Origin of the sequence: uncultured Mucilaginibacter sp., from assembly GCF_913773635.1 — a bacterium.
GTDB lineage: Bacteria > Bacteroidota > Bacteroidia > Sphingobacteriales > Sphingobacteriaceae > Mucilaginibacter.
Window position 1 is genome coordinate 1 of the sequence record NZ_CAJYGQ010000005.1, and the last position, 57,671, is coordinate 57,671.

Consider the following 57,671-nt stretch of genomic DNA (forward strand, 5'->3'; position numbering starts at 1 on the left):
GGCATGAGCATCAAAGGCCATGCGTACACCGAGGGTGTGATCTTTGCAGGTATGCAACAACAATCAGCTCAAAGCACTCCTGCACAGGTACTGGCCAGCAGAGAATAAGCTGCAAGTAGCAAAGCCCAAACAAGTTCCCTATTAAGTTTTCATATGTAATGTAGCGGTCGTTTGATTATTCAAACGGCCGTTTTTTATGCACTTAATTGCTACCTGGCTATAAAAGCTCAGCGGTATAAGTTGGGTTTGCACCACGCTGACTTGCTACAAAGCCTCCAACTTTACATGCTTTTTCTAAAATATAAGGCATGGGTTGGTTATTTATTAAACCGGCAACCAGCGTAGCTAAAAAAGAATCGCCTGCGCCAACGGTGTCTACCACATCAACCTTAAAACCCGGATGTTCATAAAATTCTTCGTCATGCCATATCAGTGCTCCGTTTTCGCCGCGGGTTACACATATGGTTTGCGTGTGGAATTTTTTATGAAACTCAATCATTTTTTCGCGCAGTGGCGCACTGCCATGAATAAGCATGTTGGCCTCATCTTCATTCATCTTAATTACATTGCTTAATGCAGCAAGTGTTTCAATGGTATCCTGCTCAAAATGCGGCGGACGAAGATTTACATCAAATACACGTAGCGGTACAGTATATTCGCTAAGCATGTTTAGCAGGGTGTTTCGTGTCTCTGCTTGTCGGCAAGCTAAGCTGCCAAACACAATGGCTTCGGCTTTTTCAATTTGCCCGGTAAATTCATCGGTTGGCTGAATATTATCCCATGATACGGGTTGAGGAATTATATAAGTTGCATGCCCCTCGCCGTTAAGCTGTACGGTTACTTCGCAAGTGGGTAAATCTTTGTCGCTTTGAATAAGCGATATGTCAAGCCCATTTTCAGTCAGCACGCTCAAAAGCTCATTACCCGCCTCATCAGTGCCTATGCGGCTTACCATTGTTGCGTTTGCGTTTTGCTGCAATAAATGTCGGGCTACGTTTAGCGGCGCACCACCCACTTTCTTACCGTCATCAAAAGTGTCCCATAAAACCTCGCCGAAGCATAAAACCTGTTTATCCATAAAAAATCAAGCAGATGAAAAAGTGTAAAACTACAAGAATATTCAATACATAATTGTTTACCTTGTGTAAATGAAAAGGTATGTATTCTTAATCTTGCTGGTTTTAAGTGTGTTGAATATAAAGGCTCAAGACCGCCAGGCCATTATCAACGTACTGGAAACACAGCGCCAAGCCTGGAACAAAGGCGACCTCGAGAGCTTTATGAAAAGCTACTGGAAATCGGACTCGCTGTTATTTGTGGGCAAAAGTGGCCCCAAATACGGATGGCAAACCACGCTTGACAATTACCGCAAAGGCTACCCTAGCAAAGCGGCCATGGGATACCTTACCTTTAATATTTTAAAAGTGGAATTATTAAGTGCAAACCATGCTTTTGTATTAGGTGGCTGGCACTTAAAACGTGCTAACGATAATCCTGAGGGCTATTTCACCTTGTGGCTACGCAAAATAAAAGGCGAGTGGAAAGTAGTGGCCGACCATTCCTCGTAAAATTAAAATTGTTATAACACGGGCATTGGCTCGGCAATCAAGCTACTTTGGTTCGCCTGCCTGTAGCGCTTTGTTGGCACGTTTTACAGCAAGTTCTTCTTTCCAATCCATATAACGTTTTTTGTAACGTTTTTTCAAAAAGCTATCAAACTTGCGTTGTACGGTAAGGTTATATAAACTTTTTGCCTTTATTGCCCACGATTTGTCCCAGGCACGTAGTGATATAGAAAATGAACCGTCCAGGTATTTCATCCAGTGCCAAAAGCCGGTTGGCATAAACAGCGTATCGCCATGCTCTAATATGGTTTCTTGCCCCTCAATGCCTTCTAAAGCAGGGTATTTGCTGAAATCCGGATTTTCAATATCGTAATCTTCTAAAGCATAAGTGGCAAAAGGAATACGGTATAAGCGTTCTTTCCACTTGTAATCAAACAGCATAACATGTTTGCGGCCATGAAAATGTGTGTGGAATATGTGCGCCAGATCAATATCGTAATGTAAAAACGTAACAGAACCGGCTCCTCCAAAAAACATATTAGGGTACTTGTCTAAAAAACCGCCCATTAAATCTTTTGGTGAACGGTAATCATCTAACAGGCCCGGAGCGTGTTTAATAGGATCAAAAAGGAATATACGCAAATCGGTGGGCTCTTTTTGAATCAGATCAATATAGTCGCCAAACTTCATCTCGGCGGCCGATGCATTTATGGCTTTGCTTGGGTCGGCTTTTGAGCTATCATACAATGGTACAACTTGATCGCCAACAACTTCTTTTAAATAATCAAAGGTCCATTTTTGTAACGCCGGCCAGCTTTCAGTTGCCTTACGTATAACCAAAGGTTTACGTGGCTTGAGGTAATTATTTATAAAATCTTCTTTAGTAATGGTATCTACTTTATCTATTTGCGTAAGATTCAAACCCATGCTTTTAACGTCAAATTAACATACAAAACTAATGAAAATTGAAACAGCTAAACCGGTTCTATAGTTTTTGATGAATAGCTGACAAATGCTACAAATCGTTTTATAACCATTACAATAACTTAATCACGATAAGATTAGCTCATCAGCATAATACGTTAAGGTATTTGATTATAACAAAAAAGCCCGGCGCTCAAGGCTGCCGGGCTCATTAAATATATAAAAAGCTGGTTAGTGCTTATTTGGGCATTAATACGGTATTCACTACATGTATCACACCATTTTTTTGAAAAACATCGGCAATGGTAACCCATGATTTTCCACCTTTTTCATCAACAAGGTATAATTTTTTACCATCGGCCATGGCAGTTAAGGTGCCGCCGCTTACGGTTTTAATTTCGGCTTTGCCGCCACCTGCTTTAACCTTAGCTGCAATTTCTGCTGCGCTCCATTTACCGGCTACTACGTGGTAAGTAAGCACTTTAGTTAATGTGCTTTTGTTTTCAGGTTTAAGCAAGGTTTCAACGGTGCCTTTAGGTAACTTATCAAATGCCTCGTTGGTTGGTGCAAACACGGTAAACGGACCTGCTGATTTCAGGGTTTCTACCAAACCGGCTGCTTTAACGGCAGCAACCAAAGTAGTATGGTCCTTAGAGTTAACAGCGTTATCAACAATATCTTTAGTAGGATACATTGCCGCTCCGCCTACCATAACAGTTTGTGCGCTTGCTGCGGTTGCCATTGCTACAAAGGCAAAAGCCGCTAAAAATAATTTTTTCATAATAAATGATTTAGTGTGTTGAAAGAAATACGCAGCACAGGTATACGCGGATTTGAAAATGAAAACAACTTGTAAACACCTGTAGGTGTGAGAAGATTACGTAAAGATTGAAACCGCCGAGGCGTTATTTACGTTTGCGCGCAATAATTAAAAAAATAGCTCGGCCGCAATATGGTCTGCATAAAGCTTACCTTGTTGGGTGAGGGTAATAACCCGGTTGGTTTGTACAAGCCAGTCCTTATTCAAAAATTGCTGTGCTTCTTTCAGTAAAAGGTGTGCAGTACCGCTTTGAATAATTTCAAGCTTATTTAGATCAAGTCCCCACATGGTACGTATCGAGGTCATGATGTACTCATTGAGGCGGTTTTCGGGTGTAAGTTCTTCCAGCTCGGCAGGTAACTCATTTTTTTCGAGTGCTGCAAGATACCTGGCATTGTTGGCCACGTTCCACTGGCGCGTGCTTCCATTATACGAATGTGCCGAAGGCCCTATACCAACGTAAGGCACGCCTTTCCAGTAATTAGAATTATGCCGCGAATGCATGCCCGGTTTGCCAAAGTTCGATATTTCATAATGCTCAAACCCTTGTATAGTTGCGCACTCCATAAGGTGCGTAAACTGCTCGGCACTCTGACTATCGCTTACGGGCGGGGTTTGCTTTTTCTTAATTTGTGCAGCCAGTGCGGTACGTGGTTCAACCGTCATACTATATGCCGATATATGCGGAACCTCCAGCTCAAACATGCGGCTTATGTTATGTTCCCATTTAGCATTGCTAAGCAGCGGATAGCCATATATCAGGTCGGTAGTTATGTTTTCAAAGCCTGCATCCTGCACCCGCTTTACTGCTGCATCGGCTTCATTAGCACGGTGCGCACGGTTCATCCAAACTAAATCTTCATCAAAAAAAGATTGTATGCCAATGCTGAAACGATTGATTGCAGTTTGACGTAAAGTCCGAATTTTTTCGCAGTTCAAATCATCAGGGTTAGCTTCAATGGTAACTTCGGCGTTGCTGGCAACGCTGTGGTGGCGCCCTATAGTATCAAGCAAAAAGCTAATCTCCCCCGCATCAAGCACTGATGGAGTTCCTCCGCCAAAGTATATGGTTTCGATAGGATCGTGCGAAAGGTAGTCTTTTTGTAATCCTATTTCTTTAGCAAGCGACTGTACAATTTCGGTACGGTACTTTAGCGAGGTTGAGAAATGAAAATCGCAGTAATGACAGGCCTGCTTGCAAAAAGGAATGTGAATATATATACCTGCCATAACGTTACAAAGATACAAAGCGGCGCTAAAGCTAAGTTATAGCTAGCCAATTTTAATAAAACCGACATAAGCAACCCACTTAGTGATATATGATTTAAATCATCATTACAGAACTTTATGTCGGCTCCTTTTACTTTAAAATATTAAATTTGCAAGCCCCAACATTTATTTCTTGGTACGTCATATATGCGTAAACACATCAAACTTCACGCACGCAGAGCCCGCTACATCATCTACAAAGAAACTTTAGTTGATTTTAAAGAGCATTTCTGGACCTTCATTGGCTCGTTTACAGGCATAGCCTTACTTGGTTTACTTAACAGCGAGTATTTTACACTTTACGATAATCTGTTCATCATAGGGTCGTTCGGTGCCTCGTCGGTTTTAATTTATGGTGTTATTAACAGTCCATTAGCACAACCACGCAATTTAATTGGCGGGCATGTAGTAAGTGCATTTGTAGGTGTAACGGTTTACAAATTTGTTCCGTGTGATATTTGGTTTACTTCGGCCTTAGCGGTTTCGCTGGCCATTATATTGATGCAAATTACCAAAACTTTGCATCCGCCCGGAGGTGCTACTGCACTTATTGCAAATATAGGCTCGGCTAAAATTAAAGCATTAGGCTACATTTATGTGCTTAGCCCAGTACTATCAGGCGTGTTAATTTTACTGCTGGTGGCCATAATTTGTAATAATGCTACCCCGCACCGTAGTTATCCTCACAATAAAAAGTGGTTTAAATTTTGGAAGCGCAGTTACAGGTACATGAGGCATCAATAGCGGTAAAGTAACTATTGACTTAACGCTATTGTTAAAGCTGTTAAAGCTCTGGCAGCTTTTTTATATCTTTGCAGCGGTGCTGCGTAACATACTTCTATATCTTATTTTCTTTGCCGGTTCGTGTTTGAGCGCGTTTGCACAAACCGATTCCAGCGAATTGTATACACAACCCGACACCGTACAACAACCACGCATTTACAAGCCTAAGCCTGCAGCAGCCGGATTGCTTGACTCTGTGGCCAATGCCCTGGCAGCCCGCGAGTACTTTGTAGGCGATTCACTTTCGAAAATATTTATTGTAAAGCCAGATTCCCTCAGGCATAACAAGTTCTATGACACATTGCTTAAAACGCAGTTTTACAGTGACTATGGCTTTATAAGGCAGCCGGGTAAATTAAAGAGCATGCTGCGCGAGGGGAGTGCCCGACGCACGCGCGACCAATGGGTAATTGTAATTATAGTTGCTCTACTCGTTTATACGGCTATGCTTAACCGCGCCATGAGTAAAGATATTAAAAGTGTGGTTCAATCATTTTATAATACTCGTGTGCTTACTCAAATAAGCCGTGAAGACAGCTTGCTTAACTCGTGGGCGTTTGTTGGGCTGTTTATATTATTTGGGTTTACTTTTGGTTTATTTATTTATCAGTTAACCCAATATTATGAAGTTTACTATAGTATAAGCGGTATACAGCTATTTGTGTCATTTGCATTGCTAATACTGGTACTATTTGCGGTTAAGCTGTTTATATTGCGATTTCTGGGCTTTGTATTTAAAAACAGCCGACTGGTTGATGAGTATATTTCAATATTATATTTAACTTATTTTAATATAACATTTGTGTTTTTGCCGGTATCTCTTTGCTTTAGCTTACTTGCTGCTGCATACATACCTTATATATTAACCGGTGCTTTTGCGTTGGTAGTTGTAATATTTGTTTGGCAATATCTGCGCAGTAGCGTAAATATAATTTCAAACATAAGATTTCATAAATTTTATTTATTTACCTATCTTTGTGCCCTCGAAATTTGCCCCATTTTGATATTAATAAAGGCACTGAACAATTAGGACTTAGGTAGTTAACATTAGATAAATTGGAAGACAGAAAGAAAAAGGTTAAAAGTATATTGGTTACTTTACCTAAACCTGAGAATGACAAAAATCCATATGCTGAACTGGCTAAGAAACTTAACCTGAAGATCGATTTCCGGTCGTTTATTCATGTTGAGGGTGTGCCTGCAAAGGATTTTCGTAAAGAGAAAATTAACCTGGCTGATTTTACAGCCGTAATTTTTACCAGCCGTAACTCTGCCGATCATTTTTTCCGTATTTGCGAAGAAATGCGTTTTGAGGTACCGGTAGATATGAAGTATTTCTGCCTTTCTGAAACCATTGCACTTTATCTTCAAAAATACATCCAATACCGCAAGCGTAAGATATTTTTTGGCAAGCAAACGGCCGCTGATCTTGCGGAGGTATTAAAGAAGCATTCGAGCGAAAAATTCCTTTATCCTTGCTCTGATGTTGCTGCCGAAGAAACCCAGAAGTTTTTGGCTGAAAACGGTTATGACTTTACACCTGCAGTACTGTTCCGCACTGTATGCAGCGACCTGAGTGATTTGGCAGAGGTGTTTTATGATGTTATTGCTTTTTTCAGTCCATCAAGTATACTGTCATTATACCAAAACTTTCCTGACTTTAAGCAGAATAATACCCGTATTGCAGCCTTTGGTGCAACTACACACAAAGCTGTGTTAGATGCAGGTTTAATACTGGACATTCCGGCTCCTACACCGGGTGCTCCGTCAATGACTATGGCTATAGAACAATACGTTAAACAAGCCAATAAGTAATTTCATTTTTGCTGTAATTTACCGTAACCTTAAAGGTGTTTTAACCGTATAAGACGTGTAAGTTTTGATAATATAATGCCTAAATAATATTTTAGGTGAATATTATTTAAAAGTGTTTATTTGTAGCCAAACAATTTGTCAAATCTATTATTTGATAACATTGAAAGGCTAACGTAACATCCAAAGCTTCTACTTATTATCAAACACAAAAAAGGAATATTTAGGTTATTACACGAAGCATGAAGACAAGGTACTTTCTATTATTGTTGTTAGCGGGGGCGATACTGAGCAGTTGTAATTTAAATGACAGGGGAGAAGTACTTGGGGTTCGTCAGCGCCCGTTCAGGGCCGAACTGCCTGCAGGTATGGTTTATATACCCGGCGGTTCATTTTTAATGGGGCAAACAGATCAGGATGTTACCTTTGCCCAAATCTCTCAAACAAAGCAGGTTACGGTTTCTCCATTTTTTATGGACCAAACCGAAACAACCAACAGCCAGTACAAACAGTTTGTTAACTGGGTGCGCGATTCTATTGCAATAAGCAATTATCTCAATGACGACAAATACTACATTAAGCCAAAAAACGCATCAGCAACCGACCGCAAGTATATCAACTGGGAATACGTAAAACGTAACCCGGTTTGGCGCTCAGGCGGAAAAAAAGGTCAGGCATCAAATGATGGTAAACTCGACGGTATGTTTTACCAGGGTGATGACCGCATTTTTGACCGTAATGAGGTTGACGTTCGCTTGCTTAAATATAACTACGCCATGATGGTGTTGCGCAGCGCATCAGAGCAACGCTTTGATAAGAGCAAAAAACGTTCAGATTTCATTTTGCGTGATACCGTTCCTGTATATCCTGATACGCTGGTTTGGTTAAATGATTTCTCATATGCTGCCAATGAGCCTATGGTTGAGGGTTATTTTTCACACCCTGCATATCAAAACTACCCGGTTGTGGGCGTTACCTGGCGTCAGGCCCGTGCTTTCAGCATCTGGAGATCACGTTATAACGATGCTTATAAAGATAAGATGAAGGCGCCACATCGCCTGCCTTACAGTCTTCCTACTGAAGCTGAGTTTGAATATGCTTCACGCGGAGGCCGCATTGGTACCGATTATCCTTGGGGTGGTCCTTACATTAAAAATGCTAAAGGCTGTTTGCTTGCCAACTTTAAACCTGGCCGCGGTAATTATACTGATGACGGCGGCGCTTACACGGTAAACGTACGTTCGTACTTCCCTAATGATTATGGCTTGTATAATATGGCAGGTAACGTAGCCGAGTGGACACAATCAGCCTTTGATGAATCGGCTACCACGTTTGTGCATGATATGTCGCCTACGTTTAACTATGAAGCCAAAGCAACCGACCCCGAAGTACTTAAACGTAAAGTTGTGCGTGGCGGATCATGGAAAGATATTGGTTACTTTTTACAAAATGCAACCCGCAGTTATGAGTTTCAGGATACAGCGAAATCTTATATAGGTTTCCGCCTGGTATCACACTTTGTAGGCCGCGACTTTAAAGACAAACGTTAATTCTCAATCATTGCAAACACTCTAAATAAAAACAATACATCTAAAAACTACAAAAAACAATTAATTATGGCTGGCAAATCAAAAGGAAAATTTGGAATTGGTAACATAGTGTCGTTCGGGGCAACTATCGTTATTATAGGTCTGTTATTTAAAATTCAGCACTGGCCTTATGCTGAAATCTTTATCACTGTAGGTCTTTTAACCGAGGCTGTATTATTCTTTTTACTAGGTCTTCAACCTGAGGCTGTTGAAGTTGACTGGACTAAAGCTTACCCTGAATTAGCCGACGATTACACCGGCGAACCGGTTAGAAGAGTAAGCGCACCTGCGCAGGTAAGCACTGGCCACACCGCGGCTTTAGACAAAATGCTGGCCGATGCAAAAATCAATCCTGAATTGATAGGTAACCTTGGCGATGGCTTAAGAACCTTTGGCGATAAAGTAGCAACTATATCAAAAGTAGCTGACGCTGGTGCAGCAACTACTGAATTTGCTCAAAAGCTTAAAACTGCAAGCAGTGGTTATGATAACCTGAGCGTAGCATTCTCTAAAGCATCAGAAAGCTTAACTGAACTTGCTTCAACAAGCGTTGATTCAAAAGCATACCATGAGCAGGTAACCAGCTTAGCCAAAAATTTATCGGCTCTTAACGCGGTATACGAACTTGAATTACAAGACTCAAGTGCTCACTTAAAATCAATGAACAAGTTCTACCAAAACCTGTCATTAACCATGAACAACTTTAACGAGTCATTAGAAGATTCGAAATCATTTAAAGATGAAGTTGGTCGTTTAGCTAAAAACTTAGGCTCTTTGAATAACATTTACGGTAACATGTTAACCGCAATGAACCAACCACGTGCTTAATTAATTAACCTTATTATTTAAAATTAATTAAGATCAAACCACATGGCTGGAGGTAAAGAAACCCCAAGGCAGCGAATGATAGGCATCCTGTACTTGGTTTTATTAGGGTTGGTGGCGCTCAACGTGCCCGACAACCTGTTAGATGCCTTTAAAAATATCAGTGATAGTTTAGCTTCATCAAAAACAAACGTACAGGCAGGTATTGATAATACATTTGATGCGTTTGAAAAAACTAAATTAAAAGAACAACCTGATCGTGCTAAACCGGTTTATGACAAAGCTAAACAAGCCAGTGCTGTTGCAAACAGTTTGCATACCTATATTGAAGGTATCAAAACCGAGCTTGCAGAAAAAGCTGGCGGCATAGACGAAAACATTGCCGATTACAAAAAGCGTGATAACCTTGATCTTTCTTCGGAAATTATGATCAACGGTAAAAAAGGTGAGGAGTTACACAAAAAGATTGACGAAACACGTGAGAAGTTAATGTCTTTATTAACTGATAAAGAACGTGTTGGTGTCAAACTTCCATTAGCAACCGATGCACCAAAACCTAAAAAAGGCAAACCTCAGTTAACCTGGGAAGAAGCTTACTTTGGTGATGGTATACCAATGGGCGCTGCCATGACCTCGTTAATAAAAGTACAGTCTGACTTGAAAAACGCAGAGTCGGAAGTAGTTAAAAAGATTTTAGGTGAGGTAGATCAGGCAGTTGTAAACCTGGATAAATTTCAGGCTGTTGCTGTAGCTCCAAGCAGCTATATAATAGCCGGCCAGCCTTACAAGGCCGAAGTTTTCCTTACAGCTTATGATTCAAAATCAAACCCTGAAATTGCTGTTAACGGTTCACGCCTGCAAGTATCAGAAGGCCGTGGTATTTACACTACCGGTACAAGCGGCGAGGGTGTGCGTACCTGGGTAGGTACTGTACGTGTTCGTCAAAATGATGGTACTATAAAAGAATACAAAACTGCACCTCAACAATACCAGGTAGCTCGTCCTTCGGCTACTGTAGCTGCCGAGAAAATGAACGTGTTGTACATCGGTGTTGCTAACCCGCTTTCAATTTCAGCGCCGGGTATACCAAAAGAAAAACTGCGCGTAAGCATGAGCGGTGGATCAATCAGTGGTTCAAACGGCTCATTCACTGCCCGTGTATCATCTCCGGGTACTGTAAACATTACAGTTTCTGGCGAGGCTTCTCCTGGAAAAAGTCAGGTTTTGGGTGCAACAAAATTCCGCGTAAAACGTATACCCGATCCAAAGGTTATGTTTGGTGGCAAAAGCGGTGGCTCAACATCATCTGCAAACTTAAAAGCTCAGGACAGGGTGTTTGCTAAATTAGATGATTTTGAATTTGATGCTACTTTCAGCATTCAGCGCTTTAACTTGATTATTATTAAGCCAAGGCAAGATCCTATGTTGATGTCAACATCGGGCAACCAATTGTCTGGACAGATGCGTGGTGCAATGGCATCATTAGTACCAGGCAGTAAAGTAATATTCACCAACGTAATTGCTGTTGGCCCTGATGGTGCTCAACGCGGACTTGATGATGTTATTATATCAGCAAATTAATATTAAACAATGCATATGAGACGTAAGATTTTTGTGGTGGGGCTATTGAGTTTAATTTGCCTGAGCGCTTTTGCTCAAAAACGAGGTAAACGTACAACTGCAAAAAAAGCGGTAGCAACTGCTCCGCAATCGGCTAATACAACTTTTAACGCACAGCCGGCTGGTGATACTTCAAAAAAAGCCAAAGTTTTTGAGCGCCCTATGGATGGCTTTTACAAAAAAGCTAACATCCTAAGTGCCAAGGTAACTCCTTATGCCAACCTGCGTGAAGCTGACGTCGTGTATGCAAAGCGCATATGGCGCGAAATTGATTTGCGTGAAAAAATGAATCAGTATCTGGCTTCGCCAAAAGCACGTTTGATTGATGTACTGATGGAAGCTGTAGATGCTGGTGAATTAACGGCTTATGATGCCAATCCAAGCAAAGACGACCCGAATGGCGACGCGTTCTCTAACCCGCTTACTCCGGGTAAAGCACGCTCTAAAATGGCCGATAGTACCATTGTTGACAAATTTGACGACAGTGGCAACAAGATTGGCTCGAGCATGCAAGCCGGTGAGTTTAATGCCGATAGTGTAATACGTTTCCGCATAAAGGAAGATTGGGTTTTTGACAGACAACGTTCAGTTTTTGAGCCCCGCATTATTGGTATAGCGCCTTTAATTAAGCTTAAAGCTGCCGGTGTTGAAACTGACTTTCAGCCAGCATTTTGGATTTACTTTCCGGAGGCAAGGCAGGTACTGGCATCAAAAGAAGCCATTAGCCGCAACAACGATGCTACTGGTTTAAGCTTTGACGACGTATTTATGAAGCGGTTATTTGCCAGCGTAATCATAAAGGTTTCAAACCAAAAGGATGAACGTATTAAAGATTACGCCCAAGGAATTGATAAGTTATACGAATCAGAAAAGGTGAAAAAATCTTTGATGGACTGGGAGTTGGGTTTGTGGCAATACTAAACCCCTTCGGTTAAAGTCATACAAATATAAAGGCCCGGTTGAGCAATCAATCGGGCCTTTTATGTTTATAATATTGTCAAGCATGAAACTGTAGGATTTAGCAATTAAAAAACACATGCGTACATTTATATCTCCGAACTGGTTCCTCCCTCAGATGGTTGAGGTGTAAAGTAATTTTTAACGGCTTGTGCTTGTTTTAAATTAACAACCTCCTGCAATTCTTCAACCGTGGCCTCACGAATTTTTTTAACCGACTTAAAGTATTTAAGCAGCTTCTCGGCAGATAGCCGACCAACGCCCGGTACTAACTCAAGCTCAGTAGCTAAAGTGCTTTTGTCGCGTTTTTTGCGGTGTGCTGTAATACCAAAGCGGTGAGCTTCATCGCGCAGCTGTTGTATAATTTTAAGCGTCTCCGATTTTTTATCAAGATACATCGGGTATTGATCGCCCGGGTAAAATAACTCTTCCAGGCGTTTGGCAATACCAATTACAGTAAGTTGCTTATCAATGCCTAATAAGCGTAAACTTTTTAAGGCTGCAGATAATTGTCCTTTACCACCGTCAATAATTACCAGTTGTGGTAATTCGGTCCCTTCATCAAGCATGCGGCGGTAACGACGGTGTACCGCTTCTTCCATGGTAGCAAAGTCATTAGGCCCTTCAACCGTTTTAACATTAAAAAAGCGGTAATCTTTTTTAGATGGTTTGGCGTCCTTAAAAACAACAATAGCCGATACCGGATGCTTACCCTGGAAGTTTGAATTATCGAAACATTCAATATGGCGTGGCAATTGGTTCATGCGCAAATCCTTCATCATTTGCGTAAGCAGCCTGTCGGTACGTACATCGGGGTTTAGTTTTTCATACTGCTCCATTTTATCACGCCTGAAAAAGTGTACGTTCTTTTGCGAAAGATCAAGCAACTTCTTTTTCTCTCCAAGCTTAGGTACAGTAAACTTGATCTTTTCATCATCAAGCTCAATGTCAAATGGAACAATAATTTCTCTCGACTTGCTGTTATAACGTACCCTGAATTCAGATATAGCAATGGTAAGCAACTCCTCATCGCTTTCTTCCAGCCGCTTCTTCATTTCCAGGGTTTGCGTCTGTATGATGGTGCCATTCATTACCTTAAGATAATTTACGAATGCATATTTTTCGTCGCTGGCAATGCTAAACACATCTACATCGGTAATTGATGAATTTACTACCGTTGATTTATGCTGGTAGTTTTCGAGCAAGTCATACTTACGTTTAAGCCGGTGGGCCTGCTCAAAATCCATATCCATTGCGGCTGCCTCAATATCAGTTTTGAGCTTACGAACAACGTTGCCTATTTTGCCGCCCAAAATATCTTGTATCTCTTCAATACTGTTATTATAGTCTTCTTCGGTTTGAAAGTTTTGACAAGGGCCTTTGCAATTGCCTAACTGGTACTCCAAACAAACCTTGAATTTGCCGGCATTAATATTTTGAGGCGTTAAGGCAAGGTTACAAGTGCGTAGTGGATAAGTTTCGCGTATTACGCCCAAAATAGTATGCATCATACTAACCGATGGGTAGGGTCCCAGATATTTCGAACCATCACGAATGATATTTCTGGTCCAGTATATACGCGGGTAGTTTTCTTTCTTAATGACTATCCAAGGGTACGTTTTATCATCCTTTAAATCAATGTTGTACTTGGGCTTGTGCTTTTTTATAAGGCTGTTTTCAAGCAACCAAGCATCAACCTCAGTATCAACAATGGTAAAAGTTATATTGCGTATTTTAGAAACCAGCATCCGGGTTTTGGAATTTTGCTGGAGATCTTTAACAAAGTATGATGAAACACGGTTACGCAGGTCTTTAGCCTTGCCAATATAAATCAATTGGTTTTCGGCATCCCAATACTGGTATACGCCGGGTTTATGTGGAATTTTCTTTAATGCTTCGCGATAATCGAACATAGTTCTAAAGCCCCAACCTATTCCGCACACAACACATTAGCAGCGGAGCAAGTTTTAGTAAATAATTAATATTGAATATAACGGTTTTGTTTAGGCTGCTATTATATAAAAATGAGTAATGCCGAAACATGTTTCGGCATTACTCATTTTTTAGCTTGAAATATTTAAAGCCGGATTTAAAAGCCCAGTTTATTATCAACCTCGGCCGTGCCTTGCTGCTGCTGGTTATAAGCGTTACAATCTAACGTTATGCCTACGCCACCTTTTGGCTGCGCAAAGTCAACATTTTGTTTGATGCCTAATGATGCATCGGCGTACACCTTTTTCATGTATAGGGCAAATATAGGCAGCGCAGTGTTAGCACCCTCGCCAAGGTTAGTACTGCGGAAGTGTATGGAACGATCTTCACAGCCTGTCCACACGCCTGTAACCAATTGAGGTGTTATGCCAATAAACCAGCCATCAGAGTTGTTTTGGGTAGTTCCTGTTTTACCTCCTATAGGGTTACGCAAGCCATACTTGCTGCGTAATCTCCAGCCTGTACCTTCGTCAACCACACCTTTTAGCATGTAGGTCATTACGTAAGCAGCTTGCGGATTCATGGCCTGTACTACACGTGGTTTATGCTCGTAAAGTAAGTTGCCGTTCTTATCTTCAATGCGTAGCAGGTAAGTTGGTTCCGTCCACAAGCCCTCGTTAGCAAAAGCACTGTATGCTCCGGTCATGTCAAATACAGAGGCATCAAATACGCCAAGACATATAGTAGGATAAGGATCAACTTTGCTGGTAACCCCCATTTTTTTAATAAGCTGCATTACCGGCTCGGGGCCAACTTCTTTCATTACGTGGGCGGTAACCCAGTTTTGCGAACGGGCTAAGGCTTTACGTAAAGTAATCATACCCTGAACGGTTTCGGACGGGTTAGAGCGCGGACACCATGGTTTACCGTAGCCATAAATAGTATCGGGTACGTTATTTACCTGCATACAAGGCGAAAACGCAGCCTGCTCAATAGCTACGGCATAAGTAAACGGTTTTGCGGTTGAACCTACCTGGCGGGTACCCATTTTTACCTGATCATATTTGAAATGCTCGTAATCAATGCCCCCAACCCAAGCCTTCACAAAGCCGGTATTTGGGTCCATGCTCATCATGGCGTTACGTAGTAAAAGTTTACTGTAAACAATAGAGTCAATTGGCTTCATGGTGGTATCAATATCGCCATGCCATGTAAACAGGTTCATTTGTGCAGGCGTATTAAAATCTTCCAATATTTCCTCTTCTGATTTTCCTTGCTGACTGAGTGCCCTGTACCGGTCAGAACGCTTCATGCCCTCATTGAGTCGTGCCTTAAAATCAGGAATGCCTTTCCAAAGGCTGCGCCCTCTCCAATGCTGATTAAATTGCACCTGCAACTGCTTCATATATTCTTTTTGCGCCGCTTCAGCGTACTGTTGCATGGTGTAATTAACGGTAGTGTATATTTTTAAACCGTCGCGGTCAAGGTCATAAGGGGTACCGTCAGATTTATGCAGGTCCTGCTCATTCAATATTTTTTGTACATCCTTTTTAAGTACCGAACGGAAGTAAGTGGCCAAACCCTCATTATGATCAGTAGGGTGGAAGTTTAAGCCCATAGGTTTTGCCTTAAACTCTTCGGCTTGCCCGTCGCTTAAAAAGTTCTCTTCGGCCATGCGGCGTAAAACAAAGTTACGGCGCTTAACTGCATTATCGGGGTGGCGGATAGGGGAGTATATACCCGGGCCGTTAATCATACCTATCAGCAGGGCAGCCTGATCGGGAGTTAGTTTATCAGGCGTAGTGTTAAAATACGTAGCAGCAGCCGAGCTGATACCAAAAGTATTGTATGCGCCAAAATCAACCGTGTTTAGGTACATGGTTAATATCTCCTCTTTGGTATAACGGCGTTCTAACTGCACGGCTATTACCCACTCCTGTAATTTTTGACGTATACGTGTGGTAAAATTGCGTGAGCGTTCAGAAAAAAGATTTAATGCCAGCTGTTGTGTAATGGTACTTCCTCCCTGCTTTTTACCAATAAGATTGTAAAAAATGATGGTGAAAGTACGGCCGAAATCAATACCCGAATGCTTTAGGAAGCGATTATCTTCGGTAGCAATTAATGCATTAATTACATTGGGCGAAATTTGATTATACGTAACGCTAGACCGGTTTTGTACAAAGTATTTGCCCAGCATCTTTTTATCAGACGAAATAATCTCAGACGCCTGATTGCTTTTAGGATTCTCGAGGTCGCGGAATGATGGTAAGCTGCCAAACACACCAAACGCGGTTAATGTAAAAACAAGTGCAATAAAAAGCAGGAAAGCAATGGCCACTTTCCATATCATCCAATTATATCGTTTTATTTCGTGTTGAGTAAGTTTTACAAACATCAGTTAAAAGTTTTTTTGATAGTATTCAATATAGCTATCCAATAATTTTCGGTCGGCTAATTTATCCAGATTTTCTTGAGTGATGATAAAAAAGCTGTATTTATCGGCAGGCACCTTCATTATTTGCGGCAACAATGGTATAATTTTACGTGCATATTCCTTCACCTCGTCTACGCCTGTAAATCGTCCTACATATATTAGCTGGTTATCATCTCCCACCGGCTTAAGCTGGTGTTTTACAGCGCTGCCCTGGTAGGCTGTACGGTTAAACTGTCCAACTCCAAAACGCGAAGACGATAAGTTAGTTGTACCACTGCTTACATTAATCACAAAAAGATAATTGCTGCTATCACGATTACCGAAAATTGACGGTGGAGCAACCGGCGCTTTAGGCGTAGCAGTTGGCTTTGCTGGTTGAGGTGTTTTTTCAACAACAGTTGGCTTGTTGGTTTTTGCTTCGGGTTGTTTAGTTTGCAAATTATTGGCAGCTAAAGCAGGTTGTTGTGATTTTGATTCAATAATCGGCTCAGGAATAAATGACGGGGCGTTAGGATCACTGTCTATGACGGCAAAACGGCGGGTTGACATTTCGGCCTGGTTTGCATCTATATATAGAAGGTGTTGCCTTACCAAAGGCGTAATCAAACCATCGTTAGGATAACGGCTGGTTATTTGAACAAGTTCGCTACGGAAAGGGGTGACCTTTTGCTGATGGCCGGCTGCAAGGGCACGTAAATAAGCCAGTTGCGGTGATATGCGGCTGTCGGTGTATTGGCGCAACAATTCATCAGAGCGGGTTATTACCTGCTGATACTGCCGTTGCGTATATAAATCATAAATCTGGTTGTAAAATGCATTCAGTTCCGCATCTTTATTATCCAGCCGCTGTGCATAGTCGGGGTCGGTTATTACTTTGGCAAAAGTGCTGGTTGGATATTTACTTAGTATTAAAGCCTTGTACTCGTTTGATCGGGCAGCATTTTCAGTAGCATATAAACGGTAAAGGTTGTAATAGTTTGCTGCAAGGTTCTTATCATCCGGAAAACGTTTTAACAGTTGCTCAAACGTTTCAATAGCCTCTGGTTTGTCGTTGAGCACATCACGGTAAAAAACAGCTAAATCAACATAGGCATTATAAATACGCTGATTAGAACTTTCAAGCAGTTGCGGTGTAAGAGGTAAGTTTTGCAACAAATCCTGCTTTACGCCTGATGTTACTACATCTGCGGTGCTTTTTTGCATGTTTGGCGTTACTACACCTGCATCTACGTTTTGCGATGTATTTGTGGTATTAACCGTAAGGTTGCTGTTGTTTCGTACACTACGGCGCCAGTTGTCTTCAAGTTTACGGTTTCCCCACTTGCGTTTAAAATCGGTAAAGCCCTGGCTTATGGCCCCCGTGTTATCAAAATAAAAGCCGCTGGCATCGCTACTGTTGGGCACCGCACCGTTATTCATATCAACAGCTGCCAGATTATTGCTGACGCTATTCGCTAGAGAAGCATTGCTGGTGTAAACTTCTGTAGCAGTTGCGGTTTGCTTTGCCTCTTCCTGCCGAGCCATTTCCTCAATTCTTATTCTGCGTGTAGCAGTATCTAGTTTTGCCAGGGCCTGCAGGGTGTCTTCACGGGCAATAATCTGCAATTTGTCGGCAATAAGCTGAAGATTATCGGCCTTGGTTTTGATTGTTTCATAACCCGGATAGTTGGGCGAAAGACTAACAAGCGTACTATCGTAGTACTTTCGGGCGGCAATATAATCACCTTTGGTTTTAAAGCTAATGTCGGCAAGGCGTAAATAGCTTAACCCTTTCTGGTTTTGGTTCCTGAAACTGTTCTTTACCGATAGTCCGTAATTTTTTATGGCTTCATCAGTTTCATTTGAACTTATAGCCAGTTCGCCAAGCTGATAGTAGATCTGATCTTTGAACTCTTCGTTATTCTCGTTGCGTAGTAAGCTTTTCAAGCGGTCGGCCCTACTAAGGTTGCGGCCGTTGTTACTGTCATCAATGCGAATGCGGTTAAGCTGGGCATTAAATGCCATTACAAAAGATGCATTGCTTTTAACAATACGCGAGTAATTCTCATAAGCATCAGCAGGTTGACGCGTAAGTTCCTGCAACTGTGCTAAAATAAAAGTCCAGCGCAAACGCTGCTGCCTGTTTTCGGCCAGTGGGATTGCACTTTTTACCATCTCGATAGCTTCGGTATAGTTCTCGGTATCAATGTAAAGCTGTGTGGCGGCAGCGTATACCATACCCGCCTCAGCCTTTTGTTTATCGTTAATGCTGCTTATAGCAGTATCTAAAACAGCCTTAGCCTGCCGTGTTTGATTAAGGTATAGTAATGAACGTATTTGCCAGGCGCGGGCTTGCTGTACAATTTGAGCGTTTTTACTAAACGATCTTGTAATATAGCTACTGTATTCAACTGCGTTATAATAATCGCCCCGCAGGTGTGCGGCCTTGGCCAGTAGCAAATAAGCATCATCAATATAATTGCTTTGCTCTTTAAGGCTGATGATGTTATTTGCTTTTATTACAACTTCGTCCAAATCTTTATCGCCCGTGGCAAGGCGCGATGCCGTGTCTTGGTATACATTCAACACGCGATCATAATCATCAATAAATGACGCAGCGTAGCTTTCCTGTTTAATGCGCAGCAATTCGTTAGCATTAAATAGTATGTTGTAGCGTGCAGTGAGGTTTTGCATGCGGCGGTTAAAGCCACTCTCTTTTTCAAGCGAGCAGCCGGCAGCCAGCAATAGCATTAATGAAACAGAAAAGTATAGATATATATAGTAGCGCTTCAACTTAAATGTAATGGTTTTAAAAACCCATGCTAATTTACTAAATACTCTGTAACCCGTTTTGTAAATTTGCACTCAGTTTACAAAAGCACCATTATAATAATATATATAGCAACATACTTATGAGTAAACCTATAAATAGTTATATAAAATACTCTGGTATTGCTTTTCAAATGATACTTATTATAGGCGTACTTACCTTTGCCGGTTACGAGCTTGATAAACGCGCCGGTCACACCACTCTTTGGGTAACGGCCATGTTATCATTAGCTGGTGTTTTTATATCACTTTACCTGGTTGTTAAATCGCTTAAAGATTGAAAAGGTTTTTTATTGCCTTTGGCATATGTACTTTATTAATTGCGTTACCACCTGCCATAGCTGATTATGCCGGGCAGGGTAAATTGCTTATACCCGGCTTTTGGCTTATATTCCAGTTCTTTTCATCGCTTACCTTTTTAATATGCCTGGGAGTAATTTGGGGGCAAAGGCAAAATGATACTTTGGGCGGACAAATATTTTTAGGAGCCACCACCTTAAAGCTTATTTTATGCATGACCATTGCCCTTATTTATATGCGTAAATACAAGGTAAACGACATTGTTTTTGTACTCAACTATTTTTATCTGTATTTATTTTATACGGCCTTTGAAATTTACAGTTTGTTGAGTAACTTGCGCGTCCAAAACAAAAAGTAAAAATCTCACAAATTGATGGATTTTAGGCACATTTTGAACTCAAAAAAACTTTTCCTTAGCTTAATTTTAGGTGTCTTTTTTACACTAACCACGTGTAAAACTTTTGCTATACAGCACGAAGAACACACTGCTGAGGCCAAAAATGCAGAACAGGAAGCCTTTAATCCTACTACTGCCATACTTGAACACATTGCCGATTCGCACTACTGGCATTTATGGGGTGAAACTTCGTTGCCTCTTCCTGTAATTTTATTTACTGATAAGGGAACTGAGTTTTTCTCAGGAGCGGGTTTTCATCACGGGCATGAAGCTTACCAAGGCAAATATTACACTTACAAGCTTATTGATGATAAAATTCGTGTGGTAAATGCCGAAGGTGAAGTTGATAAAGAGGCATCAAGCCACATTTACGACTTTTCAATCACAAAAAACGTATTGGCAATGTGGATTGCAGGTACATTGTTATTTATTATATTCTTTAGCGTTGCTGCATCATACAAAAAACGTGTAGGTAAAGCACCTAAAGGTTTGCAGTCATTCATCGAGCCTGTGATTATGTTTGTGCGTGACGAAATTGCCCGCCCTAACATTGGCTACCGTTATGAGCGTTACATGCCGGTATTGTTAACCATATTTTTCTTTATATGGATTAACAACCTATTGGGTTTGGTGCCAATATTCCCGGGTGGCGCTAACGTTACCGGTAATATTCTTTTCACTTTTGTATTTTCATTCATTGTATTGCTTGTGGTTAACTTTAGTGCCAACAAGTATTACTGGAAACACATTTTTATGCCACCGGTACCTGTTTGGTTATACCCAATCATGATTCCGGTGGAATTGATTGGTGTTATATCGCGCCCGTTCGCATTAATGATTCGTTTGTATGCTAACATCTCGGCAGGTCACATCATTGTGTTAAGTTTGATATCATTGATATTCATCTTTAAAACACTGTGGATTGCGCCGGTATCTATCCTGTTCGTTTTATTTATGGATGTGTTGGAGTTGTTAGTGGCATTCCTTCAAGCTTTCATCTTCACCATGCTTACCGCCCTGTTTATTGGTACCGCTGTTGAGGAGCATCATCATTAATAGTTTTTGTAAATAATTATACACTATATTTAACTTTAAATTAAACAAACATGACTGGAAGTATTGCTGCATTAGGTGCAGGTTTAGCGGTTATCGGTGCTGGTATCGGTATCGGTCAGGTAGGTGGCAAAGCCATGGAAGGTATTGCTCGTCAGCCTGAAGCTTCTTCTAAAATTCAAACTGCAATGATCATCGCAGCTGCACTTATTGAAGGTGTTGCTCTGTTCGGTGTGGTAGTTGCATTGTTGGGTAAATAATTTTTCCCAACCTTAAAAGTTAAAGCCTTACTTGCAGCGGTTGGCGGCAGGTAAGGTTTTTTAACCCTCTGAAATTTTCGCGGTTCTGCGTTTATAACAAGGGATTTATAAGTTAAATAAAGTGTTGGTTTATCTAACAATATTCATATAAATGGAACAATTATTTGAAGGTTTATTAAATGATCATTTAGGATTTGTAGTATGGGCTGCTGTTGCGTTCATCATCTTGCTTATCCTGTTGGCTAAATTTGCCTGGAAACCTATCATGAGCGCCATCAGCGATCGTGAGCGTTCAATTGAAGACGCGTTACTTAAAGCGGAAGCCGCTAAAGAGGAAATGGCTCGTTTAACTAACGAGAATGAGCAATTGCTTAAAGAAGCCCGTGCCGAGCGTGATTTAATTTTACGTGAAGCTAAGATTTTAAAAGACCAGATTGTTGCCGAAGCTAAAAACATAGCTAGCGTTGAAGGTAACAAGATGATTGAAAATGCCAAGCTTGAAATTAACAGCCTTAAGGCAATTGCCATGGCTGATGTAAAAAACCAGGTGGCTACGCTCTCAATTGAAATTGCCGAGAAGGTATTACGCAGAGAGTTTGACAACAAAAATGCTCAAGACGAACTTGTAGCCGACTTATTAAAAGAAGTTAAAATTAAATAAGTTTGTGAATAGTAAATGGCAGGCGGTTAGTCATTAACAATTAATCACTCTGCGCATTCAACCATTCACCACTAAACAATATGTCTGAAATAACAGTTGCATCCCGTTACGCTAAATCGCTGATTGATTTGGCTGAGGAGAAAAATAATTTGGAAGCTATTAAGCAGGATATGACCTTTTTTGTAGAAACATTGAAGGCTAATACCCAGTTACAGGCTGTTTTACGCAATCCTATTATTTCGCATGATAAAAAGCTGAAAGTGCTGCAAGGCATATTTTCAGGTAAGGTAGATGTTGCAACTGATGCCTTTTTTAAGATAATGGTTGATAAGAGCCGTGCAGAATTACTATACCCAACTGCAGGTGAGTTTATAAACCAGTATAACTTAAAAAAGAATATTGTAACGGCAACTGTAACTTCTGCTACAGCGCTTTCTGAAGCTAACAGGCTGCAGATTATTAACGAGGTTAAAGCGTTAGCCGGCGGCGAGGTGATTTTAAAAGAGAAAGTTGACCCGGCCCTTATTGGCGGCTTTGTTTTAAAAGTAGGCGACCGCCAGATTGACACATCGGTGGCAACCAGCCTTAAAAACTTGAAAAAGGATTTCACCCAAAAGGTGATTTAATATTATTACACACACTTATACTAAAATAAAAAATTAAAATGGTAGAGGTTAGACCAGACGAAGTATCGGCCATCCTGCGTGAGCAGTTGTCGGGCTTTAAGTCAGAATCTGAATTAGAAGAAGTGGGTACCGTACTCCAGGTAGGTGATGGTATTGCCCGTGTTTATGGCTTAACAAAAGTACAGTACGGCGAGTTGGCTGAATTTGACAACGGCTTGCAAGGTATAGTACTTAACCTTGAAGAAGACAACGTAGGTGTGGTATTGCTAGGTTCTTCTGAAGGTGTTAAAGAAGGTGATACTATTAAACGTACCAGTAAAATTGCCTCTATTAAAGTAGGTGAGGGTATGCTTGGCCGTGTGGTAAACACTTTAGGTGAGCCAATTGACGGTAAAGGCCCTATCGCCGGCGAAACTTATGATATGCCTTTAGAGCGTAAAGCTCCGGGTGTAATTTACCGTCAGCCGGTTAACGAGCCATTACAAACCGGTATCAAAGCTATTGATGCTATGATTCCTATTGGTCGTGGTCAGCGTGAGTTGGTAATTGGCGACCGTCAGATTGGTAAAACTGCGGTTTGTATTGATACCATCATCAACCAAAAAGAATTTTATGCTGCAGGTGAGCCTGTAATTTGTATATACGTAGCTTGCGGTCAAAAAGCATCTACGGTTGCTAACATTGTACGCACCCTTGAAGAGAACGGCGCTATGCCTTACTCTATTGTAGTTGCTGCAAGTGCTGCTGAGCCTGCTCCAATGCAGTTCTTTGCTCCGTTTGCCGGTGCTGCTATTGGCGAGTACTTCCGTGATACCGGTCGTCCGGCACTAATTGTTTATGATGATTTGTCTAAACAAGCTGTTGCTTACCGTGAGGTATCATTGTTACTTCGTCGTCCACCGGGCCGTGAGGCTTACCCTGGTGACGTATTTTACCTGCACAGCCGTTTATTAGAGCGTGCTGCTAAAATTAACGCCAACGACGAGATTGCTAAAGATATGAACGACTTACCTGAGTCAATCAAGCATTTGGTTAAAGGTGGTGGTTCATTAACTGCACTTCCAATTATCGAAACTCAGGCTGGTGACGTTTCTGCTTATATTCCAACCAACGTAATTTCAATTACCGATGGTCAGATTTTCTTAGAGTCGAACTTGTTTAACGCAGGTGTACGTCCGGCTATCAACGTAGGTATTTCGGTATCACGTGTAGGTGGTAATGCGCAAATCAAATCAATGAAGAAAGTTGCCGGTACCTTAAAGCTTGATCAGGCTCAATACCGCGAGTTAGAGGCTTTCTCTAAATTTGGTTCAGACCTTGATGCAGCTACTAAAAACGTATTGGACAAAGGCGCACGTAACGTAGAGATTTTGAAACAAGGTCAGTTCTCTCCGGTATCGGTTGAAAAACAAGTGGCTATTATTTATTTAGGTACAAAAGGCTTAATGCGTAACGTACCTGTAAACAAAGTACGTGAATTCGAAAACGAGTTTACCAGCCAAATGGAGTTACGTCATCCTGAAGTGTTAAAAGCACTTAAAGCAGGTAAATTTGACGATAGCTTAACCAGCGTACTGGAAACCGTAGCTAAAGAACTTACAGCAAAATATTAATATTTAGTACTAAGTACTTAGTAAAAAGTAAAAAGTAGCAGGAAGCAGTCTTACTACTTTTTACTCGATACTTTCTACTCATAAAGCATGGCTAATTTAAAAGAAGTAAGAAACCGTATTGCATCGGTAAACTCAACACAGCAAATTACCAAGGCCATGAAAATGGTTTCGGCAGCTAAGCTGAAAAGAGCTACCAACGCTATTGTGCAGTTACGCCCTTATGCTACCAAGCTTAAGGAGATGCTGGCAAACCTTTCGGCAAGTATTGAGGATGGCGCTTCACCTTATTTGCAGGAGCGCGAGCCGGTTCGTATTTTGGTTGTTGTTGTTACCTCAAACCGTGGTTTGGCTGGTGCTTTCAATACCAATGCTATTAAAACGGCTAACAACATTATTGCCGAAAAGTACAGCGAGCAATTGCAGGCGGGTAACGTTTCAATAGTAGCCATAGGCCGTAAAGCACAGGATTATTACACCAAACGCAAATACAATGTAATTGGTGATAATAATGAGGTTTACAGTAATCTTGATTTCTTAAACGTATCAAAAATTACTGAGGCTATTATGCAAGGTTTTGTTGATGGTAAGTATGACCGTGTTGAATTGGTTTATAACCACTTTCGCAATGCTGCGGTGCAGGTGCTTGTTACCGAGCAATTGTTGCCGGTTCCTAAAGCCGAAGCTGAAACCAAAGCTACCAAAAGCACTGCCGATCAAACTGATTACATTTTAGAGCCATCAAAAAAGGCAATTGTTGAGCAGTTAATTCCAAAGAATATTAAAATTCAGTTGTACCGTGCCGTGTTGGATTCTAATGCATCTGAGCATGGAGCACGTATGACTGCAATGGATAAGGCGACTGATAACGCCGGCGACTTATTGAAAGCTTTAAAACTTTCATACAACCAGGCACGCCAGGCGGCTATTACTACCGAGCTTACAGAGATTGTAAGCGGTGCCGCTGCCCTTTCAAACGGATAATTATAAACTTGAATATATGCTAATAGCCGGACGCCTGTCCGGCTTTTTTTGTTTATACCCTTTTTTACTGATGTAACAAAGCTGTCACAAGCAAGAAGCATAGGTTACTTTTGGAGGGTATGCGGTATCAATAATAAAATCATTTAAATTTTAATGTTATGAAAATGAGTAACTTATTTGTGCTCCTGGCCGCGCTTTGCCTTTTTGGAGCTTGTAAAGGCGGAATGCATAGATCTAGCTCGGTCAACGAAAGTTCAGCTTCGGCAGATACAAGTTCGGATAATACCCAAACATTAATTAGCAGTAATGAACAAGCCGGAAAAAAAGTTGTGAAAACTGCTCAAATGCGTTTTAAAGTAAGAAACGTGCAAACTTCAGGAGAAAAGGTTGGGACAATTGCGCGTACGCATGGTGGTATGATTACTCATTATGACATGGAGTCAACTGTTATTAATGATGAAGATATGCGAACAAATAACATTGACTCACTGAAACACATAGCTGCTTTTACATCAACAGCTGACATAACAGTACAGGTGCCCCCTCAAAACCTCGAGTCATTTTTAAATGATGTAAGCCGCTTAGGCGTTTACATCAATGTGCGTAAAATGGATATAGAAGATAAAACTTTGGATTATCTTTCCAATCAATTGAAGCGTCAAAACAGGATGACAATAGATCATAAACAGGAAAAGTGGAAACCGACGGTGAAAGAGACAGACGCTATGTTAAGACTAAAGGATGACATGGTAGATGAAAGGATAGCCAATGCTCGTATTGATGATTTAAGTAAATACAGTGTTGTTGAATTAAGCCTTTATCAAAGTAACACCATTAGTCAGGAGATTATTGCCAACAATAATACAGGTGCTTATCAATTACCAATTGTCAACCGCTTATGGCTTGCCGTAACAGATGGATGGGAATTGTTTGCATCCTTGTTCATAGGCTTAATGCATTTATGGGTATTTGTTGTGCTAGGTATAGGTGGTTTACTGGTATTTCGTTCATACAAGCGAAAACCAACCTTATCTGCAAACGCAGCTTAAAAATGTGTAAACAAATGCTACATTTTAGTTAAACATTTATATTTTTGCGCTAACTAATAGCAATTACCATGAGTTCGATGCAAAAAGCTAATGCTGTAAATATTTACGTTATCTTATCAGTAGCTACCATTATTGGTATAGTGGGTGTGTTTTTCCGTTTCCTTGATGAAATTTTCGGTCATGGTTTTATATTCACAAGCATCTCAAACGTTATTTTGGTAATTGGTATCATCATTTCGTTAAAAGGTGTTTTTGCAATACTAGGCGCAAGAGACTAATATCAATTTCCAGCATATAAAAAAGAGCTTACTGATTACCGGTAAGCTCTTTTTTTATTGGAATTATTTACTGAACAGCAGTTGGCTATTGTCTGGCTGAATGAGGCTTTCAAGCTCCAGGGGGCAATTTTGTGATTTATTTAGGATGATAGCCCGCCTCGTCAAGTATCTTTTGCGCATCATTAAGGGCCAATAATTGTTGTATTGTAGTATCTGGATGTTTGATCATATACTGCTTTACAATCTGCCACCCTGTATAAATAGCCAGCTTAGGCGCCGATTCATTTTTTTCGCCCAGCCCTGGTGTAAAGGGTGCTTCATTCAAATACTTTTGCAGTTTTTGATAGTCGGTTTCGTACAGCAGTTTCTCTTCTAAAAAATAACCCCATATGTTACTTTCAAATGCCTTGCTCCATTCCATTTGTTTGGTAGTGTAACCTATTTTTACACTGTCGGCTACGTCGGGCAGTAATACATCCATCAGGTACATCATCTTACCTTCGTAAACCATTTTTGCCAATAATGATTTATCGGCATCTTTTTCGGGGAACATGTCTTCCCTAATAATGCCCTCAATTATACGCGGTGCAATATTTTCAGGCGTAAACCTGCGCGATATATATTGAGGATAGGTATTCACCAATGCCGGGTAAAATTTTGATTTTGAACCCAGAAACTGATCGAGGCCAATACCTATGTAGCCATTGCCCAAGGTAGTTTGCGCCTGGAAACCCGAGAAGTAGGCATACACCTTAGGCAACTGCTTATTTGGAAAATAATACTTTATACGTTTAAAGGCGTCGGTAAGTGCTTCGTTTTGCTTATTTAAATCGGGGAATACCGAATCAACCTCATGCTTAAGATCTAAGTATGGTTTACCGTTAATTATTTGGCGGATGTTGGCAAGGTAGCTGGTATCGGCAATACTGCCAGCTTCCAGTATGCGCTCAATAAAGTCGGCGTAAAACGGCCCGTATTTTTGCTGCAAAACGGCTGCCTGCTGCACCATTGGTTTCAACCGCATTTGGTCAAAATCATGATCAAAGCGCTCAATGTGCACTTCCAAATCAATGTTGCTTACGTCAATCTTCTTTTTATCAGATTTACATGCGCTAAGTAAAGCTGCTATAAAAAAAAGAGCACAAAAATGATTTAATTTGCTGGAGTAGAGTATTCTCATAAATGTATCAACAAAAATATTGCTTTTGAGTTCATATAATTGAGTATACCGTTTATAATATCTGATTATGAAAATTGCACTGGCCCAGCTAAACTATCATATTGGCAACTTTGAAGCTAACACCAATAAAATACTATCTGCAATAAATAACGCCCGCAATGCCGGCGCCGACGTTATGGTATTTGCCGAATTATGCATAGGCGGCTATCCTGCACGCGATTTTCTGGAATTTAAAGAATTTATTGATTTGTGTGAACAATCAGCGCAGCAAATTGCTGCAGCCTGTACTGATATTGCCTGTGTTATAGGCATCCCTACACCAAACAAAAGAAAAAATAAGGGAGGCAAAGACTTGCATAATTCTGCCTACTTTATATACGACGGTAAAGTGCAGCAAATTGTGAATAAGGCTTTGCTGCCAAACTACGACGTGTTTGACGAGTACAGGTACTTTGAACCCGAAACTGAATTTGCCTGTGTGGACTACAAGGGCAAACGCATTGCCTTAACTATATGTGAAGACTTGTGGAATACAATTGAAAATCCACTATACATAACACGGCCTATGGACGTGCTGATGGAGCAGAAGCCTGATGTTATGATCAATATTGCTGCATCACCTTTTGCTTATAATCATGATGAAGAGCGCATTGCCATTTTGGGTGATAACGCAAAACGATATGGATTGCCGCTGTTTTACGTAAACCAGGTTGGCGCACAAACCGAAATTATTTTTGACGGCGGATCATTGGTATTTGATAAAAACGGCTCGCTGGTTGATGAGATGCCTTATTTTGAGGAAGCCATTACTTATTACACCTTAAACGATGATGCAACAGTTACTCCGCAGCAGCCTGCAACCGTAATGGATGAGCGGCAGAGTGATATTGAACAAATACATCAGGGATTGCTGTTAGGCATCCGCGATTACTTTTATAAGTCGGGCTTTAAACAAGCAATACTGGGCTTATCAGGCGGTATTGATTCGGCAGTGGTTTGCGCTTTAGCCGCCGAGGCATTGGGCGCAGAAAACGTAATGGCAGTGCTTTTACCTTCAAAGTATTCTACCGGCCATTCAATTAAAGATGCGGAAGACTTGGTTAAGAATCTGGGTTGCAAATCGGAGCTTGTTGAAATTAAATCCATAACCGATGCTTTTGAAACGGCTTTGCATCCTCAATTTGAGGGCCTACCATTTAATATTGCCGAAGAAAACCTGCAGGCGCGCAGCCGTGCTGTTGTGCTAATGGCTATGTGTAACAAGTTTGGCTACATTTTGCTTAACACCTCCAACAAAAGTGAGGCTGCTGTAGGTTATGGTACTTTGTATGGTGATATGTGCGGTGGCATTTCGGTATTGGGTGATGTTTACAAAACGCAGGTTTACCAGTTAGCCAATTACATTAACCGTAACACCGAAATTATACCGCAAAATTCAATTGTTAAACCGCCATCAGCGGAGTTAAGGCCCGATCAGAAAGACAGTGACTCATTGCCCGAATACGATATGCTTGACACTATATTAATGCAGTACGTAGAAAACCGCTTGTCATCAGAAGAAATCATTGCATTGGGTTATGATGAAGCTGTTGTTCGTAGGGTAATTAAACTGGTTAACACCGCCGAGCATAAGCGTTACCAAACACCGCCAATTTTACGTGTGTCGCCTAAAGCATTTGGCATGGGACGCCGTATGCCTATAGTTGGAAAGTACCTGTCATAATAGTACTTACCCGAAAATAGCTTTTTGCCGCGAAGCTTTTGCAGGTGAGGAATGTAAATTGTATTTGATATAGCTCATCTAAACAATTTGCTCATGTATCAGCTTATACTTAATACAATTAGTTAAGTATGAAGAAGATATTAACCATTGCCCTTGCGTTCTCCATTATAGCGCTTATATCAGCCTGCTCAAGCTATAACTACTATTCGGTTGGTGGTAATGAGGCTGCATTGAGCCGTTACAGCAGTTTTGCCTGGCTTCCGCCTATTAAGCAAACGCGCAATGTGGCTTATAATAACGAGCTTGCTGATCAGCGCATTCACGAGTCGGCTACCGAGCAGCTTGAAAGCCGTGGTTTAAGGTTAAAAAGTAAAAACCCTGATCTTTTAGTACGGTACAGCATTATGGTGGATACCAAGGAGCGTGTGTATGACCAGCCCGTATATAATTACGTAGGAGGCGGGTACTATCCGCGGGCAGCGCTATACCGTGGAAGGCTGGCGTACTACTATGCTTATAGTGCTCCCTATCCGGTGTACGTAGGAAATGATGTTGAGCGCATACCTTACAAAGAGGGTACTTTAATAATTGACCTTATTAACCGTAAATCGCGCAAGGTAATATGGCGTGGCTATGGTGTAGGAGAGGTTGAAAATGCTGCCCGCACAATCGAGGATATACCCAAAATAGTGGAAGGTATAATTAAAAAGCTACCCCTTAATAAGGTAAAATAAGTTGCAGATTATGGGCGCAAAAAAAATCATTAATCATTAAACCTTTAGGCTTGTGCTTGTCTAACTAATACTAATAAATTATATACATGAAGAGGTTACTATATATTGGGCTGGTGTTGGTTATGGTATCCGCATTTTCAGCTTGTTCTACAGGTTATCGTTACTATACTGCCGGGCATGATGATATCAGTTTAACGCAGTATAAATCATTTGCGTTTGCACCACAATTAAAGCCGCGTAAGCCAGATAGCGTTATAAGCAATAAACGCAATTTGGGTGCCCGCTTAAATTATGTTAACAACAACCGTTACTTTAACAACCCTGCTGCTTACCAAAAAATTAAAGATGCCACTGCTGCCAGTTTGCAGGCTAAAGGCTTAACCTTAAAAGAAGGTGGCGCCGATTTACTGGTACGCTTTAACTCACTTGTTGACAGGGGTACCCGCACAAGCTACTATACGCCCTACTATGGCGGTTGGGGCTGGGGTCCTGGATGGGGCTGGGGTTGGGGCTGGCGAGGTCGCTTTAGTCCTATGTTCTATGGTGGCTGGGGCGGCTGGGGAGGCGGTTACGCTTATCCAAGCCAAGAGCATTTTAAAGAAGGCGTATTAGCAATTGAGTTAATTGACGCACGTACCCAGGAGCCTGTTTGGATTGGTTACGGTAGCGGTGAATTAAGTCGTGATCCGCAAAAGGCCATTGCTGAGTTGCCAAAGGTAGTTGAAGACATATTTAAACGACTGCCGGTTAAGTCATAAGTGTTGCTATCGAATGCAATTTTTAAAGTTTGTCTGTAAGGCAAACTTTTTTTGTTTAAAGGCCTTGTATCAAAGAGCTAATACCGCTGCAAGCTGCCATTTGGTGCTGAGGTGCATAATCAATCGTAATGGCAGTTCCCATTTTTAAAAGCAAAGTTTTTAAAGTTATTCTGATTGTCCTGGCTGTCTTAGCTGTATTGCTGCTTGTTGCTACATTAGGTGCAAATACTTTTCTAAAACCCATACTTGTAAGCAAGTTAAAAAAGTCGGTTAGGAAGGCAACTAATAATCTTTATAAAATTGATTTAAAGGACGTCCAGCTAAATGTTTTTGCCGGAAGCATTGGCCTTGCAGATATTACTTTTAAGGCTGATACCAATGTTTTCAAAATATTAAAAGAGCAAAATAATGCTCCTACAAGCTTGTATACTGTAGAGGCCGGACGAGTATCCGTAAGTGGTGCCAAAGCCCTCAAATACATCTTTAGTAAAGAGGTAAGTGTGCAACAAGTTTCTATTGGTGATGCAATTGTAAAGATTGATAAGCTCAGCAATAAAACCGGCACCAAAGAAAACGATAAACGTACCCTTTACCAAAAAATTAAAGATGATATAAAGTTCATTGATATAGGCGGCATAGAATTAAATGATTTGCAATTTAACTATGCTGACCGAACTGGTAAAAGCCCGTCTGCATCGGTAATAAAGCATATTGATATAAAGGCAGCAGATCTTTTGATTGACTCGGCTACACAGGCAGATACAAGCCGTACCTTGTTTTGCAAAAATATAACCGCAGGTATTAAAAACTACGAAGGTAAATCGGCTAGTGGCTTATACACCTATAAATTACAATCGCTCACCTTGCATACGCAAGCCTCAAAACTTGTAGCTACAGGTTTAAGTTTGCAGCCCCTTCCATCGGCACAATATTTTAAAAAGAGCAAAGAGGATAGGTTTGATATAAGGTTAGATACTGTTGTAATTAACAAAATTAACCTGGAGCAGTATTATAAGCAAAATAGTTTTAGTGCTTTAAGTATAGTAATAAAACAAGGCAGGTTTGAGGTGTTTAGCAATCCAAATGGACTTGTGCCAGTAACCGATAGGCTGGTTACTTTTCCACATTGGGCTGTAAGGCAAATAAAGCAGCGTGTGAAGGTTGATACCGTCTATCTCAAAAACATTAACGTTAAATACAAAGAGTATCACAAGAAATCAAAAAAAACAGGCTCAATTGCTTTTACTAACACCACGGCCAGGTTTTTAAATATCACCAATAACAAAAATGCGCTTAGCAAAAATAATATTTGTAAGGCCTATGTGCATTCCCAGTTTATGGGCAAAGCTTCATTCAATTTATGGTTTGATTTTAATTTGAACGATGCAGATTACAAGTATGCATACAGAGGGCACCTTGGTGCGATTGATTTAAAAGCAGTTAACCCTGCAGTAATGCCATTGGGTATGGTTCAAATAACATCAGGCAATTTAAAGTCACTTGATTTTAAGGTCACCAGTACTCAGAAGGTTTCTGCCGGGAGTTTGAAATTTCTCTATAATGATTTAAAAATAAAGCTATTAGGGCAAGACGATAAAAAAGGGTACAAGCAAAAGTCATTGTTAAGCTTTTTTGCAAGTTCATTGATATTGAAAAGCAATAACCCCGATAAAGCCGGAGAGGCTGCACGTGTTGCTACTTTAAAGATTATACGACCTTCAAACTTTCCTTTTTTTAAAACCATATGGTTTACCTTGCTCAACGGCATAAAAACCAGTGCTATGGGTAAGGCGCCCAAGCAGGATGAACAGGATAAGGAAAAGCGCTTGAAAGAGAAAGAAAAAGCTGATAAAAAGGCGCGCAAACAAAAGGAAAAGGAAGACAAAGAATTCCGGAAGAAGCTTGAAAAGCTGAAAAATAAAAATTAACGCTTTAGTAGGCTGCACCAATATTCACCACGATATTTCGGTTACTTACTTTGTTTAGTTGCACCTCAATTGGGTTGATGTTGTCATAGCCGTCTGTTTCGCCGGCAAAATATCCTTCACTTAGCTTAACAAACAATGAATATTTTCCAACGGGAAGCGACAATTGGAATTCACCGGTGCTATCAGTTTTTACATGGGCAATTTCTTTGGCATTAATTTTAGAAAACAGCGGCATCTGCCCCTCTGCGTTTTTTAGGCTTACATTTTCAAAAATATACACATTGGCCACTATCGGCTTGCCTGCACTTTGTGATTTGCCTTTCAATGGCATTTGATTGCCGGTTACCTGCGTAACTATACCGCTGATTCCCTGCTTAACTATCATACGTTTTGAAAGCACGCATGATGTTGTTAGTATAAAGCATAATACTGCTAATACTACATGTTTATGCGTTTTATACCAGTGATTTAACATGTACAAGTTTTAAGCAATATAATAAATTAAATGCCAATATTTTTAACAGCAAATGTTATAGGATAATATTTAAATTAGTCGAAATTTATAGGCGGTTAGCCATAATCGCTTCAATTATATGCACCGGAGTAAATTTCACAAAAGTTTTTGGGCAGGTATAATTACCTTGCTGTGGGCAGTTAATGTGCTGGCACAAAAGCCGCTGGTAACAGCCGAAAAAAAAGCCCAGCTTGATCAGTTGGCCGTCCAGATTCAGGAAACTTACGCTGCCGGGCTGCAAAAAGCACTATTGCAGGCACCACAACGCAATTGGGTTACACGCCGTACAAGTAAAGACGGTACCGAAATTGCCTTGCAACGTATAAACACACTTGGCTTTCCGGTATTTTACAAAACTTACAGCAACGTAATAGCTGCGGCTACAACACGCACCAATAGCATACAAACAGGCGGCGATCTTGGTTTAAACCTATCAGGATCAAGTACTGCCTTGAACGGCAAGCTGGCTATTTGGGATGGCGGTTCGGTGCTCACCACTCATCAGGAATTTTCAGGTAAAGCAATAAACCTGCGTAATCCAACCGCCACGGTGTCTCAGCACTCAACACACGTGGCGGGCACTATGATAGCCCGGGGTGTTTATTCGCCTGCAAAGGGAATGGCATTTGGTGCCAATACCCTGCAATCATATGATTTTAACAGTGATATTGCCGAAATAACTGCAGCAGCGTCGGGCTTGTTGCTATCAAACCATTCGTACGGTACCATAGCCGGGTGGAATTATAACGATGATGAAGCACGCTGGGAGTGGTATGGTTTACCCGGAGACAATGAGGATTACAAATTTGGCTTCTATGACAGTGAGTCGCGTGCGTTGGATCAGGTAGCTGTAAATGCGCCATATTATTTAATTGTGTCGGCCTCTGGTAATAACCGCAGCTACAACGGCCCGGCCGTTGGTTCAAATTATTATGGTTTTACCAGCCGTACCGATCCAACAATGATTAGTAAGGGGCCGCGGCCTGCAAACATCAGCAGCAATAACGGCTATGATATTATTCCGGGTTTCTCCAACGCAAAAAATGTGCTTACGGTTGGGGCCATCAATCAATTGCCTTACGGCCCGTCATCACGGCAGGGGGTAAGCGTAACATCATTCAGTTCAATTGGCCCTACAGATGATGGGCGCATTAAGCCTGATGTTTGCGGCGATGGTGACCAGGTTTTATCTACAGGTAACAGCAGTAACACTTCTTACGTTACGCTTTCGGGTACCTCTATGGCAACACCAAACGTAACAGGTTCATTGTATCTTTTACAGGAGTATTATGCTCAAAAAAACAGCGGCAGTTTTATGCGTTCGGCAACGTTGAAAGGGTTAGTTTGCCATACCGCGTTCGATGCTGGGAACGTTGGCCCTGATTACACCTTTGGCTGGGGAGTGCTTGATGCCCGCAAAGCGGCGCAGGCAATAACTGATAAGGGCACTAAAAGCCAGATAAGCGAACGTACCCTGCAACAAGGCCAAACAGAAAATATTACGGTTGTGGCATCTGGTAACGGGCCGTTAATTGCCACCATCGCCTGGACAGACCCGCAGGCAACGGTTGCTGCCGATGGTACGCTTAACGACCGGACGCCAAAGCTGGTTAATGATTTGGACATACGCATTAGTGATGGCACAACAATTTACAGCCCCTGGGTACTTAACTGGCTTGCGCCTGCAAATGCAGCAACCCGTGGCGACAACGTGCGCGACAATGTTGAGCAGGTTTATCTTGATAATGCTATACCTGGTAAAACCTACACAATTAGGGTTACCCATAAAGGTACATTACAAATAGGTAATCAGCCTTATTCAATAATAGTTACAGGCGTAGGTGGCACCGCTTATTGTGCATCCGCGCCAACTTCAAACGCCGACTCGCGCATTAACAACGTTACGCTATCAAATATTAACAATACCCCTGCTGCGGGCTGCACCACTTATTCTGACTATACTGCACAGGTTGCACAGCTGGAGCAAGGTGTAACCTATCCGTTGAGTGTAACTTTAGGCACTTGCGGTGCCAACTTTAATAAAATAGCCAAGGTATTTATTGACTGGAACGGCGACGGTACTTTTGACCCGGTAGCCGAACTTGCCGCTACAACCAATGTAATAAATGGTACAGCAGCATTTAATGGAAATGTTACCGTTCCTGCAACGGTTGTACCGGGCAACTACAGCCTTATGCGTGTGGTATTGGTTGAAACGGATAACCCCGCCACCATAAACCCATGCGGCAGTTACAACAAAGGCGAAACGCAGGACTACAGGGTGCAGTTTACCGGTGCAAGCCGGGATGTAGGAGCTTTAAGAGTTACCAATAGCTCAGTTGGAGGCGGTTGTGCAGGAGTATCAAACGTTAGTGTAAGGCTAAAAAACTATGGTACAACTGCCGTAGGTAATATACCGGTAACCGTTACTATAACTCCGGCCAACGGCGGACAGGTGATCACTTTTAACGAAACTTACACGCAAACACTTGCCCCGCAAGCCGAAGATGATTTTGTATTAAACGGAACCTTTAACGCTACCGCAGGAGCATCATATACCATTGCAGCAACTACAAGCTTAGCAAACGACCAGGTTGCAATTAATAACACCGTCACAGCTAATATTGTAATCGGCTCTATACCTGTTCCTACAAACTTGTCGGCCATTTATTGTGATGATACGCAACAGTATTTGCTAAGCGGAAGTGGAGAGGGATCAGTGCTGTGGTACACCGTGCCAACCGGCGGTACGCCAATAACGGCAGGTAATAGTGCGTTCACCAAAACTGCACCGGTTAACAACACCTATTATGCAGCACTTAATGATTACAGTGCCAGTGTTGGTCCTGCTACCAAGTATGCATTTACCGGGGGAGGGTACAATCAATTCGGACAATCGGTTACGGTATTCACCAAAATACCAATTGTTATACAAAGTGCCCGTTTATATGTAGGCAACGCCGGTAATATTAGTGTGGTAGCTACCAATGCTAATGGCGAAGAAGTGGCGCGAAGCAACATTGCGGTAACGGCAACACGCTCGGTTGCGGGTGGCGGTGCCCAAAGTGATGACATTACCGACCAGGGCCGGGTTTATAACCTGAACCTTGTATTGCCCCAGCCAGGAACTTACCGCCTGAACGTAAGCTATACCAATGGTGCAACACTCTACCGCAGCAATGCCGGTGTAAACGGCTACCCATTCGGAAACGATGTATTCAGCATACGAGGTAATAACGCTACCCTGGCATCAAACCCGTCAGATACCACTGCGTACCGTAGTTTTTACTACTTCTTTTATGATATGAAGATTGGAAGCAATGGTTGTCCATCGGCCAATCGTGTGCCGGTGCAGGTATCCGGTCCGGTGATTACACAAAACGGTGCTACCTTACAATCCAATCAGGCAAGTAACAACCAGTGGTATTTAAATGGCGTAATTATTCAAGGAGCTACATCACCAACCTTTATACCGCAGCAAAGTGGTAACTATCAGTTACGTAATGTACAGGCAACAGGCTGTATGGCTGTTTCGCCGGTTTATACCTATATTAAGGCTGATGCTGTAGTTAATACACCAACCGAAATTAAGCTAGCGGCATACCCTGTACCAACCGCAACTGATTTAAACGTGAGTTTTGTTGCGCCCGAAGCTGCTGACTTAACCCTATCCTTAATTAGTACTCAAGGGCAGGAAGTGTATCGTAGCAAAGCAAATATTCAGGCCGGGTTTTATAACAACGTTATAAGGGTAAACAATTTTGCCGCCGGAACTTATGTGCTCAGGGTTATCCTTGGGCAAAAGGTATATTCTGCCAAAATAATTGTTGTTAAGTAGGATAACAAAAAGCAATGGCCGGTAAATTCTTACCGGCCATTGCTGCTTTATGTTTATTAAAAAGTGTACTTAATACCTAAGCCGGGAGCAAGGTCAAAGAATGGTCCTCTGCCAAGTTCCAAACGAGGGTTTAAATCAACACTTAGTGCAATAGGGCTTTCCGGAATGACATATTCTAAACCCAGTACTGCATCGGCACCCAAAAGTATGCCTCCGTTGTAATACTCATCGTCGCCCCCAAAGCGCTTATATCTACCATCGCCCATGCCGCCAATGTGTGCACCGGCGCCGTAGTACCATCTTAATTGCGCAACGTCAAAAGCGTTTTGATAAAATTGGTATAAGCCGGTTATCACAATACCATTTTTGCGTATGCCCAAAACGCCTTCAATAGCATTTGTTTCATTCAAAAAGTATTTACCCGATAGGCCGTTTTCGTACCCGCCGAATTTAAGGCCAACTGCAGATTTATATGATTGGGCTTTAGCCGACTGCTGAACTAGCACAATGCTGGCAATTAACGCGATAAGTAGAGCTGTTTTTTTCATTCAATGTAATTTGATTATTAATAGTAACGGCAAATTTGAGGTTTTATGCCATTTGTTAACCTTCATAACTTTTGTATGCCTGTATATAGATGAATATCAAGGATAAAATTTGAGGTTTTTGACCCGTATAGCTTGATAGGGTTTAATGATATTGTGTTAATTTAGATGAAAATAAAAACTAATGTTTATGTTCATGACGGGCCGCTGGGTTAAGTTTGTTGTTATAGCTTGTACTTTGTTTGTTAACGTTGCGCAGGCGCAATACCGCAAGGGGATGGTTGTTTGTGCATATCCCGATGCTGCAACCGTTGGACTTAATGTTTTAAAAAAAGGTGGTAACGCTGTTGATGCAGCAGTTGCGCTGCAATTTGCTTTAGCGGTTACCCTGCCGCAGGCGGGCAACATTGGCGGGGGAGGCTTCATGGTATACCGGTCGGCAAGTGGTGAGACAAATACGCTTGATTACCGGGAAAAGGCACCTGCCGCTGCATCGGCCAATATGTATGTTGATGCCAGCGGTAATATAATACCCGATAAAAGTTTATATACCCACCAGGCTGCAGGCGTTCCGGGGTCAGTTGATGGCATGGTGCAGGCACACCAAAAATACGGCAAGCTTAAATGGGCAGATTTGGTTCAGCCCGCTATTGATTTGGCCAGCAAAGGTTTTGTAGTAACAAGTCACCTGGCCAATGATATAAATAATAGCCAGGCTCAGTTTAATAAGCTTAACGAGAAGGGAATAAATTACTTCGCTAAAGCCAGAGCCTGGAAAGCTGGCGATACGCTCTTTTTGCCCGACCTGGCAAATACGCTTATTCAAATACGTGATAAAAAACGTGCAGGCTTTTATAATGGCATAGTTGCTAAACAAATACTTAATGAAATGAAAGCCGGTAACGGTCTCATTACTCAGGCTGATTTGAATAACTACCGTTCTGTTTGGCGTAAAGCTATTAACGGCAAGTACAAAAATTATAACGTAATTACCATGCCTCCACCCTCAAGCGGTGGTATTGCACTGTTGCAATTATTGCATAGTGTAGAAAAGTATTCTTTAAGCCGTTGGGGGCATAACAATGATTCAACCGTTCAACTAATTACAGAAGCCGAGCGACGTGTATACGCCGACCGGTCAAAGTATTTAGGCGATCCGGATTTTTTTAGAGTTCCGGTTGATAGTTTGCTGAATACTGCTTACTTGGATAAGCGGATGCGCAGTTTTGACTGGAGTGCAGCAACACCAAGCAGCACCATTCAGCCAGGCAATTTTACAGGGTACGAAAGTGATCAAACCACTCACTTTTCAATAGTAGATGCTGAAGGTAATGCCGTATCAATTACCACAACTTTGAATGGTTCTTTCGGTAATAAAAAATTTGTCAAAGGTGCCGGTTTCCTGCTTAATAACGAGATGGATGATTTTAGTTCAAAACCGGGAGTACCTAACATGTATGGATTAGTGGGAGGAAAGGCCAACAGCATACAGCCTGGTAAGCGTATGTTATCATCCATGACGCCTACCATTATTGAAAAGGATGGAAAGTTGTTTATGGTGGTGGGTACGCCGGGTGGTTCAACTATCATTACATCGGTATTTCAAGCCATATTGAACGTTATTGAATTTAAGCAGGACGCGCAGGAGGCGGTTACATCCAAGCGTTTTCATCATCAGTGGCTGCCCGATGAGATACAAACAGAAAACGATGCCTTGAAGCAGCCGGTGATTGATATTTTGCAACGAAAAGGGTATAAGTTTAGAACGCGTGGCAACATTGGACGCGTTGATATAATTGTAGTAACCTCTGACGGGTTTGCCGGTGGGGCAGATCCACGTGGTGATGATACCAAAGCCGGCTGGTAATCTTAATTAGGCAAGCTTTTACATTTATTTGTGCCGGCTACATTTTTAATTACCTTTGGTTTGCTGTGAAACATCATCACGAAACCATTGATTACCTTTTAAAGATTGTATGGCAAAACATGGCCAATCGTTACAACCAGTTGGTAGCCCCATCTGGTATCACGCAATCTATTGGCTATGTGCTTATCAACATTGATGAGAAGGAGGGAACCACAGTATCACAGGTAGCGGCATTGCTGGGCTTAAAATCTACAAGCTTATCGCGTATGCTAAGCCAACTCGAAAAAATGGATTTAATTTACAGGCAATCAAACGAGGGTGATAAGCGGTCGGTTAAAATTTACCTTACAGAGCTGGGCAAGGAAAAACGGAGGATGGCTCGTAACGTGGTTAAACAGTTCAATGCCTATTTAAACGATCACATAACCGAAAAGGAAAAGCTGTTACTTAGTAACGCGCTTAAAAAAATTAATAATCTCACTTTAGATTATAATCCCGAATAACGCGTTAATATTTGCGTTAAAGCAAGTTATAATCTCACCCCAAATGTTAAAAATTGTTAACCTGCCTTTTTTATTCATTAAAAAGGTAAATTTGCCGTTTATAAAACCGGTAATGAGCAAACTGTTATTACTAATTTGTTGCCCTTTACTTATTTGCTTTTTTTTAAGTGCCTGTAACAAGGTTGATGATCCGGCCGTAATTAATGAAGACCAGGTTGCTATTGATAGCAATTTAATTAAAAATTATTTGGCTGCTAATAACATAAAAGCAAAGCGTGTAGAGAACATACTTGGCAGGCCCGATACTATTGGTGTTTGGTACGTTGTTGAGCGCGAAGGTACTACTGCACCGCTGTACAGTAATTCAACTACCGTTACTGTTGGCTACACAGGCAGAGAGTTAGATAAGCCGCGCTTTTTTGTACAAACCGGCGAAATACATCCATCATATGTATTAGGGCAGGTAATAAGAGGATGGCAGGTTGGTTTGCGTAAGGTAGGTAAAGGTGGTAAAGTAAGGCTGTTTGTTTCATCAGCCTACGGTTATGGCCCTTATGAGCAACCAGTGCTTGGCTTACCGGCAAATGCTGTACTTGATTTTGAAATTGAGATTTTTGACGTAACGAATTGATTTGATATAAATGAGAAAATTTTATCCCACGCTTTTAATATTGGCTGTAGTGGCATTAAGTGCATGTCGTAAAGAGCGCAATGATATTGACATAAAAGCTTACGACCAGCAGCAGATTGAAGGTTACCTTAAGTCAAACAACTTAACCAACATGAAGCGTGATTTAACCGATGGTGACACTACCGGTATATATTATGAAATCATGTCGCAGGCCACAAAAAACCTTGTTCCACTTGAGTACTCTACTCAGATTGCATATGTGTACTCGGTGAAATCATTGGATGGCAGTTATAATTCAAGTGACACGATAGCTAATCATAGCTACAGGTTTTTAGGTTCAACTGGTGTTGATTTGCCTAAAGGACTTATGCTGGCTATCCGTAATTTAGCAAAGTATAAAGGCACACGTGCAAGGTTTATTATTCCATCGCGGCTTGCTTTTGGTCAAAGTGGGTACGGTACCGGAGCCACTCGTATTAAGGGAAATACATCGCTTGAGTATTACGTAAATATTTTGGATGACAGGCAGCTTGCTGCTTATGATGAAGCTTGTATAAAAACCTATGCCACTGCAAATGGAATAGACATTAGTACCTACACTCGCGAAGCGTCAGGCCTGTTTTGGAAAAGAACACAACCTGATACAGGTAAAGTTGTAGTTACTCCAACATCAACTGTTACAACGCAGTATACCGGAACTTACTTAAACAATTACCAATTTGATAATAGTTCAAATGCGTCTGAAGCCGGAGCTGAACTAACTGTTGATAATGTAGTAAAAGGCTTTGGCGAGGGTGTACAAAAAATTAAAGCAGGTGGGCAGATCTCTATGTTTTTGCCATCAGGCATTGCCTATGGTACTGGCGGACTAGTAGTTGATGGCGTTGTAAGAGTTGCTCCGTTCCAATGCTTACGCTTTGAACTTAAATTGTTAACGGTTAAAAATAATTAATCCTTAACGGCTTCCTTGTAAGCTTTCAAAGCGCGTTCCTTACCTTCTTTGTTATCAATAATGGGTTTCGGATATTGGTCAGTTCCATATTCCGGAACCCATTTTTTTACATACTCCATTTTCGGATCAAATTTCTTTAGCTGTGCCTCCGGATTAAAAACCCGAAAATATGGCATAACATCCGTACCCGATCCGGCCACCCATTGCCAGCTGCCCACATTGGTCGATCCTTCGTAGTCAAGTAGTTTGCGTGCAAAATAATGTTCGCCCCAGCGCCAGTCAATAAGTAAATGCTTAATTAAAAAGCTGGCAGTAACCATACGCACGCGGTTGTGCATAAACCCTGTGGTGTTCAGTTCGCGCATGCCGGCATCAACCAACGGGTAGCCCGTTTTACCCTCGCACCAGGCTTCAAATTCCTTTTCGTTATTACGCCATCTAATCCTGTCGTAGGCAGGCCTATAAGCGGAGTGTGCCGTATCAGGAAAAAAGTCAAGTGCCATCATGTAAAACTCGCGCCACACTAACTCACCCATCCAGGTTTGCTCCCGTTTAAATGATGTACGTACCGCATCCCTTATGCTTATAGTTCCAAACCTTAAGTGAATGCCTATATGTGATGTGCCTTTTTTGGAAGGTATGTCGCGGTTTTTTGAGTAATCGTCAATGATGTCTTCATACTCGGTTCCGGGTATCTCCAGCTCACTTTTTACAAAACCCATACTCTCCAGCGATGGAATTCTTAGGCCGTCGACTTTTACAAGGTTTTTGAAATACTTTTCAGTAGGGTATGATTTCAGGTAAAAATCGTTAATGGTTTTCAACCAGCGTTTTTTGTAAGGAGTGAATACGGTGTAAGGCTTCTTGTCATCCTTTACAACTTCTTCACGCTCAAAAATTATCTGGTCTTTATACGTTTTAAAAGGAATGTCATGCTTCTTAAGCATGTCGCCTATTTCACCATCACGTTCTTTTGCGTAAGGTTCGTAATCGCGGTTGGTATAAACGGCGGCTACGTTGTACTGTTTAAGTACGTCTTCCCACGCTTTTTCGGGCTTATCATACTTAACTAATAAACTACTTTTATGTTCGCTAAGCTCTTTGTTAAGCTGTTCAATGGTGTTGTAAATGAAGGTTACGCGCGCGTCGTCTTTGTCTTCCAGTTTATCTAAAATCTCGCGGTCAAAAATAAAAAGGCATAATACAGGGTTGGTGCCTTTTAGTGCCCTGTACAAACCAGCGTTATCATGCAACCGCAAATCGCGGCGAAACCAGAATATGGTTACCGGCGTTTTCTTATCCATAAATATCTTTTAAAGCATCAGCTAAATGGGCAAACTTAAACCTATAGCCTGCCTCTTCAATTTTGTTTGTCGAAACTCGTGTACTGCCCAAAACCAAGGTTGAGAGTTCGCCAAAAAGTAGTTTTATAATAAAAGATGGAACGTTTGGTGCCCATAATGGTCTTTTCAATTGCCTGGCAACGGCTTTTGTAAGCTCCTTATTGGATACCGGGTTTGGGGCGGCCATATTGTATACGCCCGGTTGTAATTTACCTTCAATTGCATCAAGGTACATCCCAACGGCATCCTGCAGGTGCAACCATGATACCCATTGTTTACCGCTGCCCAACGGCGAGCCAACTCCCAACTTAACAGGCAAAGCCAATTGTGGCAGAGCGCCTTCCTTTTTGGTTAGCACAACACCTGTGCGAAACTTGGTAACATTTAAACCTAATTGCTTTCCATCATCAACCGCATTTTCCCATTCAACGCAGCATTTCCCTAAAAAGTCATGCGCGGGTGTATCATCTTCAGTTAAAATCTGATCACCTCTGTCACTGTAATAGCCAACACCTGACGCCGATATAACATGTTTTACAGAATGGTCGAGCTTTGATTTCAGGAGGTCATAAATTAAGCCAATTGATTTGGTCCTGCTTTCTAAGATTTCGGCTTTGCGCTTTTCCGTCCAACGTTTATCTGCAATTCCGGTTCCGGCAAGGTGCACAATGGTGTCAACACCATCTACGCTGCGCTCATCTATTTCGCCTTTTTGTAAATCCCATAAAAAAGTAGCTACATTTTTATGGTTACTTGGCTTACGGCTTAAGTGGCTAACGGTGTAACCCTTGTTTAATAGTTGCTGTGTTAATTGCTGCCCAATAAGTCCGGTGCCTCCCGTAATTAAAACATGTTTTTGCATCAGCTAAAAAAAATAAATCTTAATTGTTCACTGGCATGGTCTCAAGCAATGCTTCACGCAAGGTTTTCAGTTTAAGCGGTATTATACTTTTAATCGCATCATCGCGCGATACCAAGTCATACTTTAAGTTTTCAACCAATGTTTTTGCATGCGAATAGCTTATAGGCGTTAGGTAGTTAAGCCAGTATGATGATAGCGCTGCCGAAACTTGAGGCATTGTCATAATGCTTACCTTGCGCTTTCGGCAAACCTCGCCATGCAGCAGCAACATTTGTTTAAACGTTAGTATCTCCGGGCCGCTGATGTGAAATTCGGCGTTAAAAGTATCTTCATTTAGTAAGCAACCCGATAGGTATTCAACAACGTTGCTTGTTGCAATAGGCTCCTCTTGTGCTTTAGCCCACTTTTGCGCAATTAATATCGGCGATTTTTTGGTAAGGCCTTCCATCAATTCAAGTGCAATGCTGCCTTCGCCAATAATCATTGTTGATTTTAGGATGGTGATTGCTGCATCTGCCTGGCGCAATATATCTTCAACATGCAGGCGTGATAAGCCGGCTTCGGTTAAATGGTCATCAATTTCGCTTAGAGATATAATTTGCTTACAATGAGTTTGATTAACTGCTTTGATAAAGTTTTCGGCCGATAATGCTTCCAAGCCGGCAAACCCCGAAGTTTGGGGTAATGCATTCACAAGGTAATAAGCCGCTTGTATGTCAGTAGGTAATGATTCCATACCCCGGTTACGAAGTAAATCGCCGGTAATTATGGTTACTTGTGGGGCATAAATGCTTTGCTTTTCAAATAAGGCTTTGTCACGTACCAAACATACTACCTCATGGCCTTCCGCCAGCAATGCCGGAATTAATCTTGCACCAATATACCCGTTAGCGCCCGTTAGTAATACCTTCATCAATGTTAAGAAACAACAAAGTATTGATGGGGTTTTAAAATTGTAGGTTTATGTTAAAATCTGCTTGGAGAAGCATCAAGCTACGGTTTCAATTTGCAACTAAATGTGCTGGCTAAGCTAAAATATTATTCGACTTAATACAATTAATTTTCTGGTTGTTACAACTAATGTTCAAGCACAACGTGCGGTTTATAGGTATCAGTTTTTACCTGCGCTTTTAGCTCGTGCAGTATGTTATATAAACCAAAGTTGGTACGGTTTACATAAATAAAATGCTTAACCCCGCGCGCTTGCTTAAACTCAGGCATACGTGATAATTGCTCTCCAAAGCCGTATAGTTCATTAAAAAATCCTGTTTCGCCAAAATCAAATGTGCTAACCATGTAGGGCTTTGCAAACAAGCTTATCATCTGATGATAGATGCCGTAGTAAAATTCAATTTGCTGAGCATTATCACCTGGCAAAATCATTTCTAGCTTACGGAAGGCTTTGATAGTTTCCTCCTTGTTATCCAGCAGGTTTGTTGATGTGAGCGAGAAAAAGGGATCGTAAAAATCTTCGGGCATTTCTTTTATACAGCCAAAGTCAATGATGCCTAAATCACCTTCAGGGGTTATCAAAAAGTTACCCGGGTGCGGATCGGCATGTACGGCACGTAATTCGTGCTGCTGGAAGTTGTAAAAATCCCACAAGGCCTGACCAATTTGGTTACGCAACTCTTGTGACGGGTTAGTTTGCAAAAACTCTTTAAGGTGCTTACCGTCAATCCAGCTCATGGTAATTATGCGCTTGCTGGATAACTGAGGATAGTAAGTGGGAAACACTATGTTTTGAAGATTGGCACAAGCGTTTGAAAACTCAACCGAACGGCGGACTTCCAATTCATAATCAGTTTCTTCTAAAAGGCGTTCCTCTACCTCGCGCATATAAACGTCGAGCTCCTTTTCGCTCATGCCCAACAGCCGGAATGCAAATGGCTTAACCAATTTAAGGTCAGAAGAAATGGAGTCGCCTACACCTGGATATTGTATTTTTACTGCCAGTTTCTGGCCGTTAAGTTCAGCCTGGTGAACCTGCCCTATTGATGCCGCATTGGTAGAACGCAGGTTAAACTTATCATATATTTGCTCGGGCGATTTGCCAAAGTATTTTCTGAACGTTTGTACAATCAATGGTCCGGACAGCGGAGGGGCGTTGTACTGCGATTGCGAAAATTTGTCAACGTAAGCTTTTGGCAGAATATTCTTATCCATGCTAAGCATTTGTGCTACTTTAAGCGCACTGCCTTTAAGTTCACTTAATGATGCATAAATGTCTGCAGCATTATCTTCGTTTAGTTCGGTTTTATCAAGGTTTGGATTGAAGAGTTTTTTTGAATAATGTTTAATATAGTTACCACCAACCTTTAAACCGGTTTTAACAAACTTTGCCGACCGTTCAACTTTGCTGGTAGGTATGCTATTCTGCTCTCTGGCTTTCTCTTCGCTCATATTAATCGTTAACTTCAAATAAAGCTGCTACATCGCGCTCGGTTATTTCGCTGTAATCGGTAATTACCCGGTGTACGGGTTGCAGCTCCTCACCCGTATGGCTGGTGGTAATACCAATTACTTTCATGCCTGCAGCATTACCTGCTTTAACACCCGAAAGCGAATCTTCAAACACTACGCAATTTTCGGGCCTTACGTCTAGGTCTTCGGCTGCTTTCAAAAAAATTTGTGGATTTGGTTTTGCTTTGCTTACACGCGGGCCGTCAATAATAACTTCAAACAGGTGTTTGAAAGGCAACTTACTTAATATAAAATCAATATTTGAAGCCGTTGCCGATGATGCTACAGCCAGCTTTACACCAGCATTTTTTAATTCGGTTAAAAAGCGCTCCAAACCGTTTACAGGGGCCACGTATGGTGCGTAATCCTGCTTGTATTGCAGGGTTTTCGCCTCAAACATGTCTTTCATCTGCTCCTCGGTATAGTCATCAGCAAAAAACTCACGCATAATAACCATTCCGGGTACGCCGCTTAATTTTTCATTATACAGCTCGGGCGTTACCTCAACGCGATTGTATTGTTCAAAAAGGTTTTTCCAGGTTTTGAAATGATATGGGTTGTTATCAACAAGAGTGCCGTCCATATCAAAAATAGCAGCGTACATGTGTTCCTCCGGGCCTTACCCTTGTGGTAAGGCTATTCAATAATAAAATAAAACTTACAATCTAAAGGGCAAATTCCCTTTTGAAATAAGCTGATGCGTGCTTTTATAACCCCATTTTCTCCTTAAAATTTCCGTTTTTTACCAGAAATTTTCCATAGTCGATAAGGTTGTCAATAGGTGAGCGCTGAAACAAATCAAACGTAACGTTCACACCCTTTTCAATAGCTTCATCAGTTTTCTCAAAACCTGCCGAGTTATCATTGATCCAAAAATTCAGCACAAAGCCAAATTGCATCCATAACCCATCTTTGTATCGTTTGGCAAAAAACTTACGGTCGGTGAGTTCGCCGCTATCAAGGCCATCGCGCAGTATTTCATCGGCAAAACCCTCAAATAAATTTTTAAACGTATCAAGTACTCTTGGTGATGATAAACCACGCGGATGCTTCCTGATGCTGTAAACGGCAAAGCTGCGGCTGCTTTTAAGTAATTCAAAAAAGCTGTAGAAAAACGATAGAGCTTTCTCACGCGCTGAGTACTGCGGCCAAATTTCCTGGGTTTTTATTTCGGTAATGGTTTTGCGGGCAAAATCGGCCCATATACTTTGTTCAACTGCCTCAAATGAGCCAAAAAAGCGATAAAACTCTTCCTCGCTCATGTCATTGTTTTTGGCAAACAAATAAACCGATTTTGGCTCACGGCCCTCGGTAAGTACATAATCAATATAGGCGTTCTGAATGCTTTCGGTAGTAGCCATAGTGTATCTGATATGATGATTTATATAAATGTACGTTATAATTAACCAAATAGTGTGAGGCTGGTTTAAAATCAAATAATTAGAATGTGATTAAGGTTATGCCCAAGTGTTGGTAAGGTGTCAAATAATGCCGCAACTATGCTGTATAAATTAGAAAATTAGCATTTTTGTTTGTTAATTTGGATTGGTTATAAACAATGAGCGAAAGAACGATACTGGTTTGGTTTAGAAATGATTTACGCGTGCATGACAATGAAATATTGCTCGAGGCCACCCGTAAGGCAGATAAAATAGTACCGGTATACGTTTTCGATCCTCATTACTTTACAGTTACACCAAGTGGCGGACAAAAAACCGGTAGTCACCGTGCACAATTCCTGATTGAAAGCGTGGCCGATTTAAGGAATAATCTTCAAAAATTGGGTGCTGATTTGTTAATTGCACACGGTAATCCTGCCGAGGTAATTCCGCAGCTTGCTGTGCAATATGAGGTGAATGAGGTTTATCATCATAGAGAAGTAGCGTTAGAAGAAACCAACATTTCAGAAGAGGTAGAAGCTGCGCTATGGAAAATGAAACTAAATCTTAAACATTTCATAGGCCATACACTCTACCATAAAGAAGACTTACCTTTTCCCATAAAAGATATACCAGACAGCTTTAACACATTTAAGAAAAAAGTTGAGCGCGACAGTGACGTAAGGCCCTGTTTAGCCACTCCTGAGGTGATAAATATGCCAGCGTTAGCAGACGCAGGCCAGATACCAACGCTTGATGATTTAGGCCTACCGGCACCCGGAGCTGATGTGAGGGCAGGTTATTCATTTAAAGGTGGCGAAACCATTGCCTGGCATCAGCTTGAGCAGTTTTTTGCTAACTACAGCACAGCACGCAATACCAAAACCGCACGTAATAGTGCATCATCAAAGCTATCGCCGTGGCTTGCATTAGGGTGTGTATCGCCAAGACAGGTTTATTGGGAGGTTGTAAAACACGGTCAGGAAATCAATAATCACCCATTAATGCTTGAATTACTGTGGCGTGATTATTTCCGCTTTATGTTTAAAAAGCATAGTCACCGGTTCTTTAATCCTGAAGGCTTTAAAGGAGCAGCACCAGAACTGGCCGATAATCAGGAAGAACTTTTTGAGCAATGGAAAAGCGGTAATACAGGTGTTCCTTTTGTTGATGCCAGTATGCATGAACTTAATGCTACGGGTTTTATTGGAAATGCCCACCGCCAGGCTGTTGCAGCATATTTGGTAAAAGATTTAAAGGTTGATTGGACTCGTGGCGCACAATGGTTTGAAGAGAAACTGATTGATTACTCGCCTGCAAGCAACTGGGGTAATTGGGCTTACATTGCAGGGGTGGGTAATGATCCGCGCGAAAACAGGTATTTCAGTCCTAAAGCGTATACAGAACTTGACCCCAAAGGCGAATACGTAAAGCTATGGCTTAATAGCCAGCCTGTAGCTTGAAAATTTTCGGCATCTTTTTAAGGATGCAGTAAACAGTTATTTTTGCACCAGCAAACCTCCAGGCAATTGACACTCGGTAACAACGGCAAAATTATTTATTTCAATAAGCAGGCTATTGAAGGAATTGCCTTACCCGAACAATTTACCTTTCCGTTTTTTTACAAACCTCATAAGCTAAGCAAAATAGCTGCTGCTGAGTTACAGCAATACCTCGAAACACAAAATGATTTTGACCACAACTTTGGCCTTGATAATAGTAAAGAAGGCAACGCCATAGGCAAAATGTTCGGCGTGCTGGTAGTGCAAGATGCTGAAGGCAACATCGGATATTTATCAGCCTTTTCGGGTAAACTTGCCGGTTCAAATCATCATCATAAGTTTGTTCCACCGGTATTCGATATGCTGGCCGAAGGTAGCTTTTTTTTAAAAGGTCAGGAAATCATCAACAGAACAAACGCTAGGATAGAAGCGCTGGAAGGTGATGAGTTTTACTTGCGCCTGAAAGAAAACCAGACCAAACTGAAGCTTGACTGTGAGGCTAATGTTAAAGCCTTAAAAACCGAGCTTAAGGAAAATAAAGCCAAGCGTAAAGCTTTGCGTGTGGCGCAGCAAAGTGTGTTAGATGCTGATGCTTATAAAAACTTTGAGGCCGACCTCATTAAACAAAGCTTACATGATAAACACAGGCTTGCTCTGTTACTGCAAAGCAATGAAGGCTTGCTGCTAAATACGGCTAATGAAGTCAAATCATTTGAGGACAAAATTGAATTTCTGAAAAATGAGCGCAAAGAACGTTCGGGCGCATTGCAGCAACAGTTATTTGAGCAGTACTCATTTTTAAATAAAGCGGGACAAGCCAAAAGCCTGCATGATATTTTTAGTGTAACTGCATTTCAAAAACCGCCATCGGCGGCTGGCGAGTGCGCAACACCCAAGCTGTTACAATATGCGTTTTTAAATGGCTATAGGCCTTTAGCCATGGCAGAGTTTTGGTGGGGAGCAGCGCCCAAATCGGAGGTAAGGCAGCACAAGCAGTTTTACCCGGCCTGTAATGGCAAGTGTAAGCCTATACTAGGGCATATGCTTGAGGGGATGGAAGTTGATGAAAACCCTTTGCTGCATAATAACGTCCAAGGCATTAATTTAACTATAGTTTACCAGGATGATTATTTTGTTGTAGTAAACAAGCCTGCCGAATTAAGGTCGGTACCTGGTGTGTACATTGAAGATTCGGTTTACAGCCGGCTAAAAGTGATGTTGGGAAATACTGAGCCGCTTATTATTCACAGGCTTGACATGGGAACATCGGGGCTTTTGGTTGTTGCTAAAACAAAGGAAGCTCACAAATTTATTCAGGCGCAGTTTTTAAAGCGTACGGTAAAAAAGCGTTATACCGCGCTGTTATCAAAGGTATTGAATGATGATGAAGGCGAGATTGACCTTCCATTACGTGGTGACCCGGAAAACCGACCAAGGCAGTTAGTATGCTTTAAGTACGGTAAACGCAGCCTTACCAAATGGAAGGTGGGATTGCGTACACTTACCACCACAAAAGTTCATTTTTGGCCCTTAACAGGTCGTACCCATCAGTTACGTATGCACTCTGCACATGAGTTAGGGCTTAACGCACCCATAGTAGGAGACGACCTGTATGGTACAAGTAGTCAACGGTTGCACTTACAGGCATCTTATCTGGAGTTTTTGCATCCGCACACGTCACAGGTGATGACTTTTGAACTCGAAGAGGAATTTTAAGTTGAGAAAGCTTAAAAAGCTTCACCTAAACTCATATAAAAACCTTGCTGACGTTTTTCTCCGGCGGCTTGCTGTCCAACTCCGTAATCAATTCGCATGGTTAAACCTTTTTCGGTATCAAAGAAATAACGAAGGCCACCGCCATAGTTAGGCTTAAATTGTTTTAAATCGAGCTTGTTACGAAATACTGTTCCCGTGCCTGCAAACGCAGCAATGCCTATGCGGTCACTAATTCGATAGCGTAATTCTGTTTGGCCGGCAAGTAAATTTTTATCGCGGTAGCGTCCGTTATAATATCCGCGCATCATCTCGTCATTGCCAAGTTCGGGTAACAGGTAAAACGGCGTTTGGTTGCCCAGTAAGCTTTGTTCCTGAATGTTTAGGCCTACAACAAAGCGTTTGCTTAAGCTAAAAAATTGGGCGTATTCTATATTGAAAAAGCTGCCCTTATAATTATTATCGGCAAATAAGCCGTGCATTACATTTAAATAAGCATTTACTACCATGCCTTTGGTGGTGTAGGTGTTATTATTACGGTTATCAAATGTTATGTTGGGCCCGGCAAAAATACCTGCACCGCCATTACGATCATATGGGGTAAGCTGTGCTTCAAATGGTTTCCCGGTGTTATCTATGCGGTAAGTAAAGTTATAGCCGCCGGCAACATACCCAAGGTACCAGTTACCCAATCTTTTTTCACCGCTGAAGTTTATACGCAGCCTTTTTTCGCTTATGCGTTGTTCACTGCTTTTTTCGGTATTGTTGCCAATGCCATAAAAGTTGAAAGGAAAGTTTACATAGCTTATAAGCCCCGTATAATGATAGCGGTTTTGTGCCGTCCAGTAGCTGCTACTTAGGCTAACGCGTTGCTGGCCTTCGGTAGTAAATGTGCCGTAGGCAAATATATTTGATACGCGGGTTACCTTGCTGGTATCAGTATAAAAAGAGTATAGGGTTGAGGCGCCAAGTTCCAGGCCTGTTTCGGGTGCGGAGCTAATTACCGGCAGTAAAAAAAAGCTTGCGCTACGGCTGCTGTCTTTTTCAAACAGCATTTTGCGTACAAACTTAGGTGCAATTTTTTTTATAAACTTAGGTTGCGCATATGCGTTGCCAACACAAAGCAATCCTAACAATATCAGGGTAACGTATTTTCTCATTGATGCAAAGCCGCAGGTTGATTAAAGGCAAAGTTACCTTTATTGTTTGCAAAGTTTACATACATACGCTTTATGTTGTAAGGTTGACAGTATATGTGAACCTGCCAATCAATCCTTTAAAGATAATAATGAACTGTGTACAGATATAAAATAGGCCTGCATATGCAGGCCCTCTTATAGTTGTTTAAGCTACCAAAGCTTCCGGTTCTGAAACCAGCGGATTCACTGTGGCATCATCTTTTTCTACCCGCAGGTTTTGCACAATATGCTGCTGGCGGGTAGGTGTGTTTTTGCCCATAAAGTATTCAAGCAAGCCTTTAATGTTGGCATCTTTTAAAATCACGGGATCGAGGCGCATATCCTTTCCAATAAAAAGACCAAATTCATCTGGCGATATTTCACCCAAACCTTTAAAGCGTGTAATTTCGGGCTTGTTGCCTAATTTGGCTATGGCATTTCTGCGTTCTTCGTCGCTGTAGCAATAAATAGTTTCCTTTTTATTACGTACGCGAAATAAAGGGGTTTGTAATATAGAAACATGACCGGCCTTAACCACATCAGGGAAAAACTGCAAAAAGAAAGTCATGATCAGTAAACGGATGTGCATGCCGTCAACGTCGGCATCTGTTGCTATTACAATGTTATTGTAACGCAGGCCGTCAATTCCATCTTCAATATTTAATGCGTGCTGTAAAAGGTTGAACTCTTCGTTTTCATACACAACCTTTTTAGTTAGGCCAAAACAGTTAAGTGGTTTACCTTTTAAGCTGAATACGGCCTGTGTAGCCACATCACGTGATTTGGTGATAGAACCACTTGCCGAGTCACCCTCAGTAATAAATAAGGTTGTTTCCTGTTTACGTTCATGGTTGTCATCAAAATGCACCTTGCAGTCGCGCAGTTTGCGGTTGTGTAATGATGCTTTTTTTGCGCGCTCGTTGGCAAGTTTTTTTATACCGGCAATATCCTTACGTTCACGTTCTGATTGTAAAATACGTTTCAGCAAAGCATCGGCTGTTGCCGGGTTTTTGTGCAGGTAATTATCTAACTGTGTTGTAAGAAAATCATTAATGAAAGTACGCACAGTAGGTCCATCAGGCCCAATGTTTTGTGAGCCCAGCTTAGTTTTGGTTTGCGATTCAAATACCGGTTCCTGCACTTTTATGGCAATGGCCGCAACAATAGATGCCCTGATATCTGCAGCATCAAAGTCTTTTTTGAAATGCTCACGGATTGTTTTTACCACAGCCTCACGAAAGGCTGCCTGGTGCGTACCGCCTTGCGTGGTGTGCTGACCGTTTACAAATGAATAGTACTCCTCGCCATATTGCTGACCGTGGGTCATGGCTATTTCAATATCCTCCCCCTTAAGGTGAATAATGGGATAGCGAATGTTATCGGCATCGGTCTTGCGATCAAGCAGATCTTTAAGTCCGTTTTGCGAAAAGTATTTTTCTCCGTTAAAGTTGATGGTTAAACCGGCGTTCAGAAACACATAGTTCCAGATCATGTTTTGCACAAACTCCGGTATAAAGCGGTAATTACGGAATATGCTATCATCGGGATAAAAATTGATAGCTGTACCGTTGCGCTGTGTGGTTTCCTTCTCGGCTTCATCGCGCACAAGTTCGCCTTTGGTAAACTCGGCTATTTTGGTGCGGCCATCACGGTATGATTGTACGGTGAATGATGTAGAAAGCGCGTTTACGGCTTTGGTACCTACACCATTTAAACCAACCGATTTTTGGAAGGCTTTACTGTCGTACTTACCACCTGTATTAATTTTAGATACACAATCAATTACCTTACCCAGCGGAATGCCCCTGCCATAATCACGTACCGATACTTTATGATCGTTCATGCTTACGTCAATGCTTCGGCCGGCGCCCATCACAAACTCATCTATTGAGTTATCTACAATCTCTTTCAGTAATACGTATATGCCATCATCATAAGCCGAGCCATCGCCCAGTTTACCTATATACATACCCGGACGGAGCCTTATATGCTCTTTCCAATCAAGCGACCGTATACTATCTTCACTATAATTGATGTCTTCTGCCATGTAAAACCTGTTTAATTGCTACCTCAGGAAAGGATTGACTTACACCATCAGGATGAAACAAAATGATATTCAATATCATGCGCAAATGGCCATGTATCCTTGTAATAACAACTTTTGTTATCATCAAACATACTAAAATTATTGGCAATGAGCAAGGTTGCGCTGCTATTTAAAACGCATACAATCGCGCGCTTTGTTTATATTTTTGAAAAAGTCGGGGCCTTTAACGTTGGTGAGGCAAACAGCCAGCATATAGCCTGTGTGATCTTTTTGCACGGCTATAATAAGTGCGTATTTGTAATGCTTGGTATCAGGCAAATCGGCCAGGTTAAGCAAATATGTTTTGCCCGAGTCGGCATTGTACTCGCTTAATATACTTGGAGGCAAGTTGCGTGTAAAATATCTCGTATCATCACTTAGCGCGGCAGCGTGCGCACGTGCGGCTTCAAGGTAGGACGAATCGGGGTTGGCAAGAGTTTTCCCCGTAACGTTTTTAACCTGCTCATAGCTGGCCCAATTTTGCTTTAAAGAGTGTACCTGCATCCAAACCTCAAAATCTTTTCCGGGCAGTTCCATACCGTAATCAAAAGAAAAGTTTTCGTTATTTGCAGCAGAAACTTCTTTGAACGCTTCGGGCAGGTGAAATTCAATACCAGCCTCAGATGCCTCTTTGGTGAAGTTTGACAGGGGAGTACTTGCGGTAACGCGTGCAGCAGGCTTGTTTTTTTTAACACCTTTTACCTGCGCATTTACAGCAGTCATACTCAGGCATAGCAAACCTGAAACAAGTAGCATTATTTGAGTAATTTGCTTGGCAATGTGTTTCATTAATGTTAAACCGGCAATGAGTTAATTTTTTGCGGAACAAAGATACGCACCTATGCGAAAGCAAATGTATAATATTAATTGAAAAATAAAACTGTAAGCTAAAACTACAATGAGTATAAAACCCCGGCTAAACCGCTTTGATATAACCATGATTGTGGTTAGCCTGATTATAGGTACAGGCATATTCAAAACCCCGGGTGAGGTTGCCTTAAGAACCGGCAGTGTTAACTTGTTTTTTGCCGCCTGGGTTGTTGGCGGCGTGGCAACCCTTTGCGGCGCATTTACCTTTGCCGAAATTGGCGCACGCTACCCAACCACCGGAGGGTTTTATAAACTGTTTTCGTACTGTTACCATCCGGCATTTGCTTTTATGATAAACTGGGTGGCCATTGTTGCCACAACAGCATCAGTAGCAGCAGTTGCACTTATAGGTGCCGAATATCTTAATCCTTTGGTGCTGCCGCCGGCTATGCAAAACCAAACAGGCAACAAAATTAGCACTATAGTAATGGTGCTTATCGTTTACTTTATAAACTTCATGGGCATTAAAACCAGTGCCCGTACACAAAATTTGCTTACGGTATTTAAGGTTGCAATGATTGTGCTGCTTTGCCTGGCCGTTTTTTTAAGTGATGGTAGTGCGCGGGTAAACCAGGCGGTTATGCCGCAGGGTAGTACGGTTGCATCATTCGGGCTTGCGCTGGTTGCTGTGTTTTTTACCTTCACCGGTTACCAGCAAACTATAAATTTTGGCGGAGATGTTATAGATGCCAAGCGAAACATACCTAAGGGGATTTTTGCGGGTATTGCAATTGTAATTTTGGTATATATGACGGTAAATTATGCTTACTACTCGGTTTTAGGCATGGGCGGCTTGCAGCAAAATACCGGCCTTGCAGCTAAAATGGCTTCGGTTGTTTTTGGGCCAATTGGTTCAAAGGTTACATCAATACTCATGTTTATATCGGTATTGGCTTATGTTAACGTAAACATCATGTCGGTACCCCGAATGTATTACGCCATGGCCGAAGATGGTGTATTGCCGGCCATTTTCAAGCGCGTAAACCCGCGTACCCAAACACAGGTATTTGGTATGAGCTTTTTTGTAGCCACCGTACTGCTTATCTTACTTGCTGTAGGTTCATTTGGTGAGGTACTTAACTATGCCATATTTTTTGAATGCCTTGGGTTAAGCTTTGGTGCAATAGCCATATTTGTTTTACGTAAACGCACCAGTAACCTTAACGGCACCGGAATTTACACTATTAAATGGTACCCGTTAGTGCCGCTGGTATTTATTGTAGTTTACTGGTTTGTGATTATCAGTATTTTTATGGCACAGCCTAAGGCCATGTTGGTGTGCCTGGGCGCCTTTGCAACCGGGTTAATAATATTTTATTTAGCAAAGTTGCGATCAAAAGCGATAATTGATAGAAGTTAACTTGCTATATTGTGCTATTAAAACCTCATCATGAAACCTATTATTCTACTGCTGCTTACGACGCTTGCTTCGGGTGTATTTGGGCAATCCAACAGAGTTGATACACTTCAATTTGATAAGCGCTATACCCGGTGCGAAAAGCAATGGGTTGCCTTTAAGAATAAAAAAGATAAGGAGTATTCTTACGGATACATTTACATTGATGCACAGGCCGGCTTTACATATGATGCCAAAGGAACATTTACCATTGGTGCCGATGATAAATATATAGCTGATACCACTATATCAAAAAACTCATCAATAAAATATCGTATAGCTCCTAACTGGGGTAACGTTGCTTTAATACCAACATCACGTTACAAAGAACTTAACCTGCCCGCCGAGCCATCATGGCTAAAGTTCTATTACAATTATACCGACACTGTTGCTCATAACGTACGCTGGGGCTGGACGTATAATGCCGTAAACGATTGTGAAATTGCGCTTTTGTATTTACAGAAGGCTTACGCGGTTAAACCCCACGCCGAAGGACTGGAGTTTGAAATGGCTTATGCCTACAATGCACTGGGACAGCTTGATAATGCAATAAGCATTTTAAACGCTGGTTTAGCTTTCAACCCAAAGGATGTTATGCTTATACGCGAATTGGGCTATTCGTATTTACAAAAGGCCGATTATCCTAATTGCATAAGAATTTATAAGCAGGGAATAGAGCAATGCACTGATAAGCAAATTGATACCAAAAGCGAAATGGCACTTAACCTATCTGCCGCTTACAAGCGCTCTGGAGACGAAGGACAGTATAAAACATGGTTGGATAATGCGCGTAACTGGGCACCTGTAGGTTCACCCGTTGCAGAAATTGTAAAAAGGCAGCAGTAAATTCATCGTAACAGCGGTAATGCCGGTTGATAAAAAACCGATTTCTTATTGTATTCTCTTGCAGCGTTAAAGCAGGTAAATAAAATGTTATATGCATACATTGCCGGGATAAAGAGAAAGACAATTAAATCCGGCAGCTCCATTAGCGGATTGTAATAATGCAAAATAGCACTGCTGATCATCAAAGCGTTATAAGCAACAAATATTATGCACCAGGTAATTTGAAAGTTAACTACCCTTTTAACTGTGTAGTTTACTTCTTTAAATTGCTTTCCGTAGCGTATTGCCATAATGTAGGGTA

At 41.5% G+C, this 57,671-nt stretch carries 51 protein-coding genes (1 of these 51 running past the window's edge); 31 read left to right on the forward strand and 20 right to left on the reverse strand.

The window, feature by feature from the left end; translation table 11 throughout:
- Positions 1-217: 217 nt before the first annotated feature.
- Positions 218-1,078, reverse strand: coding sequence for a carbohydrate kinase (locus QZ407_RS03680; protein WP_295767759.1), 861 nt, complete (start codon positions 1,076-1,078; stop codon positions 218-220).
- 70 nt (positions 1,079-1,148) lie between these two features.
- Here QZ407_RS03680 and QZ407_RS03685 point away from each other — a divergent pair, with 70 nt between their 5' ends.
- Positions 1,149-1,568, forward strand: coding sequence for a nuclear transport factor 2 family protein (locus tag QZ407_RS03685; RefSeq protein WP_295767761.1), 420 nt, complete (start codon positions 1,149-1,151; stop codon positions 1,566-1,568).
- A 42-nt stretch (positions 1,569-1,610) separates the two neighbouring features.
- On the opposite strand, the gene QZ407_RS03690 is transcribed toward QZ407_RS03685, so the two are convergent.
- The 3 genes from QZ407_RS03690 to hemW form a co-directional block, all read right to left on the reverse strand.
- On the reverse strand, positions 1,611-2,492 hold the full coding sequence (locus tag QZ407_RS03690) for a cupin-like domain-containing protein (RefSeq protein ID WP_295767762.1): 882 nt from the start codon (positions 2,490-2,492) through the stop codon (positions 1,611-1,613).
- Positions 2,493-2,727: 235 nt separating this feature from the next.
- Positions 2,728-3,270, reverse strand: coding sequence for a fasciclin domain-containing protein (locus tag QZ407_RS03695; RefSeq protein WP_295767763.1), 543 nt, complete (start codon positions 3,268-3,270; stop codon positions 2,728-2,730).
- Between the two features lie 147 nt (positions 3,271-3,417).
- A complete protein-coding gene (gene hemW / locus QZ407_RS03700) occupies positions 3,418-4,539 on the reverse strand; it encodes a radical SAM family heme chaperone HemW (RefSeq protein ID WP_295767764.1) in 1,122 nt (373 codons plus the stop codon).
- A gap of 186 nt (positions 4,540-4,725) precedes the next feature.
- Here hemW and QZ407_RS03705 point away from each other — a divergent pair, with 186 nt between their 5' ends.
- The 7 genes from QZ407_RS03705 (at position 4,726) to gldN (ending at position 12,128) form a co-directional block, all read left to right on the forward strand.
- Positions 4,726-5,322 carry an HPP family protein gene (locus tag QZ407_RS03705; RefSeq protein WP_295767767.1) on the forward strand — a complete coding sequence of 199 codons (597 nt, stop codon included), beginning with the start codon at positions 4,726-4,728 and terminating at the stop codon, positions 5,320-5,322.
- A 124-nt stretch (positions 5,323-5,446) separates the two neighbouring features.
- Positions 5,447-6,391 (forward strand): DUF4271 domain-containing protein, encoded by a 945-nt coding sequence (locus QZ407_RS03710; protein ID WP_295767769.1) that lies wholly within the window; start codon positions 5,447-5,449, stop codon positions 6,389-6,391.
- Positions 6,392-6,417: 26 nt separating this feature from the next.
- On the forward strand, positions 6,418-7,176 hold the full coding sequence (locus tag QZ407_RS03715) for a uroporphyrinogen-III synthase (protein ID WP_295767770.1): 759 nt from the start codon (positions 6,418-6,420) through the stop codon (positions 7,174-7,176).
- A gap of 239 nt (positions 7,177-7,415) precedes the next feature.
- On the forward strand, positions 7,416-8,723 hold the full coding sequence (locus QZ407_RS03720; RefSeq protein ID WP_157540123.1) for an SUMF1/EgtB/PvdO family nonheme iron enzyme: 1,308 nt from the start codon (positions 7,416-7,418) through the stop codon (positions 8,721-8,723).
- A 66-nt stretch (positions 8,724-8,789) separates the two neighbouring features.
- Positions 8,790-9,590 (forward strand): gliding motility protein GldL, encoded by an 801-nt coding sequence (gene gldL, locus QZ407_RS03725; RefSeq protein WP_295767772.1) that lies wholly within the window; start codon positions 8,790-8,792, stop codon positions 9,588-9,590.
- Between the two features lie 42 nt (positions 9,591-9,632).
- Positions 9,633-11,168, forward strand: a complete 1,536-nt coding sequence (gene gldM / locus QZ407_RS03730; protein WP_295767773.1) for a gliding motility protein GldM — start codon at positions 9,633-9,635, stop codon at positions 11,166-11,168.
- A 15-nt stretch (positions 11,169-11,183) separates the two neighbouring features.
- Positions 11,184-12,128, forward strand: coding sequence for a gliding motility protein GldN (gene gldN / locus QZ407_RS03735; protein WP_295767774.1), 945 nt, complete (start codon positions 11,184-11,186; stop codon positions 12,126-12,128).
- 125 nt (positions 12,129-12,253) lie between these two features.
- Here the strand turns inward: gldN and uvrC are convergent, their stop codons facing one another.
- The 3 genes from uvrC to QZ407_RS03750 all read right to left on the reverse strand — a co-directional run bounded on the left by uvrC (position 12,254) and on the right by QZ407_RS03750 (position 19,305).
- The gene (gene uvrC, locus QZ407_RS03740; RefSeq protein WP_295767775.1) at positions 12,254-14,077 is read right to left on the reverse strand and encodes an excinuclease ABC subunit UvrC; all 1,824 of its coding nucleotides are present in this window, start codon (positions 14,075-14,077) and stop codon (positions 12,254-12,256) included.
- A 176-nt stretch (positions 14,078-14,253) separates the two neighbouring features.
- Positions 14,254-16,494, reverse strand: coding sequence for a transglycosylase domain-containing protein (locus QZ407_RS03745; RefSeq protein ID WP_295767776.1), 2,241 nt, complete (start codon positions 16,492-16,494; stop codon positions 14,254-14,256).
- Between the two features lie 3 nt (positions 16,495-16,497).
- Positions 16,498-19,305, reverse strand: a complete 2,808-nt coding sequence (locus QZ407_RS03750) for a hypothetical protein (RefSeq protein WP_295767777.1) — start codon at positions 19,303-19,305, stop codon at positions 16,498-16,500.
- A gap of 119 nt (positions 19,306-19,424) precedes the next feature.
- Here QZ407_RS03750 and QZ407_RS03755 point away from each other — a divergent pair, with 119 nt between their 5' ends.
- The 10 genes from QZ407_RS03755 (at position 19,425) to QZ407_RS03800 (ending at position 26,559) form a co-directional block, all read left to right on the forward strand.
- Positions 19,425-19,622 (forward strand): AtpZ/AtpI family protein, encoded by a 198-nt coding sequence (locus QZ407_RS03755; protein ID WP_295767778.1) that lies wholly within the window; start codon positions 19,425-19,427, stop codon positions 19,620-19,622.
- Complete coding sequence (locus QZ407_RS03760) at positions 19,619-19,999, forward strand: hypothetical protein (protein ID WP_295767779.1); 381 nt, start codon at positions 19,619-19,621, stop codon at positions 19,997-19,999. Before QZ407_RS03755 ends, QZ407_RS03760 begins: the two co-directional genes overlap by 4 nt.
- Before the next feature lie 33 nt (positions 20,000-20,032).
- Entirely contained in the window at positions 20,033-21,094 is a 1,062-nt protein-coding gene (gene atpB, locus QZ407_RS03765) for a F0F1 ATP synthase subunit A (protein ID WP_365334571.1), read from the forward strand.
- Positions 21,095-21,144: 50 nt separating this feature from the next.
- Entirely contained in the window at positions 21,145-21,351 is a 207-nt protein-coding gene (gene atpE, locus QZ407_RS03770; RefSeq protein ID WP_157540113.1) for an ATP synthase F0 subunit C, read from the forward strand.
- 151 nt (positions 21,352-21,502) lie between these two features.
- Complete coding sequence (gene atpF / locus QZ407_RS03775; RefSeq protein WP_295767782.1) at positions 21,503-22,012, forward strand: F0F1 ATP synthase subunit B; 510 nt, start codon at positions 21,503-21,505, stop codon at positions 22,010-22,012.
- Between the two features lie 80 nt (positions 22,013-22,092).
- Positions 22,093-22,638 (forward strand): ATP synthase F1 subunit delta, encoded by a 546-nt coding sequence (gene atpH, locus QZ407_RS03780; RefSeq protein WP_295767784.1) that lies wholly within the window; start codon positions 22,093-22,095, stop codon positions 22,636-22,638.
- A gap of 38 nt (positions 22,639-22,676) precedes the next feature.
- Entirely contained in the window at positions 22,677-24,251 is a 1,575-nt protein-coding gene (atpA, locus tag QZ407_RS03785; RefSeq protein ID WP_295767785.1) for a F0F1 ATP synthase subunit alpha, read from the forward strand.
- Between the two features lie 87 nt (positions 24,252-24,338).
- Positions 24,339-25,232, forward strand: a complete 894-nt coding sequence (atpG, locus tag QZ407_RS03790) for an ATP synthase F1 subunit gamma (protein WP_295767787.1) — start codon at positions 24,339-24,341, stop codon at positions 25,230-25,232.
- A gap of 164 nt (positions 25,233-25,396) precedes the next feature.
- Positions 25,397-26,281 carry a DUF4349 domain-containing protein gene (locus QZ407_RS03795; protein ID WP_295767789.1) on the forward strand — a complete coding sequence of 295 codons (885 nt, stop codon included), beginning with the start codon at positions 25,397-25,399 and terminating at the stop codon, positions 26,279-26,281.
- Positions 26,282-26,349: 68 nt separating this feature from the next.
- Positions 26,350-26,559, forward strand: a complete 210-nt coding sequence (locus QZ407_RS03800; RefSeq protein WP_295767790.1) for a hypothetical protein — start codon at positions 26,350-26,352, stop codon at positions 26,557-26,559.
- Between the two features lie 136 nt (positions 26,560-26,695).
- Here QZ407_RS03800 and gldB read toward each other — a convergent pair whose 3' ends face one another.
- A complete protein-coding gene (gene gldB / locus QZ407_RS03805) occupies positions 26,696-27,739 on the reverse strand; it encodes a gliding motility lipoprotein GldB (RefSeq protein WP_295767791.1) in 1,044 nt (347 codons plus the stop codon).
- Positions 27,740-27,806: 67 nt separating this feature from the next.
- Between gldB and QZ407_RS03810 the strand changes: the two genes are divergently transcribed.
- The 4 genes from QZ407_RS03810 (at position 27,807) to QZ407_RS03825 (ending at position 32,882) form a co-directional block, all read left to right on the forward strand.
- Entirely contained in the window at positions 27,807-29,462 is a 1,656-nt protein-coding gene (locus tag QZ407_RS03810; RefSeq protein WP_295767792.1) for an NAD+ synthase, read from the forward strand.
- A 128-nt stretch (positions 29,463-29,590) separates the two neighbouring features.
- On the forward strand, positions 29,591-30,196 hold the full coding sequence (locus tag QZ407_RS03815) for a DUF4136 domain-containing protein (RefSeq protein WP_295767793.1): 606 nt from the start codon (positions 29,591-29,593) through the stop codon (positions 30,194-30,196).
- Between the two features lie 86 nt (positions 30,197-30,282).
- Positions 30,283-30,954, forward strand: coding sequence for a DUF4136 domain-containing protein (locus QZ407_RS03820; RefSeq protein WP_157540103.1), 672 nt, complete (start codon positions 30,283-30,285; stop codon positions 30,952-30,954).
- Positions 30,955-31,082: 128 nt separating this feature from the next.
- Complete coding sequence (locus QZ407_RS03825; RefSeq protein ID WP_295767794.1) at positions 31,083-32,882, forward strand: hypothetical protein; 1,800 nt, start codon at positions 31,083-31,085, stop codon at positions 32,880-32,882.
- Between the two features lie 4 nt (positions 32,883-32,886).
- Here the strand turns inward: QZ407_RS03825 and QZ407_RS03830 are convergent, their stop codons facing one another.
- Positions 32,887-33,267 (reverse strand): hypothetical protein, encoded by a 381-nt coding sequence (locus tag QZ407_RS03830; protein ID WP_295767795.1) that lies wholly within the window; start codon positions 33,265-33,267, stop codon positions 32,887-32,889.
- 208 nt (positions 33,268-33,475) lie between these two features.
- Between QZ407_RS03830 and QZ407_RS03835 the strand changes: the two genes are divergently transcribed.
- Positions 33,476-37,234, forward strand: coding sequence for a S8 family serine peptidase (locus tag QZ407_RS03835; protein WP_295767796.1), 3,759 nt, complete (start codon positions 33,476-33,478; stop codon positions 37,232-37,234).
- A gap of 56 nt (positions 37,235-37,290) precedes the next feature.
- Here QZ407_RS03835 and QZ407_RS03840 read toward each other — a convergent pair whose 3' ends face one another.
- Complete coding sequence (locus tag QZ407_RS03840; protein WP_295767797.1) at positions 37,291-37,782, reverse strand: hypothetical protein; 492 nt, start codon at positions 37,780-37,782, stop codon at positions 37,291-37,293.
- A gap of 187 nt (positions 37,783-37,969) precedes the next feature.
- Between QZ407_RS03840 and ggt the strand changes: the two genes are divergently transcribed.
- From ggt to QZ407_RS03860, 4 genes are all read left to right on the forward strand, one after another.
- Complete coding sequence (ggt, locus tag QZ407_RS03845; RefSeq protein ID WP_295767798.1) at positions 37,970-39,646, forward strand: gamma-glutamyltransferase; 1,677 nt, start codon at positions 37,970-37,972, stop codon at positions 39,644-39,646.
- A 65-nt stretch (positions 39,647-39,711) separates the two neighbouring features.
- Entirely contained in the window at positions 39,712-40,149 is a 438-nt protein-coding gene (locus tag QZ407_RS03850; protein ID WP_365334578.1) for a MarR family transcriptional regulator, read from the forward strand.
- Positions 40,150-40,192: 43 nt separating this feature from the next.
- The gene (locus tag QZ407_RS03855) at positions 40,193-40,780 is read left to right on the forward strand and encodes an FKBP-type peptidyl-prolyl cis-trans isomerase (protein WP_295767799.1); all 588 of its coding nucleotides are present in this window, start codon (positions 40,193-40,195) and stop codon (positions 40,778-40,780) included.
- Positions 40,781-40,790: 10 nt separating this feature from the next.
- Positions 40,791-41,732, forward strand: a complete 942-nt coding sequence (locus tag QZ407_RS03860) for an FKBP-type peptidyl-prolyl cis-trans isomerase (protein WP_295767801.1) — start codon at positions 40,791-40,793, stop codon at positions 41,730-41,732.
- On the opposite strand, the gene QZ407_RS03865 is transcribed toward QZ407_RS03860, so the two are convergent.
- From QZ407_RS03865 to QZ407_RS03890, 6 genes are all read right to left on the reverse strand, one after another.
- The gene (locus tag QZ407_RS03865) at positions 41,729-43,036 is read right to left on the reverse strand and encodes a deoxyribodipyrimidine photo-lyase (RefSeq protein ID WP_295767802.1); all 1,308 of its coding nucleotides are present in this window, start codon (positions 43,034-43,036) and stop codon (positions 41,729-41,731) included. The genes QZ407_RS03860 and QZ407_RS03865 overlap by 4 nt on opposite strands.
- Complete coding sequence (locus QZ407_RS03870; protein ID WP_295767803.1) at positions 43,029-43,937, reverse strand: TIGR01777 family oxidoreductase; 909 nt, start codon at positions 43,935-43,937, stop codon at positions 43,029-43,031. Before QZ407_RS03870 ends, QZ407_RS03865 begins: the two co-directional genes overlap by 8 nt.
- 19 nt (positions 43,938-43,956) lie before the next feature.
- Positions 43,957-44,850 (reverse strand): NAD(P)H-binding protein, encoded by an 894-nt coding sequence (locus QZ407_RS03875; RefSeq protein WP_295767804.1) that lies wholly within the window; start codon positions 44,848-44,850, stop codon positions 43,957-43,959.
- Between the two features lie 164 nt (positions 44,851-45,014).
- Positions 45,015-46,340 carry an AarF/UbiB family protein gene (locus tag QZ407_RS03880; protein WP_295767805.1) on the reverse strand — a complete coding sequence of 442 codons (1,326 nt, stop codon included), beginning with the start codon at positions 46,338-46,340 and terminating at the stop codon, positions 45,015-45,017.
- A 1-nt stretch (position 46,341) separates the two neighbouring features.
- A complete protein-coding gene (locus QZ407_RS03885) occupies positions 46,342-47,004 on the reverse strand; it encodes an HAD family phosphatase (RefSeq protein WP_295767806.1) in 663 nt (220 codons plus the stop codon).
- Between the two features lie 103 nt (positions 47,005-47,107).
- On the reverse strand, positions 47,108-47,761 hold the full coding sequence (locus QZ407_RS03890; protein ID WP_295767807.1) for a TetR family transcriptional regulator C-terminal domain-containing protein: 654 nt from the start codon (positions 47,759-47,761) through the stop codon (positions 47,108-47,110).
- A gap of 197 nt (positions 47,762-47,958) precedes the next feature.
- Between QZ407_RS03890 and QZ407_RS03895 the strand changes: the two genes are divergently transcribed.
- A complete protein-coding gene (locus tag QZ407_RS03895; RefSeq protein ID WP_295767808.1) occupies positions 47,959-49,242 on the forward strand; it encodes a DASH family cryptochrome in 1,284 nt (427 codons plus the stop codon).
- A 66-nt stretch (positions 49,243-49,308) separates the two neighbouring features.
- Positions 49,309-50,997, forward strand: coding sequence for an RluA family pseudouridine synthase (locus QZ407_RS03900; RefSeq protein WP_295767809.1), 1,689 nt, complete (start codon positions 49,309-49,311; stop codon positions 50,995-50,997).
- Positions 50,998-51,008: 11 nt separating this feature from the next.
- Here the strand turns inward: QZ407_RS03900 and QZ407_RS03905 are convergent, their stop codons facing one another.
- From QZ407_RS03905 to QZ407_RS03915, 3 genes are all read right to left on the reverse strand, one after another.
- Positions 51,009-52,154, reverse strand: coding sequence for a polymerase (locus QZ407_RS03905; RefSeq protein ID WP_295767810.1), 1,146 nt, complete (start codon positions 52,152-52,154; stop codon positions 51,009-51,011).
- 184 nt (positions 52,155-52,338) lie between these two features.
- Positions 52,339-54,219, reverse strand: a complete 1,881-nt coding sequence (locus QZ407_RS03910; RefSeq protein ID WP_295767811.1) for a DNA topoisomerase IV subunit B — start codon at positions 54,217-54,219, stop codon at positions 52,339-52,341.
- 165 nt (positions 54,220-54,384) lie between these two features.
- Positions 54,385-55,047 (reverse strand): hypothetical protein, encoded by a 663-nt coding sequence (locus QZ407_RS03915; RefSeq protein WP_295767812.1) that lies wholly within the window; start codon positions 55,045-55,047, stop codon positions 54,385-54,387.
- Positions 55,048-55,156: 109 nt separating this feature from the next.
- Between QZ407_RS03915 and QZ407_RS03920 the strand changes: the two genes are divergently transcribed.
- Complete coding sequence (locus QZ407_RS03920; RefSeq protein WP_295767813.1) at positions 55,157-56,488, forward strand: amino acid permease; 1,332 nt, start codon at positions 55,157-55,159, stop codon at positions 56,486-56,488.
- Between the two features lie 30 nt (positions 56,489-56,518).
- Positions 56,519-57,370, forward strand: coding sequence for a tetratricopeptide repeat protein (locus QZ407_RS03925; RefSeq protein ID WP_295767814.1), 852 nt, complete (start codon positions 56,519-56,521; stop codon positions 57,368-57,370).
- Positions 57,371-57,372: 2 nt separating this feature from the next.
- Here QZ407_RS03925 and QZ407_RS03930 read toward each other — a convergent pair whose 3' ends face one another.
- Positions 57,373-57,671, reverse strand: the 3' portion of a protein-coding gene (locus QZ407_RS03930; RefSeq protein ID WP_295767815.1) for a helix-turn-helix domain-containing protein. It continues 295 nt past the right edge of the window; the window shows 299 of its 594 coding nt (coding positions 296-594); its start codon lies beyond the right edge, outside the window — the gene reads right to left on this strand; the stop codon is at positions 57,373-57,375.

What these genes read in the sequence shown, in the direction of transcription:
- QZ407_RS03680 (WP_295767759.1), bottom strand. Translation starts at nt 1,078, where the DNA reads ATGGATAAACAGGTTTTATGCTTCGGCGAGGTTTTATGGGACACTTTT.
- QZ407_RS03685 (WP_295767761.1), top strand. Translation starts at nt 1,149, where the DNA reads ATGAAAAGGTATGTATTCTTAATCTTGCTGGTTTTAAGTGTGTTGAAT.
- QZ407_RS03690 (WP_295767762.1), bottom strand. Translation starts at nt 2,492, where the DNA reads ATGGGTTTGAATCTTACGCAAATAGATAAAGTAGATACCATTACTAAA.
- QZ407_RS03695 (WP_295767763.1), bottom strand. Translation starts at nt 3,270, where the DNA reads ATGAAAAAATTATTTTTAGCGGCTTTTGCCTTTGTAGCAATGGCAACC.
- hemW (WP_295767764.1), bottom strand. Translation starts at nt 4,539, where the DNA reads ATGGCAGGTATATATATTCACATTCCTTTTTGCAAGCAGGCCTGTCAT.
- QZ407_RS03705 (WP_295767767.1), top strand. Translation starts at nt 4,726, where the DNA reads ATGCGTAAACACATCAAACTTCACGCACGCAGAGCCCGCTACATCATC.
- QZ407_RS03720 (WP_157540123.1), top strand. Translation starts at nt 7,416, where the DNA reads ATGAAGACAAGGTACTTTCTATTATTGTTGTTAGCGGGGGCGATACTG.
- gldL (WP_295767772.1), top strand. Translation starts at nt 8,790, where the DNA reads ATGGCTGGCAAATCAAAAGGAAAATTTGGAATTGGTAACATAGTGTCG.
- gldM (WP_295767773.1), top strand. Translation starts at nt 9,633, where the DNA reads ATGGCTGGAGGTAAAGAAACCCCAAGGCAGCGAATGATAGGCATCCTG.
- gldN (WP_295767774.1), top strand. Translation starts at nt 11,184, where the DNA reads ATGAGACGTAAGATTTTTGTGGTGGGGCTATTGAGTTTAATTTGCCTG.
- uvrC (WP_295767775.1), bottom strand. Translation starts at nt 14,077, where the DNA reads ATGTTCGATTATCGCGAAGCATTAAAGAAAATTCCACATAAACCCGGC.
- QZ407_RS03745 (WP_295767776.1), bottom strand. Translation starts at nt 16,494, where the DNA reads ATGTTTGTAAAACTTACTCAACACGAAATAAAACGATATAATTGGATG.
- QZ407_RS03755 (WP_295767778.1), top strand. Translation starts at nt 19,425, where the DNA reads ATGAGTAAACCTATAAATAGTTATATAAAATACTCTGGTATTGCTTTT.
- atpE (WP_157540113.1), top strand. Translation starts at nt 21,145, where the DNA reads ATGACTGGAAGTATTGCTGCATTAGGTGCAGGTTTAGCGGTTATCGGT.
- atpF (WP_295767782.1), top strand. Translation starts at nt 21,503, where the DNA reads ATGGAACAATTATTTGAAGGTTTATTAAATGATCATTTAGGATTTGTA.
- atpH (WP_295767784.1), top strand. Translation starts at nt 22,093, where the DNA reads ATGTCTGAAATAACAGTTGCATCCCGTTACGCTAAATCGCTGATTGAT.
- atpA (WP_295767785.1), top strand. Translation starts at nt 22,677, where the DNA reads ATGGTAGAGGTTAGACCAGACGAAGTATCGGCCATCCTGCGTGAGCAG.
- atpG (WP_295767787.1), top strand. Translation starts at nt 24,339, where the DNA reads ATGGCTAATTTAAAAGAAGTAAGAAACCGTATTGCATCGGTAAACTCA.
- QZ407_RS03795 (WP_295767789.1), top strand. Translation starts at nt 25,397, where the DNA reads ATGAGTAACTTATTTGTGCTCCTGGCCGCGCTTTGCCTTTTTGGAGCT.
- QZ407_RS03800 (WP_295767790.1), top strand. Translation starts at nt 26,350, where the DNA reads ATGAGTTCGATGCAAAAAGCTAATGCTGTAAATATTTACGTTATCTTA.
- gldB (WP_295767791.1), bottom strand. Translation starts at nt 27,739, where the DNA reads ATGAGAATACTCTACTCCAGCAAATTAAATCATTTTTGTGCTCTTTTT.
- QZ407_RS03810 (WP_295767792.1), top strand. Translation starts at nt 27,807, where the DNA reads ATGAAAATTGCACTGGCCCAGCTAAACTATCATATTGGCAACTTTGAA.
- QZ407_RS03815 (WP_295767793.1), top strand. Translation starts at nt 29,591, where the DNA reads ATGAAGAAGATATTAACCATTGCCCTTGCGTTCTCCATTATAGCGCTT.
- QZ407_RS03820 (WP_157540103.1), top strand. Translation starts at nt 30,283, where the DNA reads ATGAAGAGGTTACTATATATTGGGCTGGTGTTGGTTATGGTATCCGCA.
- QZ407_RS03825 (WP_295767794.1), top strand. Translation starts at nt 31,083, where the DNA reads ATGGCAGTTCCCATTTTTAAAAGCAAAGTTTTTAAAGTTATTCTGATT.
- QZ407_RS03830 (WP_295767795.1), bottom strand. Translation starts at nt 33,267, where the DNA reads ATGATAGTTAAGCAGGGAATCAGCGGTATAGTTACGCAGGTAACCGGC.
- QZ407_RS03835 (WP_295767796.1), top strand. Translation starts at nt 33,476, where the DNA reads ATGCACCGGAGTAAATTTCACAAAAGTTTTTGGGCAGGTATAATTACC.
- QZ407_RS03840 (WP_295767797.1), bottom strand. Translation starts at nt 37,782, where the DNA reads ATGAAAAAAACAGCTCTACTTATCGCGTTAATTGCCAGCATTGTGCTA.
- ggt (WP_295767798.1), top strand. Translation starts at nt 37,970, where the DNA reads ATGTTCATGACGGGCCGCTGGGTTAAGTTTGTTGTTATAGCTTGTACT.
- QZ407_RS03855 (WP_295767799.1), top strand. Translation starts at nt 40,193, where the DNA reads ATGTTAAAAATTGTTAACCTGCCTTTTTTATTCATTAAAAAGGTAAAT.
- QZ407_RS03860 (WP_295767801.1), top strand. Translation starts at nt 40,791, where the DNA reads ATGAGAAAATTTTATCCCACGCTTTTAATATTGGCTGTAGTGGCATTA.
- QZ407_RS03865 (WP_295767802.1), bottom strand. Translation starts at nt 43,036, where the DNA reads ATGGATAAGAAAACGCCGGTAACCATATTCTGGTTTCGCCGCGATTTG.
- QZ407_RS03870 (WP_295767803.1), bottom strand. Translation starts at nt 43,937, where the DNA reads ATGCAAAAACATGTTTTAATTACGGGAGGCACCGGACTTATTGGGCAG.
- QZ407_RS03875 (WP_295767804.1), bottom strand. Translation starts at nt 44,850, where the DNA reads ATGAAGGTATTACTAACGGGCGCTAACGGGTATATTGGTGCAAGATTA.
- QZ407_RS03880 (WP_295767805.1), bottom strand. Translation starts at nt 46,340, where the DNA reads ATGAGCGAAGAGAAAGCCAGAGAGCAGAATAGCATACCTACCAGCAAA.
- QZ407_RS03885 (WP_295767806.1), bottom strand. Translation starts at nt 47,004, where the DNA reads ATGTACGCTGCTATTTTTGATATGGACGGCACTCTTGTTGATAACAAC.
- QZ407_RS03890 (WP_295767807.1), bottom strand. Translation starts at nt 47,761, where the DNA reads ATGGCTACTACCGAAAGCATTCAGAACGCCTATATTGATTATGTACTT.
- QZ407_RS03895 (WP_295767808.1), top strand. Translation starts at nt 47,959, where the DNA reads ATGAGCGAAAGAACGATACTGGTTTGGTTTAGAAATGATTTACGCGTG.
- QZ407_RS03905 (WP_295767810.1), bottom strand. Translation starts at nt 52,154, where the DNA reads ATGAGAAAATACGTTACCCTGATATTGTTAGGATTGCTTTGTGTTGGC.
- QZ407_RS03910 (WP_295767811.1), bottom strand. Translation starts at nt 54,219, where the DNA reads ATGGCAGAAGACATCAATTATAGTGAAGATAGTATACGGTCGCTTGAT.
- QZ407_RS03915 (WP_295767812.1), bottom strand. Translation starts at nt 55,047, where the DNA reads ATGAAACACATTGCCAAGCAAATTACTCAAATAATGCTACTTGTTTCA.
- QZ407_RS03920 (WP_295767813.1), top strand. Translation starts at nt 55,157, where the DNA reads ATGAGTATAAAACCCCGGCTAAACCGCTTTGATATAACCATGATTGTG.
- QZ407_RS03925 (WP_295767814.1), top strand. Translation starts at nt 56,519, where the DNA reads ATGAAACCTATTATTCTACTGCTGCTTACGACGCTTGCTTCGGGTGTA.